The following is a 57,079-nucleotide window of genomic DNA, read 5'->3' as shown; positions in this document are numbered from 1 at the left end:
GTCGGGCGAATTGAAGACGAGCGTCAGCGTCGAAGCCGTCGCGGCCGTGAACGAGATCGAGGTCGAGCTTTCCATCTTCAAGCAGCTCGTCAGCGTCAGGCCGTCGTAGATCACCGTGCCCTTCGTGGACGACAGGCTGCCCTGAATCGCGAAGAAGGAGCTGGTCAGGCCGTCGGCCGTAAAGTTATGCACGCGGACGCCTGCACCAGGAGTCGCGGTCGGTCCGGACGTCGGCGTCGGCGTGGCCGTTGGCGTAGCCGTTGGCGTAGCCGTTGGAGCCGCCGTCGGACTCGCGGTCGGAGATGGGGTCGGGGTGGCCGGGCTCGCGTTCCCTCCGACCGAGACGAGCTGCGTCCGATACGAGACGATCTTGGCCATCAGCGGCGCAAGGACCGCATAGGACGTATCATCCGCCGCATCGTTGAACGTCCACGCGAAGTCGCCGCCGCCGAGGCGTCCGGCCTCTGCCGTCACGATCGCCTCGACCTGGCCGGCGGGATCGACGTCGGAGGCGTCGGCTCCGGTCGCGATCCGGGTATCGAAGTTGTTGTACGGCGTGCCGCCCTTGAGCGCCTTGTAGGCTGCCGGAACCGCCTCGCTCCTCGCCGATGCGAGATAAGCGTCGAACGAGGAGGCATGGGCCGGAGCCGTGCCCGCGTTGGAGTTGGCGTAGATCAAGCTTTCGGCGTCGACGACGATGTTGCCGTACGCCTTGATCATGCCGCCGTTCTCGCCCGAGAACGTTCCTTCACCAAGCGCGTCGGTGCCTTGCAGCGAGCTCAGCATCGGATGCTTGGCGTGCCGGAAATAGTTCGCTTCGACGAAGGCCGAAGCCCCCGTCGTCACGCCTACGCCGTACTTGGAGATTCCGTCGAAGAAGTTGTTGTAGATATGGACGGAGGCGACGCGGATGCGCGGATGGCGGGAGTCGGAATGATCGAACCAGTTGTGGTGGAAGGTGGCGAAGAATTCCGCCGTCTCGCTCAAGCCGACGAGGGAGGCTTTCCCGGAGTCCCAATAGTGGTTGTACGAGATTGTAATGTGCGTCGAGCCCTTCTTGAGATCGGTCGAGCCGTCGCCCTTGGCCTGATCGGCATCGCTGCCGGCCTTGCCGTAGAACAGATCGTTATGATGCACCCACACGTTCGCGTTGCCGGTGTCGAGCGAGATGCCGTCGTCGGGGAACAGCATCCAGCCGATGTTGCGGACCTCGATGTTGCCGACGGAGCGCAGCAGCAGTCCCCAGCCGTAGGCAGAGGCGTCTTTCCCGATGCCTTCGATCGTCAGGTTCAGCTCGGCGTAGTCGGCTTTCCCCTTGACCTGCAGGTAGCCGCTGCCGTTCAGCTGCCCGCTCATGTCGCCCTCCGTAATTTGTCCGACGATCCGGACCGCCAGCGGCGTCTTGTCGTAGCCTTTTTGCCTCAGCTCCATGATCTGGGCGATGCCGATGCCCTTCTGCACCGCTCCGGAGCTGCTCGTGACGACATCGAGCTCGACCGTCCGCGCCGTCGCAGAGGTGACATACAGCACCTTCGCTCCTGCCCGGAGCGTGCCGTCCTCGTTGTAGGCGCCCGATCCGGTGCCATAGGCCGAGCCCGGGGCAAAAGCGAATCCGGAGCGGTCGTGGGCCGCTACCGGCAGCGCGCCGGTGACGACGCTGGTCCTTCCGCCGCCGGACAGCAGCGCTTCGACCTTCAGGACATACGATCCCGCGGCCAGCCCTACGGCGTCGGCCCGCCAATAGGACGGGTAGCGGCGGATCAGCTCGTTGTCGAGCTGGCGGTACTGGGCGTCGGCGGCGCCGGCCGGCTTGACGTAGACCTGGTAGCCCGTCGCCCCGCTCTCCGGCGTCCATTCCACATAGGCCGTCTCGTTCCAGCCCCCTGCGCTCGTGATCGCCAGGCCGGCAGCATGGATCGTGGCGGCCCTTCCGCCGGACAGGATCGTCAGCAGCAGCGCTGCCGCCAGAGCCACGCAGGCCAAGCGGATGATTCTTTTCTTCAATGGAATCCCTCCTGAATTCATGCAGGATTTCGGCCGATGCCGCTTCGCTGCCGTTCTCGAATGCATGCAACCGCCTTCAATAAAATCGCTTCGCTTGTCCTCCTCTCCCCTCCGGATGCGGACTCTAGAATCGGCTCCCGACAGAAGCTCTCGAAAGCTTCTTCACCTTACCTTCCCGACTCCAGGTTGCGAAACAATCATTTGCTGGGATTTGCCGCTTCCTATCGTAGAACTGAGTCGATGATTATCGGAATAACCGCAAAAGCCATGAACCGGAAGTTCCGGTTCATGGCTTCGCATCAGATTTCCGTCCCGACCTTGAACCTCGCGTCATGCTCCGCATGCCACTGGTCATAATGGACGCCCAGCTCATGCGCATCATCCAGCAGCTTCTCCATGTACGCTTGATCGGAGCTGAGCGTATCGTACAGGATCTCCAGCCTGGACTCGGCTATGCCGGAGTAATGGGCCAGACCGACATTGAGCTGGTGGCCGATCATCTCGTCAAAGCCCCTCTTCCGGAATTGCTCCTGCGTGGCCGCCGCCAGCCCGATCCACAGCACGCGCTGATGCGGAAGCTTGGAGGCGCCGTAAGCGAAGCCGTAGTTCCAGACGCGGTCGATATATCCCTTCAGCATGGCCGGCAGGCCATACCACCAGATGGGGAAGATGTAGGCGAGCGCATCATGCCGCCTCATCCGCTCCATCTCCGCTTCCGCCTCGGCGGAGTATTTCTTGCTCCCGTTCGACCAGTCGGGCTCATCCTCCTCCCGCAGCACCGGATCGAAGCCGCTGCGATGAAGATCGAGCACCTCCGCCGAGTGCCCTGCGTCCAGCAGGCCTTGCTTGAACCGCTCCGTCACCGCAAACGTAAGCGAGCCGCTTCTCGGATGGGCCGTTACAATCAGTACGTTCTGAGCCATTGCCTCTCCTCCTGACCAAATCTGGAATAGGTAGAGTATGATTCATATAATGAGATCAGGGAAGAACGCACTTTATTGTGCGATAAGCACCAAATGGGAATAAAGGCACCGAATGGTGCCTGTGCGGCAGCCGGCCATTTCGGCGTCGGAACAGGAGGGAAGCTCGATGGAACCGAAGCCCAAGCCGAAGTACAACATTCCGTCCGAGGCTACGCTCGACGTGCTGGGCGGGAAGTGGAAAACCTTGATTCTATGCCACTTGTCCACGGGCCCCAAGCGGACGAACGAGCTGAAGAAGGCGATGCCCGCCGTGACGCAGAAGATGCTGACTCAGCAGCTGCGGGAGCTCGAGGACGACGGCATCGTTCGCCGGACCGTCTACAACGAGGTGCCTCCCAAGGTCGTCTATGAGATGACCGAGCTTGGACAATCGCTCAGCGGCATTTTGGACCAGCTATGCGAATGGGGAGAGAAGTTCATTCGGGGCGACTTTCAAACGAAAAGAAAGGAGTAGGACCGAGTCCTACTCCTTCACCGCTCCGAGCATGATGCCCGACACGAAATATTTCTGCAGGAACGGATAGACGATCAGCATCGGCACCATCGCGATGAACACCTTGGCCGAGTTCAGCGTCCGGTTGGACAGCTCAGACAGCTTCTTGTACTGGTCGGGCGTCAGGTTCGTCCCGGTCGGGATGTTGACGACCAGCTGCTGGATGTACGTCTGCAGCGGGTACTTGTCGGAGGTGTTCATCAGCACGAGCCCGTTGAAAAACTCGTTCCAATGGTACACGCCGATGAACAGAGCCACAGCTGCCAGCACGGGAATCGAGCACGGCAGATAGACGCGGAACAGGATCGCCCACGGGCCGGCGCCGTCGACGACGGCGGCTTCGTTCAGCTCCTTGGGCAGGTTGCGGAAAAAGTTCATGATGAGGATGACGTTGAACACCGGCAAGCCTCCGGCCAGCACGAGCGCCCAGATCGAGTTGATCAGGCCGTAGCTCTGGACGGTCAGATACCATGGGATCAGCCCGCCGCTGAACAGCATGCAGAACACGAGGATCCACATGAACACGTTGCGCAGCCGGAATTCCCGGGAGGGCCTGGCGAGCGGGTAAGCCATCAGCACCGACACGAACAGCGACAGCCCCGTGCCGAGCACGGTGCGCTGGATGGAGATCCAGAACGAGTTGAAGAACAGCGCGTCGCCCAGGATTTCCTTGTAGGACGCCAAGGAGAAGCCGATCGGATAGATCGTCACGAGGCCCGCGTTGGCGGCGGCCTTGTCGGAGATCGACACGCAGAACGTATACCAGAGCGGATACAGGCAGCTGAACAGCAGAAGGGCGAGCAGCACGTAATTGGCGCCGTCGAACGCCCTCGAGCCGAATGTCTTGCTTTGGACCATGCCGTCTCCCTCCCTTAGAACACCGTGTAATCCGCATAGCGGTAGGCCAGCCGGTACGAGACGACGATCAGCACGAAGCTGATGGCCGACTTGAACAGTCCCGCCGCCGTCGCCAGCGAGAATTGCAGGTTCTGCAGGCCGAGGCGGTATACCCACGTGTCGAGGATGTCCCCGGTCGAGTAGACGAGCGGATTGTACAGGTTGTACACCTGGTCGAACCCGGCGTTGAGCACGTTGCCGAGGCTGAGCACGCCGAGCAGGACGACCGTCGTCGTCATCGCGGGCAGCGTCACGTTCCGGATCAGCTGCCAGCGGCTGGCGCCGTCGATCGCGGCCGCCTCGTATAGGTTGAGGTTGATGCCGGTCAGCGCCGCCAGGTAGATGATGGCGTTGTAGCCGAACTCCTTCCACACGTCGGTGCCGACCAGCAGCTGGCGGAAGATGCCGGCATCCGCCATGAACAGCTGCGGACTCACGCCGAACATGCCGAGCACCGTGTTGACGACGCCGTAATAGCCGAAAATGCCGATGACGATCGTCGCCATGATGACCCAGGACAGGAAGTGCGGCAGATAGGCGACCGTCTGCACGAGCTTTTTGAAGCGCAGATGCCGAAGCTCGTTCAGCAGGATCGCGAAGACGAGCGGAATGATCAGATTGAGCACGATTTTTCCGATGGCGATGATGAACGTATTGACGATGACCGTCCGGCTGTCGCTCAGCTGGAACATGTACCGGAAGTTGTCCAGTCCGACCCACGGCGACTTCAGCAGGCCCGCCCCCGGATTGTAGTTCTGGAACGCCATCACGATGCCGGCCATCGGCACGATGCTGAACAGGACGAGCCAGACCATCCCCGGCAGCAGCATCAGATAGTAATGCTTCTCGACGTTCATTCTTCTCATGGCCGCCGATCCCCCTTCACGGACTCGCCGGCTTGCCGCAGGCTCCGGCCGCCTTTTCGCAGGCAGCCGGAGCCGCTGGCCGGCAACTCGTTATTTTTTCAGCAGCTCGGCGACTTCGGCCGTGATCTCGTCTCCGCCTTGAGCTTTCCAGTCCTTCACGAACTTGTCGAAGGAATCGATCGGCGCCTGGCCCAGAATGATTTTCAGCACCGTCTCGTCCTCCAGCTTCTTGAGGTTGGCCCACTTCGTCTCCATCGTCGGCGTCTGGTTGTAGGTGACGCTGAACACCTTTTTGTCGATCGGCACGGTCGAGAACGGACGATCGCCGATCAGCAGCGAGTAGAGGCGCTGGAAGTCGCCGAAGTTCGCCGTATTGAAGTTGCTGACGTTCAGCTCGTCATAGGGCGGCTTGATGACGTCCTTCACTTTTTTGGCGTCGGCGTACATCAGCTTGTACAGGCTGTTCGGCACGTTGTAGTCCTCGGCCTGCGTCTCGCCCTTGAGCACCTTGAGCAGCTCGGCGTATTCGTACTCCGTCTCGTTGGCCGCGGCCATGACGTTGCGCAGCGGATACCAGCCGACCGCTACCGACAGGTCGAACGTCGCCTCGTCGCGGACGAGCGCGTTGTTCATGATGAGGATCGCCTTGACGACATCGGGCTTGGCGTTTTTGCTGATGAGCGTATAGGTGCTGCCGGTCGTCTTCATATGCGCGTTCCACTTGCCGTCGTCGGTGTAGACGGGATAGGCCTGCCAGTTGGCCGTCGGATCGTTCTTGAACGAATCGCCGTTGCCGTAGCCGCCGCTCCACCAAGGGCCGAAGAAGATGCCCGTCTGGTTCGCGTTGATCGGATCGCCGACGTTGTCGCGGGTGCCGGCCTCGGGATCGATCAGCCCTTTTTTGTACCAGTCGGCCAGCGTCGCCAGCGTGTCCTTGGTCTGCTCCGTCAAGGTTCCGTACGTCACCGAGCCGTCGCCGTTGTCGAGCCAGTACCCCGGGTAGGCGTCCTTCGCGCCGAACAGCGGATCGAATCCTCCCAGGTTGTTGGACGAGGTGAGGAAGGTAGCGTAAGGGAACGTGTTTTTCGACGGTCCGGCGATGCCGATCGTGTTCGCGCCGCCGAGCTTGCCGTCCTTGAACGCCTGGGCGGTCTTCTCGATGTCGGCCAGCGTTTTCGGCACCGGCAGCCCGAGCTTGTCGAGCCAGTCCTTGCGGATCCAGAGCAGGTGGACGCCGTCGGTGTCGACGGTAATGTTGGGCAGCGAGACCATCCGGCCCTTGTAGCTGGCGTTATCCATGGCGCGGCCGCCGGTGCTCTCCATGATGTCCTTCACCTGAGTCGACTGGTATTGCTGGAACAGGTCGGTGATGTCGTAGAGCAAGCCGGAGCTGGCCGCCTTCGTCATGAACGAGCGGTCGTCGACGACCATGCCGTCCGGCAGCTTGCCGGAGGCGATCGTCAGGCTCACCTTCTGCTTGAAGTCGTTGCCGGTCGCCGCCGTCCAGTCCACGATGACGTTGATGTTGTACTTTTCCTTCAGGTAGCGCGTGTACTGGTTGTTGCTGACGCTGTCGCCCGCCGGCAGCGTCTTGTCGGTCGGATCGACCGGCATGCCGATATGGACGTCGACCGGCTCCGGGAATCGGTAGAACGCCAGATCGTCTCCCGACAGCGCCGGGCCGGACGATTCCGCGGGCGCCTGCGCGTCCGTATTCGTCGAGTTGGAAGATGAGCAGGCGGTCAGGCTTAGCCCCAGCATGAAGGCGGCCAGCATCGTGGCCATCGTTCGTTTCATAAGATCCCTCCCCTTGAATCGGTGCTTTCCCATTGTAATATGAAAGCGCTTCACAAAAGTCGGGGAGCTGTGCCGCCTTTTTCGGCGGCCTCTGCGGCAGGGGCGGTCAGATGTTTCGTCCGCAGCGATCATTCCTCCCCCTTGTGGTGCTGGGCGCGGAATTCCGACGGCAGCAGCGACGTCTGTTCGTGAAAAAGCTGGGAGAAATATTTGGAATCGCTGTAGCCGACCGCATTGGCGATCCAGCCGATGGAGCGGTTCGTCTCGCACAGCAGCCGCTCGGCGGCGCGGATCCGCTCCTGCCGCAAGTACTCGTTGAACGTCGAGCCGGTCCACTTCTTGAAGCATTGGCAAAAGTAGCTGCGGCTCATATGCACATGCTCGGCCGCGTCTTCGGCATGCAGCACGCCGGTAGCCCGCTCCCGGATGAACAGGACGGCCTTCAGCATGCTCTCCATCGTCGTGGCGCCGTCGGAGGCCGCCGCGACCTGAGCGTAGATCACCGAGCGGCAGTCGCGCATCCACTGCAGGGCGGCGGCGACGTCGCCCGCTTCCGCCAGCCGCCCGAAGTCCGGCGCATGGACGTTCTCCAGCGGCGCGAGGATGCGGGGAAACAGCCCGGCCAGCCGGCGCACGGAGACGCCTGCCTCCGCCGTCCGCTGGCAGAGGCGCTGGAACAGCGCCTCGCTGTACAGCCAGTGCAGCGAGCGCCACTGAGCCTCGAGCGCGGTCCAGTCCTCCTCCGCGGGAAGAGGGACGCTGCCGGGAGCAGCCGCGGCAGGAGCAGAGCGCGGCGTCTCGCTTGCGAGCCGCTCGCGGATCCGCTGCAGGATCTGCTCGTCGTCCTCGGATTCCAGCCGGACCTTCGACAGATAGTCCAGCACGCCCAGCCGGTATGCCGTCTGCACGCTTTCGAACTCCTCGTGAAAAGACAGCACGACCGACCGCACGTCCGGGAAGCGGCTCTGGACGATGCGCAGCAGCTCCAGGCCGGACATGACCGGCATGGAGAGGTCGACGAACAGCAGATCGACCTCCTGCCGTTCCATGAACTCCAGCGCCTTCGCGCCGTTCGCCGCCTCGCCCACTACGGTCATGCCATGCCGGGACCAGGGCAGGATGGAGATCAAGCCCTTGCGCGCCAGCTTGTCGTCGTCGACGATCAGCACCCGGATCATATCGCTCGCTCCTTTGCTTGGGGAAGGGAATAGGGCAGCAGCAGCGTCACCGTCGTGCCCTCGTTCGGGCCGCCCTCGATCGTCAGGCGCGCCTTGAAGCCGTAGAACGATTCCAGCATCGAGCGGACATAGCGCAAGCCGATGCCCCAGCCCGCCTGCCGCTCGTCCGGCGTCTCGCGCTGCAGCAGCTCCAGCGTCTCGCGGCTCAGCCCCTTGCCGTCGTCGCGGATGACGATGGCGACCGTCTCCGTCGACGGATCGGGACGAACGACGATGTCCAGCCTTCCGTTGTCGTCGATGCCGTGGCAGACGGCGTTTTCCACGATCGGCTGCAGGATGAAGCGGGCGACGGGACAGTCGAGATAACAGCCCTCTTCGACGTCCAGCCTCACCTCGAAGTCATAGCGCATCTGCTGCAGCTCCAGGTACGTCGCCATGACCTGCAGCTCCGATCGCAGCGTAGCCGCTTCGTTCGACTTGCCCAGGTTGTAGCTGAGCAGCGCGATCAGCGCCGCCGCGAACTTCTCGATCTCCTCCTGCTTGTGCAGCGCCGCCAGCCACCGCATGGAGTTGAGCGTGTTCATCAGAAAATGCGGGTTGATCTGGCTGGCGAGCTTCTCCAGCTCCAGCTGATGCCGGCGCTTTTCCTTCTGCTCCGCCTCCATCATCAGCTGCTGGATCTGCCGCTTCATGACGTTGAACTGGTCGAAGATGCGGTCGAACTCCAGCATGCCCGTATGGACCGTCCGGGTGCCCATGTAGCCTTTGCCGAACGTCTTCATTTCCTTCTCGATCAAGCGGAACGGCCGATTGATCAGCCGGCGCAGCAGCAGCATGAGCAGGAGCATCGTCAGCAGGGCGGCGCAGACGATCCAGAGCATGTGGTTTTTCCAGGCATACAGCTCGCGGTTGTAGCTCGATACGGGAAGCAGCAGCGCCAGGTCATAGCCGTACTCGCCCTGCACCCGGTTCCAGACGTAGCCGTCCGTCATGCCGGATTCTCCGTTCAGCTGCAGGCTCGCTCCGGCGGCGTAGGCATTCGGAGCGCTGCTGTAGGTCACCTTGCCCGCGGCATCGGCGACGAGCAGGATGTACGGCAGGTCCAAGTTGTCCGTAAGCGTTTTCATGTCGGTGATGATTTCGGCTCTGGCTTCGACATAGACGACGCGCTCCGTCCCGTCGGAGAATCGGATTTCCCGCGTCACCGATACGACTTGATCGTCGCTGAACCGGCACATCGAGAGATGGGGAGATTGATAGGCGATCCCTGCCGAGGCGGCCGCATCGGGCAGCGCGCTCAGATGGAAGCTTTCGCGAAGCGGGAGGTTGGAGTAGGAGGCCTGGCCTTTCGCCTCGTCGTAGTACATGACCAGCTCCATGGACGGGTTGGAGAAGGTGATCAGGCCGATATTGTAGGCGATGTCCCGCGAGAGGAGCAGCTGCCGGTAGGAGTCGGGCGCGGCGAGGTACGCCTCCGTCAGGTTGCCGACCGTGCCTTCCGGCGCCATCTGCTGCGTGACCTGGAGCAGATGGCTGTAGAGCTGGTTCAGCTTGCTGCTTTGCTGATACAGATTGAACGCCATGGACGTCTTGATCTTGTCGCGCTGCATCGTATAGATCGCATTGTAGGACACCGCGGCCATCAGCATGGCGAAGCACGCGAAGCCGACGATCAGAAACAGCATGATCCGCTTGCGCAGGGAGGAGAACCTGAACCACCGGCTCATCCTGCTGTCTTCCTCGACGAACATCCGGCGCAGATCGAGCATGGCGTCACCTCGCGAAAAGGATACCCTTGAATTCGCGGTTCGCGCGGCAACTCCTGCCTGGCGGACGGCAGAGAGATCAGGGAGATACTGGGGACGTTGTCATTAAACATCTACTCCAATGTTGTATAATTGTTATAACAGTTGAATATACTCCTAAGGAGGGATTTCCATGAACAGGGTGGTTGAAATGGAACGAAAAGTGACCCGAATCGGCAACAGCCTTGGCTTGACGCTGACTGAAGCGCTGAAGCAGATCGGAGCGGAGCAGGGCGATCTGGTCAGCATTGAAGTGAGTCCCGCTACAGGTGAAATCAAGATTAGGAAATCAACCAAAGTCTCTCTGCCTGAGGGAATCAGCGCAGACTTCATGGATACTCTATCCGAAGTTATGGAGCAGTACGACAAGACGCTTCATGGACTTAAGGACAGATGACTCCGATTCGCTATCTTTCAGTCGCGGAAGCGATCGCCATTAATGTAGCGATGATTCGGGTTTACAGTCCGGGCGAACAAGTGGGCGTCAAAGAAGCTGGATTGCTCGAGTCAGCCTTTCATCGTCCTCAAACATCTGTTTTGGGCCAAGATGCTTATCCAACGATTTTCGATAAAGCAGCAGCCTTGTTCGAGTCGCTTGGACAAAACCATCCCTTTCATAATGCGAATAAACGTACGGCATTTACGGCCATGGTGATTTCTCTTCGTTACAACCAACAGCAATTTATAATGGACGCAAAAGAAGCCGAGGATTTTACGGTGGATATGGTCAATCATCGATTCGACCGTCACCATGCAGCTGCAATCATCGAGGCGCATTGCGTCCCAATGCCTGAATGATCTTACTCATCGTTCTTTAGAGCCCCCGGCGAAGGGCTCTTCCGAATGCTACAGAGGGTGCCTCAAAGCCTTGGCTTTGAAGCACCCTCTGTATTGTTTTTGCCTATGCCCCATCCAGGTGAAGGCCGAGACAAAAAGGAGCCATCCCAGAAGGCACCTCTACGCTTGGGGACATGTCCTCAAGCAGGCCGCTCCTGGGAAGCATGGTCGAGCAGCGCCTGAACGACGGATTCGTGGCCGCAGTCCTTGGCGAAGCTGAGCGCCGTATTGCCGTGCTTGTCCCGAACCTCCGGGTCCGCTCCTGCGGCCAGCAGCAGCGAGGCGCATTCCGCACGCCCGTTGTAGGCCGCGATCATCAGAGGCGTCTCACCGTCTGCATGGCAGGTGTAGATCGGCCGGGCGCCGGCGTTCAAAAGGATCTTCAGCACGGCTGCATGACCGTGCATGCATACTGCCGACAGCACGGAACGTCCGGTCAGATACCGCACGTTCGGATCCGCCCCTTGCTCCAGCAGCCAGTTCACCGCTTCCTCGTCCCCCTGATACGCTGCCCAGAATAATGGCGTGTTGCCGTCCTCATTCTTCTCGTCGATGCGGGCGCCTTTTTCCGCCAAGAGCTTCATCGTGACGAGATCCTCCTGATTTGCCGCCATCGACAGAGGCAGCATCCCCTGCTCGATCCGATTCGGATCGGCGCCCATGGCCAGCCAGAAGCGGACCGCACCGGTCCTTCTTTTGGCGATCGCCTCCATCATCCTCCGGGAGGACAGGCTGCGGAGCATCGCCGCCGGCGTCCAGGCCGATTCCCTACGAAACAGCACTCCATGCGGATGAAGAAGAGCCTGCTCTTGAACCGGCTTGAACCGGCGGGACGTGTTCAGCACGATGATGCTCGTCCCGCTCGGGAGCGCTTCCTCCTTGGTCAGATTCCGGACCATCAGCCGAGCAAGCGTACGGCTCCACACCCTCCATTTCCGCTTGTTGCGGATGAGGAGTACGAACTTCGGCTTGTTCGGGAAATGCGTCACGACTTTCCGCACGAGATAGGCTTCCCGCAAGATCGGGTACTGCCTCAGCTCCTGCGTCAGCGGAGCCAGCTCGTACGCTTCCAGGCCATGCGGCACGAAGGAATCGGTCGGCAGCACCGAAGCGCGCTCCAGCTGCCCTTGACGGAGCCGCTCCAGGAATCGGACCTGCTTGTCCCGGTATTGCTCGGCTTCCCTGGCCATGCCGATCCGGGTGCAATAATCCGCCAGCTCGCCATAGGCGCTCAGCGCATAATCCTCGTCCAGCTCAGCAGCACGGCTCAAGTAAGCCGCCGCCTGCGCTTCCATCGCCGCCCCCTCCTGCTTCATGAGCGCCCTTCCGGCAGCCGCATAGGCGTGAGCGAGCCGATCATTGCGGGCGATCAGCCGCTCGTACAGCGGGAGCGCGGAAGTCGGGCCGTTCAGCTCTTCCTCGAGGCGAGCCAAGCCCCATAGCTGATTGTCGGTCAGTTCATCCGAATCCAGGCGGCTCAGCTCGGCATGCTCCTTGGCCATCTCCCGATAGCTCTCCACTCGCTCTGCCCAGGAGTCGGCCGTCTCTTGCTTCCATTGGTCGTCCAGGCGGGATGTAAGCTCCTCCGCAGAGCTTCCCAGCAGCTCCTGAAGGCAAGAGGCATAGGCAGGATCAGGCACGGAAGCGGTCTGCTGCAGCGCCTCCAGACGGTCGCGCAGAGAAGGATGCGTATCGTCGTATGCCGTCTCTACAAGCATCGCCTCCCGCAGAAGCCGCTCTGCTTCCGCTGCCGGCTGCGGCTGGGCGAGCTCCTGTCCCATCAAGGAGTGCACGGCAGGCATGGGCTCCGCTCCTCGGACCCGCCGCTCCAATCCGGGCCAGAAGTCGGACTGCAGACGGGCTCCAGCGATTCGGATCCGCAGAAGAGCCGAAGCGACGGAGCGGGCTCCAGCGGCATCCGCGGCGAGCCGGTCGGCTTCATACTCGTTGTCCCGTGCCAGGACAAACGTATATGCGCCAAGCTTGGGACTGTACCAGTCCAAAAACCGTTGGAACAGCAGGACCCAGGCGCTGTCCTTTTCCTCCAGCTTGTCCATCAGCTGGCCCCATGCCCGGCGCACCCGATAGATCCAGCCATGGAACTTGCTGTGGGACCGGGACAGATGGGCCATCTCATGAGCCAGCACGGCGCGGAACTCGTTCATCGGCATCGCCTGGAGAAGAGGCAGTCCGATCATCAGGTAGTTGCGCTGCCATCCGAAAAGGCCCAAGCGAGGAATCTGCACGACCGAGGCATTGAACTCCGGGGTCAGCAGCACCTTGTGGATGCGGAGCGTCCGCAGGCTGGACGCCAGGCCGCTGATTTCGCGGAACAGTCCGGGAGCATTGATCGGGGTCAGAGGGATGCCTTCGGGCTCGTCGAACTTGATGCGTAGCGAGCGGACCAGCATCCAGATCAGGCCGGCCAGCGGAAGGACGAGCTTGACGAGCAGCACGGACGCCTTCCCCGAGAGCCCGACGACAAGCGCCGCTATGCTTCCTGCGAGAAGAAGCAGGATGCCGATCAAATAGGCGAAGCCCAGCCCGACAATACCCAGCACCTTCATCCGATAGGCAGATGGGCTGATCCGAGATTTCTCTTCCAATTTCTTTACGGTTTCTTCAAACTGCGCTGGCGTCAACTGAACAGCCCCCTGACACGACTATAATGACAACAAAGGAATGGTTTCGCCTTATTATAGCGAATTTTATTCCCTTTTCTTCCTCTTTTTTTAGTCCAAGCAAGAATTCGTCTTCTACATTCAAATCCAGATAAAGCAAAAACCCACAACCTTTTCGGGTTGTGGGTTTTCTTTTAATGGAGGCGAGGGGATTTGAACCCCTGTCCGAAGGCAACGGCACACAGGCATCTACGGGTGTAGTCACGGATTTGATGTCACTTGCAAGAGCGCCCCGTAACCGGCTATCTCACAAGTCAGCCTGATTGTCTTCTTCTGCCGACCCCAGGCGGAGACCGAACAGCGTAGCCTACTAAGGGTGAGCCCCTACATCCGGCACATAGGCGATGCTGGAGAGGAGCTTAGCATACAGTTTCTTAGGCTGCTGCTAAAGTTGTACGTTGGTTGCCATTTAATAGGCTTTAGCGTTGATGAAGCGGACGCGTCCCCACTACCCGCAACCCATGCTCGAACTACCCCCGTCGAATCCATAAACGCCCCCGGACAGATCCGTCCTGCCGGCGCATACACCTAAGCTGCAGCAGCCGCGCGGCGGTCCGAAGCGCAAGGACTGAGCGAGACACTCGCACAGCATTGCAAATTCAAAGCCAACGTAACTTGATACCCCTAGTATACCACAGGTGAATCGGAAAAAGCGAAGCGAAACGCTGGAAGCAGATAGGCAGCAGCAACTCTTGCGCCTGCTTCGGCAGCGCGAGACTTTGAGCAGCGCGAGGCCCGGCCCGGAATCGACGATTCGCCTCCTCCCGGTTTAGCGAGCCACCTTCTGCTTCTCCCGCAGCGCCCGCTGAATGTCGCGCTGGGCATCCCGCTTGGCGGCGGACTCGCGCTTGTCGTACTGCTTCTTGCCCTTGCCGAGTCCGATCAGGATTTTGGCGTAGCCGTTGCGCACGTAGATCTTGAGCGGGACGATCGAGTAGCCATCCTGCTTGGACTGGCCGTACAGCTTGGCGATCTGCGCCTTGTGCAGCAGCAGCTTGCGCGCGCGCGTCGGATCGGTCGGATTATGCCGGTTGCCTTGCTCGAACGGGCTGATATGCAGGTTGTTAAGGAATATCTCGCCGTTCCGCACGGTCGCGAACGCATCGTTCAAGTTCGCCCGTCCGGTCCGCAGCGACTTGATCTCCGTTCCCATCAGCACCATGCCGGCCTCGTATGTCTCCTCGATGAAGTAATCATGCGAGGCCTTCTTGTTCTGAGCGAGCGGCTTCTGCGACTGATCTTTGTTTTTGGCCATGCCTCGATCTCCTCCTTTCGTTGAAAACAGGGATTGCCGGTTCGGCAACCCCTGTCCATGTCTGCTTACTCCGCGGAGTCCGATCCGCCCTGAGGCGCGGAGCTCGGATTCGTTCCCGCATCGCCGCCGCTCACCGGCGGAGCGCCTGCGGCGCCTTTGTTCTTCTTGCGGCGCGAACGGCTGCGCTTGGAGCCGCCCTCGGCCGGAACCGCGTCCGGCGTGACGGAAGCGCGCGATTCCGGATCCATGTCCCGGAACAGATCGGCGATGTCCGCCCGCGTCACTTCGCGGATGGACGGCGCCGTGCTGCTGCCTTTGCGGCGCTTGCGCTTCGCCTTGGCTCCGCCGGAGGCCTGCTCCTGCGGCACGCCTGCGGCCGTCTGGCCCTCTGCAGCGGAAGCCCCGCTGATCGTCGGACCGCGTCCGCCCTTAGGGCGTCCGCCGCGCGGCGCGCCGTCCGGAGACGGCCCGCGTCCGCGGCTGCGGTCCGCTGCCGGGCCTGCGCCCGGACGACCGCCACGGTTGCCGAGGCTGGCCGGCGGCACCGGCAAGCCCCACATGTCCGTGCGCTTCGTGCTCTCGATCTTGCCGCCCTCGCGCACGCTCCAAGGGTTGTCATCCCGCACGTTCGGGATATCCTCCGGCATGCTGCCCCGCCAGCCGTTAGGGCCGAACCCGCTGTCGCGGCGGCCTCTGCCGCCGCCGCCCCGCGAGGACCGCGCCCGGCTCCGCCCGGGCCGCGGCCGCCGGCTTCGCCGGCTCCGCGTCCGCGCTGCGCGCTCGGACGCGCGCCGCTCGCCGGCGCTGCCGGCGACCCGCCGCCCTGCGCGGCGGGCCTGCCGCCTGCGCCGGCGCGCCCGGCGGCTGCGCCGGCGCGCCCGGCGGCTGCGCCGCCTTGCTGGCCGCCTGCACGGCCGGCGGCTTCCTTGCCGCGGCGCCCTTTGGCTCCGCGGCCCTTCCCGCGCGCTCCGCCTCCTTGAGCGGCTCCGCGCGAACCACCTTCGACCATCGCGAAGTCAATCTGATGATCATCCATATCTACCCGCTCCACGCGCACTTTCACCTCGTCTCCGATGCGATACATGTTGGAGGTGCGCTCACCGATGAGGATCATCTGCTGATCGTCAAAGTGGTAGTAATCGTCGTTCAGGCTGCTTAGCCTTATGAGACCTTCTACCGTGTTCGGCAGCTCCACGAAAATTCCGAAGCCGGTCACGCTGCTGATGAGGCCCGTGAACTCTTCTCCTACTTTATCGAGCATAAACTCGCATTTCTTGAGTTGATCCGTATCCCGCTCGGCGTCGACCGCCACGCGCTCGCGCTCCGACGACTGCTGGGCGATGTCCGGCATGCGGGCGGCAAGCGCCTCGATGCGGGCTTCGGACAGCGTGCCGCCATTTTCCAGCACCTCGCGGATGATCCGGTGGATCACCAGGTCCGGATAGCGCCGGATCGGCGACGTGAAGTGGCTGTAGTACTCCGCCGCCAGGCCGTAGTGGCCGAGGCTCTGGGCATCGTAGCGCGCCTGCTTCATCGAGCGCAGCATCATCGTCGAAAGCACCGTTGCTTCCTTGGTGCCCTTGATCTCCTCGAGCAGCGACTGCAGCGCCTTGGGATGGACCGTGTTGTTCTTGCCGCGCACCGAGTAGCCGAAGTTCGAGGCGATCTGGATGAACGTCATCAGCTTCTCGCCCTCCGGATTCTCGTGCACCCGGTAGAGGAACGGCACCTTGAGCCAGAAGAAATGCTCGGACACCGTCTCGTTCGCCGCCAGCATGAACTCCTCGATGATCATCTCGGCGATCGTGCGATCGCGCTTGATGATGTCGGTCGGCTTGCCTTCGTCGTCCACGAGAATCTTCGATTCCGAAAAATCGAAGTCGATCGCGCCGCGGTTCATGCGCTGGCGGCGGAGCTTCATCGCGAGCTCCTCCATCAGCTGGAACGTCGGCACGAGCTCGGCATAGCGCTCCAGCAGCTGCTCGCGCTCCGCGCGCCGCTCGGCGCGGTCCTGGCGCTCGGCGGCGAGCCGCGCTTCGCGCTCGGCATCCGTCTCGGCCGGCTGAGAAGCCGGAGCCTGTCCGCCGGCAAAGGCGTCCAGCTGGTCGAAGTCCTCCTGCCGCGTGCGCACCTTCTCCGCCTTGCGGATCGGCTTGTTGTTGATGACCGGCTGCGCTTCCTGCGCCATCCAAGGATTGTCCGACTCGCGGGAGCGCGTCGGTCCGCCGGCTCCGGCTCCGCGCAGCGGATACGGCTCGCCGTCGTCCGCCTGCGCGGCCGGAGCATCCTGCTCGTCATCGGCAGCGAACTCCTCGTCGGCATTTTCGCCCGGACTGCCGGCATCGCCTCCGGGAATGATGAGGCCCATGTCCGACGGACGGCTCAGCCGCTCCGGCTGACGGACGCCTTCATCCTCGTCCTCGTCGCTCGAGGCCTCGACGAACGGCTCCTCTTCCTCCTCCGCTTGGCGCGGCACGCCGCCGTCATCGTCGGCGACGATCGTGCCCATGCCGCCCGGAGGCAGCTTTTCGGCCGGCGCGCTCAGGCTCGGGTCGAACTCCGCCTCGTCGGACGCGAAGTCCGCCTGAGACGCTTGCAACGGCTCCAGAGACTCGTCCGCCACGATCGCTTCCGCCGTCTCTTCCTCCACCGGAGTCAGAATCTTGCGCACGTTCGTATACGACATGCGTTCCTTGGAACGGATGACGCTCGTGAAGATGTCGTGGCGCACGCGCTTCAGCGTCGAGGCGTCGAACTCCATCTCGCAGCTCATCGTCAGCCGGTCGACCTGCGGATGCAGCGAGCAGATGCCGTTGGACAGCCGATGCGGCAGCATCGGGATGACGCGGTCGGTCAAGTAGACGCTCGTGCCGCGGCGGTACGCTTCCTGGTCGAGCGCGCTGCGCTCGCGGACGTAGTAGCTGACGTCGGCGATGTGGACGCCGAGCAGGTAGTTGCCGTTCGGCAGCCGCTCGACGTTGACCGCGTCGTCGAGGTCCTTGGCGTCCTCGCCGTCGATCGTGACGATCGTCTTGGCGCGCAGGTCGCGCCGGCCCTGGCTGACGATCTCCTCCTCCGTGATGGAGTCGGGAGCCGCCTCGGCCTCCGCCATCACGTCGTCCGGGAAGCTCTCCGGCAGCTGATGCTTGCGGATGATCGACAGGATGTCGACGCCAGGATCGTTCTTGTGTCCGAGCACCTCCACGACCTCGCCCTGAGCCGCGGCGCGGCCCTGCGGGTAGTGCGTGATGTCGACGACGACCTTCATGCCGGTCACCGCTCCGCCGAACGAGCCTTGCGGGATGAAGATGTCGCGGCCGAGGCGCTTGTCGTCCGGCGAGACGAAGCCGAAGCTCTCATGGCTCTCGAACGTGCCGACGAACTGCTTGACGGCCCGCTCGGCGACGCGCACGACTTCCCCTTCCATGCGTCCGCCGCCCGGTCCGCGCGTCTGGACGCGGACGAGCACGGTGTCGCCGTTCATGCCGGTGTTCAGATCGTTCGCCCCGATATAGACGTCGGGGTGGGTCTTGTCCTCGGGCAGCAGGAACGCGAAGCCTTTGGCATGCACCTGAAGGCGGCCCTTGAGCAGGTCCATATGCTGCGGCAGGCCGTATGCGCCTGCGTCGTTGCGGAAGATCGCTCCTTGATCCTCCAGCTCATTGAGCAGCTTCAGGAACGCCTTGAAATCGGAGGCGTTGTCGATGCCGAGCTGCCGTTCCAGTTCTTGATACGTCATCGGCTTGTAAGCCGGCTGGTTCATCAAGTCGAGCAATGTTTGATGTTCGATGGTCATGTTCTCCTTCTCACCTCGTGCCGTAAGGACCCGTCCTGCTATCCTGGCAGATCCAGCCACTTCTATCTCCTTGATAGTATACACGAATTCGGGCCTCATCAACCGCCAACGTTCCGGAATATAAAGAAAAAGCGGGGATTCCCCCGCTTCCTCAAGGCTGTATTCCGTGCTATTTCAGGTAGGCGACCAGCAGCGCGACGATGAAGAATCCGGCGGCGAGCCCGATCGTCAGGCGCTGCAGGAACAGGTCCAGGCCGCGCGCCTTCTGCTTGCCGAACAGATGCTCCGCTCCGCCGGAAATCGCTCCGGAGAGGCCAGCGCTCTTACCTTTTTGCAGCAGAACTACCGCAATCAGTCCGAGGGAAAAAATCACGAGCAGAATCTTCAGGAAAATATCCATGCGTACGTTACCTCCCAGCCTTCGTACAGCCTCCCGGCTGCCTGCCGCTATGAGTTTTGCACATGCAGGCCGTCTCCTGCGGCCAGCAAGCGGCTTGCATGGGCAAAACCAAATCATAAACAGCGGTTTCATTGTACCATAGCCAGGCCTGTGGAAACAAGCGCGTCCTTTCCGCTCCGAAAAAGCCCGTCCGAACCCTACCGGTCCGAACGGGCTTCCTGCGGAAGGGCTGCGTCCGCGGGCCTAGTAGCCTTTGCCGCGCAAATAGTCGAGGCTCAGCTTGGCGCTTTCGAGCGAGGAGCTGGCGAACTCCTCCTGCTCCACGATGAAATATTCGATGCCGGCTTCCTCGGCGATCGCGAATACCGGGTCGAACTCGACCGAGCCGCTGCCGACCTCGGTGTCGCGGCGTCCGACGCCGAAGTCCTTCAGATGCGCGATCGGGGTGCGTCCTGCGTAGCGCTGCACGTATTCGACCGGCGATTGGCCGCCCATATGCACCCAGCCGAGGTCGAACTCCATGATCATGAGGTCGGCCGGAATTTTTTGCAGCAGCAGGTCGATGACCGGAGTTCCGTCGACTTGCTTGAACTCGAAGTCATGGTTGTGATAGCCGTAGATCAGGCCGGCCTCCTTCACCTGGCGGGCCGCCTTCTCAAGCGTCGAGGCCAGGCTGTCCACGTCCTCCAGCTGCGGGTTTTCCGGCAGCGGAGCCCACGGCGTAATCAGATACTTGAGGCCGATCGCCTTTGCGTACTCGATCTGCTCCGCCAGGTCCGCCTCCATCTTGTTCGGATCGTTGAAGTTCAGGCCGACATGCGCGGACACCGCTTGGATGCCCGTCTCCTCCAGCACCTTGTTCAGATCCGCCGGGCTCGTGTTGAAGTAGCCCGCGAATTCCACGTACTTATAGCCCATATCAGCGACCTTGCGGATCGTGCCGAGGAAGTCTTTTTCCGTCTGGTCGCGCAGCGTATACAGCTGCAGTCCGACTTGAGGTTTTGCCATCGCTTAAACACCGCCTGTTCGATAGGTTCGTCTAGCCTAGCCTCAGTATAGCGTTTTCAGGGAACGGCGGGCTATGCCGGTTTTTGCGCCGTTTGTTTGTGATTTTGGCCTAACGAACCTAAAAAAATCCTGTCCGCACAAGGCGGACAGGATGAGAGAGCTCTATTTCTTGAAGCTTTTGAGGTTGTAGAACGCGCTGCGGCCGGCGTACTGGGCCGTGGAGCCGAGCTGGTCCTCGATGCGGAGCAGCTGGTTGTACTTGGCGACGCGGTCCGTGCGGGACGGAGCGCCCGTCTTGATCTGGCCGGCGTTCGTCGCTACGGCGATGTCGGCGATCGTGCTGTCCTCGCTCTCGCCGGAGCGGTGGGAGATGACCGCCGTGTAGCCGGCGCGCTTCGCCATTTCGATCGCGTCGAACGTCTCGGTCAGCGAGCCGATCTGGTTGACCTTGACGAGGATCGAGTTGCCCACGCCTTTGTCGATGCCGTCCGCCAGGCGCTCGGTGTTCGTCACGAACAGGTCGTCGCCGACGAGCTGCACTTTGCCGCCCAGCTTGTCGGTGAGCAGCTTCCAGCCCTCCCAGTCGTCCTCGGAGCAGCCGTCCTCGATCGTGAGGATCGGGTACTTGTCCGCCCACTCGGCGAGCAGGTCCACGAATTCAGCCGACGTGTAGGACTTGCCTTCGCCCTCGAGGTGGTACTTGCCGTCCTTGTAGAACTCCGTGGAGGCGACGTCCATGCCGAGGAAGACGTCCTCGCCCGGCTTGTAGCCCGCGCGCTCGATGGCGGAGATGATCGTCGTGATCGCCTCTTCGTTGGAGCCGAGGTTCGGCGCGAAGCCGCCTTCGTCGCCGACAGCCGTGTTCAGGCCTTTGTCCTTGAGGACGGACTTCAGGCTGTGGAAGATCTCGGCGCCGATGCGCAGCGCTTCCTTGAAGCTTTCCGCGCCGACCGGCAGCACCATGAACTCCTGCACGTCGACGTTGTTGTCGGCATGCTCGCCGCCGTTGATGATGTTCATCATCGGCACCGGCAGCACCTTGGCGTTGAAGCCGCCCAGGTACGTGTAGAGAGGCACGTCCAGCGCGTCCGCAGCCGCGCGCGCCACCGCCATCGACACGGCCAGGATCGCGTTCGCGCCCAGCTTGCCTTTGTTGTGCGTGCCGTCCAGCTCGATCATCTTGCGGTCGATCAGCACTTGGTCGAGCGCGTCGAGGCCGATGATTTCCGGAGCGATCAGCGTGTTTACGTTCTCGACGGCTTTCAGGACGCCTTTGCCGAGGTAGCGGCCTTTGTCTCCGTCACGAAGCTCGACAGCTTCGTAAGCGCCGGTGGAGGCGCCGGACGGAACGATCGCGCGGCCTTTGCCGCCGGATTCGAGGGATACTTCGACTTCGACGGTCGGGTTGCCGCGGGAGTCGAGCACTTCGCGTGCGTATACGTCAACGATGATAGACATAGTTTGAACACTCCTTCAAGGAATTGAGTTGGTTGTAGCAGGCTGTAACCAGTATAACCGATTGCCAGCCGCGGAACGAGTGCGGGCGAAGGCGCGGGCCGAAAGGCCCGCGCCTGTCGGCCGCAACCGCCGTCAGCTCGGGCGGATGAGGCTCAGGCCGGTCATCTCGGCCGGCTTGGGCAGCTCCATCAGGTCGAGCAGCGTCGGCGCGATGTCGGCGAGGATGCCGCCCTCGCGCAGCTGCACGCCTTTTTGCGTGACGATCAGCGGCACCGGATTCGTCGTATGCGCCGTGAACGGGCGTCCGTCCGGTCCGATGACCATGTCCGCGTTGCCGTGGTCGGCCGTGATGAGCACGACGCCGCCCTTGGCCAGCACCGCGTCGACGACGCGTCCCATGCATTCGTCCGTCGCCTCGACCGCCTTGATCGTCGGCTCCAGCATGCCGGAGTGGCCGACCATGTCGGGGTTGGCGAAGTTCAGGATGATCGCGTCATGCTTGTCCGAGTTGATCTCGCGCACGGCGGCGTCGGCCACCTCGTAGGCGCTCATCTCCGGCTTGAGGTCGTACGTGGCGACCTTCGGCGAGTTGATGAGCACGCGCGTCTCGCCCGGCAGCTCCTGGTCGCGGCCGCCGCTGAAGAAGAACGTCACATGCGGATACTTCTCCGTCTCGGCGATGCGCAGCTGCGTCTTGCCGTTCTGCACGAGCACCTCGCCGAACGTGTTGTCGAGGTTTTTGGGCTTGTAGGCGACGAAGCCGCCGACCGTCTCGCTGAACAGCGTCAGGCAGACGAAGTACAGGTTGGCCGGAGCCTTGTCCCCGCGGTCGAAGCCGCGGAAGTCTTCGTTGGTGAACACCTGCGACAGCTGGATCGCGCGGTCCGGGCGGAAGTTGAAGAACACGACCGCGTCTTCGGACTCGACCAGCGCGACCGGCTGTCCGTCCGCCTCGACGATGACCGTCGGCATGACGAACTCGTCGAAGACGGATTTCTCGTACGACTCGCGCACCGCCAGGATCGGGTCCGTGTACTGCGGGCCGTCTCCGTACACCATCGCGCGGTACGATTTCTCGACGCGCTCCCAGCGCTTGTCGCGGTCCATCGCGTAGTAGCGGCCCTGCACGGTCGCGATGCGGCCGATGCCGAGCTCCTCGATTTTGCCCTGCAGCTCGGTCAGGTAGCCGACCGCGCTGTCCGGCGCGACGTCGCGGCCGTCAAGGAAGGCATGGATGTACACTTGCTCCAGCCCTTCCTTTTTGGCCAGCTCCAGCAGCGCGAACAGATGCGCGATATGGCTATGGACGCCGCCGTCGCTGACGAGGCCGTACAGATGCAGCTTTTTGCCGTTCAGCTTGGCGTGGCGCACGGCGCCGATCAGCGTGTCGTTGTCGTAGAACTCTCCGTCGCGGATCGACTTGGTGATGCGGGTCAGATCCTGGTAGACGATGCGGCCGGCGCCGATGTTGAGATGGCCGACCTCGGAGTTGCCCATCTGGCCCTCCGGCAAGCCGACCGCCTCGCCGCAAGCGGTCAGCGTCGTGTTCGGATATTCCGCGAGGAAGCGGTCATAGTTCGGCTTGTTCGCCTGCGCGACGGCATTGCCGACGATGTCGCTGCGAAGGCCGAATCCGTCCATGATGATGAGCGCAACCGGTTTGGGAGCCATCTTACTTCGCCCCCTCGACGAGGGCGATGTAGGAAGCCGGCTCCAGGCTGGCGCCGCCGACGAGCGCGCCGTCGATGTTCGCTTGGCCGAGATATTCCTTGACGTTGGCCGGCTTCACGCTGCCGCCGTACTGGATGCGGACCGCATCCGCCGTCGCTTGGTCGTACAGCCCTGCGACGACCTGGCGGATATAGGCGATGACGTCCTCGGCATCCTCGGCCGTGGACGACTTGCCCGTGCCGATCGCCCAGATCGGCTCGTAGGCGATGACGGTCTCGGCCGCCTGCTCCGCCGTCAGGCCTTTCAGGCCGCCCTCCGTCTGCACTTTGCAGACGTCCTTCGTCTCGCCGGCCTCGCGCTCCTCGAGCTTCTCGCCGACGCACAGGATCGGAGTCAGGCCGTGCTTGAACGCCGCGACGACCTTCTTGTTCACGATCTCGTCCGTCTCTCCGAAGTACGCGCGGCGCTCGGAGTGGCCGACGATGACGTACTTCACGCCGAGATCGGCCAGCATGACGCCGGAAATTTCGCCGGTGTACGCGCCGTTGTCCTCGAAGTGCAGGTTTTGCGCGCCGATGGCGATGGAAGTGCCTTTGGCCGCTTCGACGAGAGCCGGAAGGGTCGTGAACGGAGCGCAGATGACGCTCTCGACGCCATCGACCTCAGCGCCGCCTTTCGCTTCGTTGAAGAAGGAGACCGCCTCGGAGACGGTCTTGAACATTTTCCAGTTGCCTGCGATGATCGGGGTTCTTGCCATGGGTTGTTCTCCTCTCTACTTGTCGTTAAGGGCGACAACGCCCGGGAGGGCTTTGCCTTCCATGAATTCGAGGGATGCTCCGCCGCCGGTGGAGATGTGGTCCATCTTGTCCGCAAGGCCGAACTTCTCGGCCGCCGCCGCGGAGTCGCCGCCGCCGATGACCGTGTAGCCCGCCGTTTCGGCGCAAGCCTGAGCGACGGCGCGCGTGCCGTGGGAGAACGGCTCGATCTCGAACACGCCCATCGGTCCATTCCAGACGACCAGCTTGGAGTCCTTGATCACGTTCGCGTACAGCTCGCGCGTCTTCGGTCCGATGTCGATGCCTTCCCAGTCGGAAGGGATGCCGTCGACGCCGACGATGTTCGTGTTGGCGTCCTTGCTGAACTCGTCGGTGACGACGATGTCGACCGGCAGCAGGAAGTTCTTGCCGAGCTTCTTGGCCTTCTCGATGAACTCGAGCGCCAGGTCCAGCTTGGAGTTGTCGACGAGCGACTGGCCGATCTCATGGCCTTGCGCCTTGAAGAAGGTGTAGCTCAGGCCGCCGCCGATGAGGATGTTGTCGGCGATCTCGATCATCTTGTTGATGACGTCGATCTTGTCCTTCACCTTGGAGCCGCCGACGATCGCGGTGAACGGACGCTCCGGATTGTTCAGGGCTTTGCCGAGCACGTCCAGCTCCTTCTCCATCAGCAGGCCGGATACGGCCGGGAGCAGATGAGCGATGCCTTCCGTGGAAGCATGCGCGCGGTGCGCGGCGCCGAACGCGTCGTTGACGTACAGGTCGGCCAGGGAAGCCAGCTGCTTGGCGAACTCCGGATCGTTGCTCTCCTCGCCGGCGTTGAAGCGCGTGTTCTCCAGCAGCAGCACGTCGCCGTCCTGGAGCGCCGCGGCTTTAGCCTGGGCGTCCGGACCGGCGGTGTCGTCCGCCTTGGCGACCGGCTTGCCGATCAGCTCGGACAGGCGCGCCGCGACCGGGGTCAGGCGCAGCTCTTCCTTGACTTCTCCGCCCGGACGGCCGAAGTGGGCCGCCAGGATGACGCGCGCGCCGCCTTCGATGAGATGCTGGATCGTCGGCAGCGTCTCGCGGATCCGGGTATCGTCGGTGATCGCGCCGTCTTCCATCGGCACGTTGAAATCGACGCGCACGAAGACGCGCTTTCCTGCTACTTCCACATCACGAACACTTTTTTTGCTCACAGCTGCTCGCCCTCCCGATATATAGGTTTCTATGGGTTAAACATCGTTAAAGAGGAGAACGAAACGCTCGCCTCTCCTCTTTAACCTTACCGCTGTCTATGCAGTTAAGCGCCGCTTCTTACAGCCCTTTGGAGGCGATGTAAGCCGCCAGGTCGATAACACGGTTGGAGTAGCCCCACTCGTTGTCGTACCAGGACACGACTTTGACCATGTTGCCTTCAACGACCATCGTGGACAGGCCGTCGATCGTGGAGGAAGCCGGGTTGCCGTTGTAGTCGCTCGATACGAGCGGCTCGTCGGAGAAGTACAGGATGCCTTTCAGCGGGCCTTCAGCCGCTTCTTTGAGGGCCGCGTTGACTTCTTCTACCGTGACGTTGCTTTTCACTTCGGCGACGAGATCCGTTACGGACACGTTTTTCGTCGGCACGCGCATCGCCATGCCGTTCAGCTTGCCTTTCAGCTCAGGCAGAACGAGGGAGACGGCTTTGGCAGCGCCCGTCGAGGAAGGAATGATGTTCTCTGCGGCAGCGCGGGCGCGGCGCAGGTCCTTGTGCGGCACGTCCAGCACGGACTGGTCGTTCGTGTAGGAGTGGACCGTCGTCATCATGCCTTTGACGATGCCGAACTTGTCGTTCAGGACTTTGGCGAAAGGCGCCAGGCAGTTCGTCGTGCAGGAAGCGTTGGAAATGACCGTATGGGAAGCCGCGTCGTATTTCTCTTCGTTGACGCCCATGACGATCGTGATGTCTTCGTTCGTAGCCGGAGCGGAGATAATGACTTTTTTCGCGCCGCCTTTCAGGTGAAGCTCGGCTTTTTCCTTCGCCGTGAAGATGCCCGTCGACTCGACGACGATCTCAGCGCCGACGGAGGACCAAGGCAGGTTTTCCGGATTGCGCTCGGCGAACACTTTGATTTCGCGGCCGTTGACGATCAGCGCGCCTTCTTTGGCTTCGACGGTCGCGTCCAGCACGCCGTGCGTCGTGTCGTATTTGAGCAGGTGAGCCAGCGTTTTCGTGTCGGTCAGGTCGTTGACGGCGACGATTTGAACTTCGCTGCTGTTCAGAGCGGCGCGGAATACGTTGCGTCCGATACGTCCGAATCCGTTAATACCAACTTTTACCATGGTTGAAAACCTCCTGAAATTAGGTGATGGTCCTGCATGATCCTTCAACGCGAAGCGCTCGGCCCTGCCCCTGTCAGGCGCAGAGCCCGCTTCGCCTTCATTCACGGTCGCGGTTGCGACGCGGATCGCCGGTCTAGTCTGCCATCGCGGCGATCTCCAGCGCGGCCGCCTCGTCGGTCACGAGCACATCCTCGTGGCCGAAGCGCAGCACCGCCGCGATCGCTTCGGCCTTGGACCTGCCGCCGGCGACGGCGATGACAACCTCGGTCGTCATGATGTCCTCGAGCCGGATGCCGGCGGTCGGCATCTTGTGCACGACGGATCCGGCCCGGTCGAAGTAGTAGCCCCACGCCTCGGCGAGCGCCCCCTCCTGGCGGAGCTCCTCGACGACATCCGATTCCACTCGCCGTCGCCGCGCCATCGTCATCGCGTCGCCGATGCCGTGGATGACGATGCGGGCTCCGCGGATGACGCCGACGACCTCTTTGACGCCGGGCTCGTGCATGAGGCTCGTATAGGCCTCCTCGCTCAGATGGTCCGGCACATGCAGCATCCGGTACTGGGCGCCGGTGCGCTTGGCCATCGCCGAGACGATCGTGCTCGCCTGGTACTCCAGGCTCTCTCCGAGCCCGCCCCTGGCCGGCACGAACAGATTGCTCGGATGCGGGACGGGGGCGTTAAGATGGCTCGCCACCTGTGCGAGCGTGGAGCCGCCGGTGACGGCGACGACGTCGCCCTCCCGCAGCTGTCCCAGCAGGGCGGACGCCCCGGCGCGTCCGAGCTCCCGCTTCGTGCTGGCGGAGTGGTCGGAGTCGCCCGGCACGATGACGACCTTGCTCAGGCCGAAGCGCGTCCGCAGCTGCTCCTCCAGGTTGGACAGGCCGAGCAGTCCGCTCAGCACCGGCTCCATCTCCTCGAGCAGGCGCCGGCCGCTCTGGCTGACGCGCATGCCGGAGGCGTTGATCTCTAGGAAGCCCTGCTCCTTGAGGAAGTCGGTCTCGGCCCGAAGCACCCGCTCGGTCATGCCGAGCGCCGAAGCGAGCGAGCGGCGGCCGATCATGTCCGCCACGAGCACCTGATGGAGAATCCCATAGCGGAGACGGACCGTCTCCAGCAGATCGGGCACCAGCTGACGCTGCAAATCAATAAGGCTGCGCATGAGCGCTCCAACTCCACTCGTTAGCTATCCGTACGGGACAATTAATGTCCCAGCTATTCAATAAACGTCCCACAACCTCATTGTACTCCTTCTGCCGAGGACCCGCAAGGGACCTTTACCCGATGAAAACGGTTGCCGACACGCCTTTCGACCTAAATGTTTTCCAGCAGCAGCAGGGAAACGGAGCCCTCCGGAAGCCGGACAGGTTAGTGTTGCTTTTTCTGGCAGGCTGTTATACAATCTTAGACGTTACGCTTTTCAAGCATACATGCGCCCGTGGTCCAATGGATATGACGTAGGCCTCCGGAGCCTGAGATCTAGGTTCGATTCCTAGCGGGCGCGCCAATCATTCACATCATGCTTTTCCGATACATGGGATCGCGTCCCTCCAGGGCGCGATCCTTTTTTGTTTTTGCAAGCCTCGTTTAAGAGGCGCCCGAGCCGGTTAAAATGGGCTATTGAACCGGCTTGGCGAAGCCGTCTCCGACCTCTTTGACCAAATTTGACTTTAACAATCGATTCTCGTAGAATGAAAAAAGCACCTGCAGTGACAACCTTAATGAGGATATAAGGAGGGACTTGCACATGAACATGAACTACGTGCCTATGGTCATCGAGCAGAGCAACCGCGGCGAGCGCGCCTACGACATCTACTCGAGGCTGCTCAAGGACCGCATCATCTTCCTCGGTACCGGCATCAACGACATGGTCGCCAACTCCGTCATCGCCCAGCTGCTGTTCCTCGCCGCCGACGATCCGGAGAAGGACATCTCCATTTACATCAACAGCCCCGGCGGCTCCATCACGTCCGGCATGGCGATTTACGACACGATGCAGTTCATCAAGCCTGACGTCTCGACGATCTGCGTCGGCATGGCCGCCTCGATGGGCGCGTTCCTGCTGGCCGCGGGCGCCAAGGGCAAGCGCTACGCGCTGCCGAACAGCGAGGTCATGATCCATCAGCCGCTCGGCGGAGCCGAAGGCCAGGCCAGCGACATCGAGATCCGCGCGCGCCGCATCCTCCAGATGCGCGACAAGCTCAACCATATTCTCGCCGAGCGTTCCGGTCAGCCGCTGGAGCGCATTGAGAAGGACACCGACCGCGACTACTTCATGAGCGCGGACGCCGCCCGCGAGTACGGCCTCGTCGACAAGGTCATCGAGAAGCTGTAAGCCAGGCTGCGACAGGCAAAGCGCCGCCCTTCCGAATCGGAAGGGGCGGCGCTTTGCGTTTCGACGCTCTCGCGGCCGTCGCGGGCACGCGCGCAGGCCATCCTGCGCGGCGCTGCGGCTGCCGCGGCAGACCGGGGCTGGCCGAGAGCTATGCTACTTCAGCTGGTACACGACGGTCAGCTGGCCTTGCACGTCGACCTGGCCCGGCTCGACGGAGGTCGAAGCGCTGTCGCTGGCAGCCATGGCCTTCATCTGCGCCATCTCGCGGTACACCGGCACGGCCTGCGCGCCGTTCTCGGTGATGTTCACGACCGGACCGAGCGAGCGGCCCGCAGCGGCGGCAAGCGCCTCCGCCTTGACGCGCGCGTTGTCGAGCGCTTTTTTGAGCGCGTCGTTCGTATACGCGTCCGTCTTTTCCGTGCCGAAGGAGACGCCGCTGATCTGGTTCGCGCCCGCGCTTCCGAGGCTGTCGAGCAGCTCCCCGGTCTTGTCGATGCTGCGCCAGGAGATGCTCAGCTCATGCGTGGCCGTATAGCCGGTCAGCACCTGGCCTTCCTTCTCGGTGTAGCGGTACTGCGGCTGCACGTAGTAGGACGTCGTCTTCAGATCCTTGTCCGCCAGACTGTAGGTTCCTTTAAGCATTTTGACGACCGCGTCGTACCGCTTGGCCGCTCCGGCCTGAGCCTCCTTCGCCGTCTTGGCCGTCACGTTCACGCCCGCTGTGACATACGCGATATCCGGCGCCACCGACAGCTTGCCTACGCCTTGCACTGCGATCGTGTTCTCCATCGCCGCTCCTTGCTCCGCCGCATAGACGGGCTTTGATCCCGAGTCCAGCACGCCGGCTCCGTTCAGAGCCAGCAGCGATCCTGCCGTCAGCGAGGCCGCCAGCAGCAGCACCTTGCCTTGACTTGCCAGCTTGCCGAATCCTTGTTTGCTTCCCATACCTGTTCGCCTCCGTTTCGGTTTGTCCTTTGAAACGCTCGCCCGCCTGAAAATGTTGCACATGCAGGTTAGGATTCCCAACGGGGGCTTCGGCCAATGGCCAAAACGCAAAAAAAGCCCCCGGATCGGGAGCCTCGGGAGCCGCAGCGAATCAAGCTTGGGGACCGGCAGGCCGAGACCTACTGGTTCTCCAGCTCTTCCTTGCTGACGAGCGATACTAAAGCGTTTACAGCCTGCTCGGCGTCCGAACCTTCGGCACTGATGTGAACTTCGGTGCCGGAGCTGATGGCAAGGCTCATGATGCCCATGATGGACTTGGCGTTCACTTTTTTCTCGTCCTTCTCGACAAAGATCTCGGAGGAGAATTTATTCGCTTCCTGGACGAAGAGCGCGGCCGGTCTTGCGTGAAGACCCGTCTTCAGTCTCACGACTACGGGTTGTCTTGTCATGAACTCTATACCCCCTAATCCTAATTCATTGCTGCATGGCCGCCGGAAGGCGAACGTGAGGCATGCTCTTGCAAAGGGCCGCCGGGTGGAACGGACCTTACCTTGCGTGACAATTGCTTTCATTATACCATCGGCCGGCGCAACATGAAAGTTCAGCTTCCCCGGATTTTTTCGGCGAGCTCGTCGATCTTGCGCAATCGGTGGTTGACCCCGGACTTGCTGACGGAGCCCTTGAGCATCTCGCCGACTTCCTTGAGGTTCATGTCAGGATGCTGCAGCCGGATCTCCGCCACCTCCCGCAGCTTCTCGGGCAGGTTCTCGAGGCCGAGCTCCTTTTGCAGCAGCCGGATGTTGTCGATCTGGCGCACGGCCGCGCCGATCGTCTTGTTGAGATTGGCCGTCTCGCAGTTGACGATCCGGTTCACCGAGTTGCGCATGTCGCGCATGATGCGGACATCCTCGAACTTGAACAGCGCCTGATGCGCGCCGATGATGTTCAGCAGCTCGATGATCTTCTCGCCTTCCTTGATGTAAAAGACGAAGCCCTTCTTGCGCTCGATGCAGCGGGCGTTGAGGCCGAACTTGTTGGCGAGCGTGACGAGCGCGGAGCAGTGCTCCTCGTACATGCAGGCGATCTCCAGATGGTAGGACGAGCCCTCCGGATTGTTGACCGAGCCGCCGGCGAGGAACGCGCCGCGCATGTAGGCTCGCTTGCAGCATGGCTTGCGGATCATGTCCTTGTCGATGCCCTGGTTGAACATGAAGCCCTCGGAGACGATGTTCAGCTCCTTGAGGATCTCCTGCACCCGCGCCGGGATGCGCACGATGTAGACGTTGTTCTTCTTAAGCCGCATCTTCTTGCGCACCAGCAGCTCCGTATGCACGTCGAACAGCTTCTTGATGAGGCTGTAGATTCTGCGGGCGATGGCCGCATTCTCGGTGGAGATGTCCAGAATGACCTTGCGGCTGGACAGATGCACCGAGCCGTTCATGCGGATGAGCGCGGAAAGCTCCGCCTGCTCGCAGCAGGCATCCTGGTTCTCGACGAGCGTCAGCTCTTTTTTGGTTTGAGCGGCGAAGGACATCCCTCTCTCACCCCTTTCGGTCCATCCAGCTGTCGACGAGCTGGTAGATATGATGGCTCAGCCGCACGGCGTCATGCCGCAGGTAGGTGCGGAACAGCACGAGCCGGTCGGCGATGACTTTGTAGCCTTGACGCGTCACCTCGTCCAGATCGAGCTGGACCGCCTGGGCGCCCATCTCGGCATAGCGGTCCTGCACCTGCGGCGGAATCTCGCCGTCGTTGACGATGATGTAGTCGAACAGCTGGTGGCCGACGTGGCGCTCGATCGCCTCCAGATGATCGCTCACCGAGTAGCCGTCCGTCTCCCCCGGCTGGGTCATGACGTTGCAGATGAAAATTTTGATCGCGCTCGACTGCACGATGCAGTCGGCGAGCTTGGGCACGAGCAGGTTCGGAATGATGCTCGTGTACAGGCTGCCCGGTCCAATCAGGATGGCGTCGGCCTCCTGGATCGCCAGGCACGCCTCCTCGAGCGGCTCCACGTCCGCCGGCTCGATGAATACCCGCTTGATCGGCTGGCCCGCCAGCGGAATGCTCGACTCGCCTTCGACGATCGAGCCGTCCGCGAGCTCCGCCTTGAGCACGATCGACTGGTCGGACGCCGGCAGCACCGTGCCGCGCACGGCAAGCACGCGGCTCAGCTCGCGGATGCCGGTGACGAAGTCGCCGGAGATGTCCGTCATCGCCGCCAGCATCAGGTTGCCCAGGCTATGTCCGGCCAGGCCGGTGCCATTGGAGAAGCGGTACTGGAGCATCTCGGAAAGCAGCGGCTCCACGTCCGCGAGCGCGATCAGCACATTGCGGATGTCGCCCGGAGGCGGCATCTGCAGCTCGCTGCGCAGCACGCCGGAGCTGCCGCCGTCGTCGGCGACCGTGACGATCGCCGTAATGTCGAGGGGCTTCTCCTTCAGGCCGCGCAGCATGACCGACAGGCCGGTCCCGCCTCCGATGACGACGATCTTGGGGTTTTTCGGGTCCGCAGACCTTTTTCTTGCCATTGCACTCCCGCCTTAGGGGCGATCGCGGTCAGCATCGCGATGGCTGACCCGGACCGACTCCGTCTCGCTGCTGCCGAGCATCCGCCCGAGATATTCCGCTATGGCCACGGAGCGGTGCTTGCCTCCCGTGCAGCCGATGCCGATGACGACCTGGCTCTTGCCTTCCTTGCGGTATAAAGGAATGAGGAATTGAAGCATATCCAGCAGCTTGGTCAGAAACGTCTGGGTATCGGGCCATTTCATAACATATTCATATACATCGGGCTCCCGTCCGGTGCGTGGACGAAGGTGATCCACATAATGCGGGTTCGGCAGGAAGCGCACGTCATAGATCAGGTCGGCGTCGATCGGGATGCCGTACTTGAAGCCGAACGAGGTCACATTGACGGAGAAGCGGGACTGCTTGAGGTTCGTGAAGCGCGAGATGATCGCTTCCTTGAGCTGGGCGGGCTTGAGATTGCTCGTATCGATGATCTGGGTCGCCGAGTCCTTGAGCTCCTCCAGCAGCCGGCGCTCCATCGCGATGCCGTCGAGCGGCAGCCCCTCCGGGGCGAGCGGATGGCGGCGGCGGCTCTCCTTGTAGCGGCGTACCAGCACGTTGTCGGTGGCGTCGAGGAACAGGATCTCGTACGGGATCGTGAAATGAGTGCGGATATGCTCCAGCGAATCTGCCAGCGCCGTGAAGAATTCCCGGCCGCGCAGGTCGATGACGAGCGCGACCTTGGCGATCTTGCCGCTCGAGCCGTCGATCAGCTCCGCGAATTTGGGAATGAGGACGGGCGGCAGGTTGTCGACGCAAAAGAAGCCGAGATCCTCGAGGCTTTGCACCGCGATCGTTTTGCCTGCGCCGGACATGCCGGTAATGATGACGAGCTGGGGTGAGTTGGTTTCCATCGGGATTCCCCTTCCTGCGGCTGGATCAAGCCGAAAAGCCGCCGCGCGAGGCGGCGGCGGGCCGGACTAGGAGCGAAGGATGAGGCCGGCCGCTCCGACGACGCCGGCATTGTTGCCGAGCGTGGCCGCGACGATCTCGACGCCTTCCTTGGCTTCCGGCTGCGTATACTTGGCGAACACCTCGCGGATCTGGTCGAACAGGAAATCTCCGGCCTTGGCGACGCCGCCGCCGACGATGAAGCGCTGCGGGTTGAGCGTGACCGCCGTCGCGGCCATCGAGCGGCCGAGGTAGTAGGCCGCGCGGTTGACGATGCGGGCCGCCACCTCGTCGCCTTCCTTGGCGGCGTCGATGACTTCCTTGGCCATGAGGTTCGGCACGAGCGACAGGCTCGTCTTGTCCCCGCGGGCGACGGCGTCCTTGGCCATGCGGATGATGCCGGTCGCCGAGGAGACCGTCTCCAGGCAGCCCGTCATGCCGCAGGTGCATTGGATCGCTTCGAGATCCGGCACGATCGACATATGGCCAAGCTCGCCGGCCATGCCGTTGTAGCCTTCATAGATGCGGCCGCCGATGATGACGCCGCCGCCGACGCCCGTGCCGAGCGTGTAGCAGACGCAGTTCGGCACGCCGCGGCCGGCTCCGCCCCACGCCTCGCCAAGCGCGGCCACGTTGGCGTCGTTGTTCACCTTGACGATGACGCCGAGCTGATCCTCGAGCATCTGCTTCAGCGGAACGTTGCGTATGTTCAAATTGTTGGAGAACTTCACGATGCCGTTCGGAATGTCGAGGAATCCGGCGATTCCGACGCCGACGCCACCTACCTGCTCCCAGGAATGTCCGGTCGCATCGACGATATGGCGCACGTACTTGACGATATTGTCGACGATGCGGTCCGCCCCATGGCTCGCCTCGGTCGGTCCCTCGTACGTCTGGAGCAATTCGCCCGCCGCGCTGCATACTCCAACTTTAATGGCGGTGCCGCCGATATCTGCTCCAACGTAGATCGTCTCTGACATGTGATAGCCACCTCAACGAATTAGTTTAACTTCTTTAGCTACTATAAGCGAAGGCATGGGTTAGGTCAAGGTAACAACGCCCCCCGGCGAACCGCGCCGAAGCTGGCCTCTCGCGGCTTTTCGGGAGCGCCGGGAAGGGCTTTCGGACCGTCTTCGGATTGCTTTCGGATTGCTTTCGGAATGCTCTCGGATAGCTTTGAGACCGCTCTCGAAGCATCTTCGGGGCGCTGTCCAAACCGCCGCATGACCAGGCAATACCGGGTCCGCCCCGTCTCTCGCCGACCTTCGCGCCTGACGTTGCAAATCGACGATAGCCGCAGGGCGATCCGCTTTTCCCCGTAAAAAGAAACGTCCGCCATCCGGAAGGATGGGGACGCCCGAAGCAAGCTTATAGGGACTGGCTCCAGTCATGGACCATCGAGCCTTCAAGGAACTTCTCGCAGTCCAGAGCGGCCTGGCAGCCGCTGCCCGCGGCGGTGACCGCCTGGCGATACTTCGTGTCCTGCACGTCGCCGCAAGCGAACACGCCCGGCACGTTCGTCTCGGTCGTGCCCGGCTTCACGACGATGTAGCCGTGATCGTCCGTGTCGACCTGCCCGCCGAGGAACTTCGTATTCGGCGTGTGGCCGATCGCGACGAAGATGCCGTCGGTCTCGATGAGCTCTTCCTGGCTCGTCTCGTTGTTGCGCACCTTGAGGCCGGTGACGCCGAGCGGGCCGGCGACGACCTCCAGCGGCGTGCGGTTGAGCGCGAAGCTGATCTTCTCGTTGTCGCGAGCGCGGTCCTGCATGATCTTGGAGGCTCGCATCTCGTCGCGGCGATGAACCAGGTCGACGCCGGTCGCGAAGCGCGTCAGGAAGTTCGCCTCCTCCATCGCGGAGTCGCCGCCGCCGACAACGACAATTTTCTTGCCGCGGAAGAAGAAGCCGTCGCAGGTCGCGCAGGTGCTGACGCCGCGGCCGACGTTTTCTTTTTCCCCCGGGATGCCCAGGTAGCGCGCGGACGCGCCGGTGGAGATGATGAGCGACTCGGCGACGAGCTCGCCCTGGCCCTCGACCTGGAGCTTGAACGGACGCTGCGAGAGGTCGACGCTGTTGACCCAGCCCGTGCGGAATTCGGCGCCGAACCGTTCCGCCTGCTTGCGCATGTTGGCCATGAGGTCAGGGCCAAGGATGCCGTCAGGGAAACCAGGGAAGTTCTCGACCTCGGTCGTCGTCGTCAGCTGTCCGCCCGGCTCCGGTCCCTCGATGACGAGCGGATTCAGGTTGGCGCGGGCAAGATAGATGGCGGCGGTGAGCCCGGAAGGTCCGGTACCGATAATGATGGATTTGTACACGATGAAACTCCTCCTTGTTGCCTGCTTGATTATAATTATTCTAATCCAAAGCGAGGCGATCCGTCAAAAGCGGCGGCGTATTCTTCATAAAACGTTCATCCGTTACTTTTCCCAATGGCCGCAAATCTCATCAATGCGCTTGGCATGCTTGCTCACGGTCGCCGCGGACGCGCCGTAGCGCTCCGCCACCTCCTGATAAGAAACCGTCCGGCGATGCTGCTTGGCGGTCAAATATTCAAGCGCGGCCGACCAGCTCTCCGGCTTGGCCATGCGCGGCACGTCCGGATACACCCGGACGAGGTAGTCGAGCCAGAGCTTCATCAGGTCGTACTGCTGCAGCAGGCCGTACTCTTTCCCCATATGGCGGAAAGCGGTATCGAGCACGATCTGCCAGCTCGGCTCCCAATCCGGCAGCGGGCTGCCGTCCTCGAACGCCGTCTCGGCCACCGAGCCGAACATCCGGCGGCGTCCCGACAAGACGGCGGGCACCGGCTCCTCGACACCGAGCTTGCGCAGGACGAACAGCGCGATGCGCTTCAGATCGTCCTCCTCGTCCGGCTCCAGCAGAAACGCCCGCAGCGCTTCCTGCACCTCTCCGTCGCCGATCGCGGCGAAGGCCTGGATGACCTGCAGCTTCGTCTTGCTGTCGCCGTGGCGCAGCGCCCAGAAAAACGAGGAGCGCACGAGCGGATTGCTGCTCATCCCTTCGGGCATCGCTTCCGGCGTCCGTTCCCACGTCTGGAACTGCTCCTCGAAGGGCAGGTGGTAATGGTAGCTCGCCGTCATCCGCTCTTCCTGCCCGCGCAGCATCGGCAGCTGCTCGAGGTAATACCGGGCCACATCGGACTCGGGATCGAGGCGCGCCGCCTGCTGCCAAAACCGCCGCGCCTCTTCCAGCCGACCGGAATGCACGGCCGCTACCGCCGCATAATGGTAGAGCGAAGCCTCATGCTCTCCCGATTCCCCCTTCAGCAGCCGGCGGAAATGGCGCAAGGCGCATTCATGCTCGCCGAGAATGCCCATCGTCGTCGCCAGCTTGAACACATGCTCCTGATGGAAGGGCACGGTTCGGCGCAGCCGATCGGTCAGCGGCTCCAGCCGCTCCCGATCGTCCGCATGCTGGTAGAAGATCGCCAGGTTGCACAGGGCGTGAAGGTTGTCCTCCTCCTGCTCCAGCGCCTCCCGGATCGTCTCCATCGCGCGGTCGAGACGGCCCATATAATAGTAGGCCAAGGCGAGATTGTTGCGCGCCGCCATGAAATCCGGCGTCCGCTCCAAAATCGACTCCAGCAGCTTGGCCGCTTGAGCGAATCGGCCCTCTTCCAGCAGAGAGCGGGCGCGGTCATGCTCCGCCGTTCCCTGGCGAGCCTTGATCGTTACGGCCGGCGCCGGGCGCTTCAGCTCGTACTGAAGCAGCTCCATCATCTCCTCGGCGTCGTCGAGGTAATGCCCTTCCTCGTCCTCCTCGAGATAACGCAGCAGGGCGTGCTCGGCCTTGTCATACTGCTCCATGTTGGCGTAATTGTTGGCCATATAAAAGAAGCATTCCGTCATGGACGGATCCAGCGTCTCCAAAATCTCGATCAGGATCCGATTGGATTCCTCGTACTGGCCCGTCTCCGACAGGATTCCGGCCAGATTGCAATGGTTGACCGGATTGTCCGGCTCGTATTCCACGGCCTTGCGGAAATATTTCAGCGCCTTGTCGTAATGATAGCGGTCCATCGAGCGCACTGCGCGCTCGAAGAAGAACGTCGCGTCCCATTGGATCGGTATAATCTTCGCTGCCTGGTCCGCAGCCGCCCTGTTGTCCTCTTTCACCCGCCAAGGCACCTCCTCTGATTCCGTTAAAATCGAATGCACATGATTATACCATAACGTGTAACGCTTAACACGGTAGAAAATAAGGAACGAAAACGTCAAAAAACGGAAGGCCGCGAGTGGCCTTCCGTTCTTCGGAAGAGCAGGTTGGCCGGTCAGATGCCGGCATTTTTGAACAGGGTGCTGATCGAGCCGCCCTGCATGATGATCTTGGTGGCGTCCGCCAGCATCGGAGCGACGGAGAGCACCTTGAAGCGGTCCGAACGAATGTCCGGCAGCGCGATGGAGTCGGTCACGACGACTTCCTTGATGAGCGGATGGTCCAGCTTCTGCAAGGCGTTGCCCGAGAACAGCGGATGCGTCGCGCAGACGTAGACGTCTTCGGCGCCGCGCTCCTTCAGTCCTTCGACAACGTTGACGATCGTCGTGCCGGTGTCGATCAGATCCTCGATGATGATCGGGGTCTGGCCCTCGACGTCGCCGATGACGTGGGTGATGACGGACTCGTTGTGGGCCGGGCGTTTCTTGATCATGATAGCGAAAGGCGAATCCAGGTAGTTGGCCAGCTTCTCCGCCGTGGAAGCTCGTCCGGCATCAGGGGAAACGACAACGGGATTCTTGATGTTTTTGCTCTTGAGATGATCGCTGATGAGGTCCAGCGCCGTCAGATGGTCCACCGGGATGTTGAAGAAGCCTTGGATAGCCGGAGCGTGAAGGTCGATCGTGATGATGCGGGTCGCCCCGACGGTCGTCAGAATGTCCGCCAGCATCTTGGCCGAGATCGGCTCGCGCGGCGCGGATTTGCGTTCCTGGCGCGCATAGCCGTAGTACGGCATGATGATGTTGATCGTCTTGGCCGACGCGCGCTTGGCGGCATCGATCATGACGAGCAGCTCCACGAGGTTCTCGTTGATCGGATGGGAGAACGACTGCACCAGGAATACGTGGCAGTTCCGGATCGTCTCCTCATAGTGGCAGTAGACTTCTCCGCTCTTGAACCGGGAGATCGTGATCGCCCCAAGCGGCAGCCCCAGCTCCGCGCTGATCTTCCTCGCCAGCTCCGGGTTCGAGGAACCCGAAAAAATTCGCAACTTGTCGCTAAACATGATACCCTCCTGAGCGTTCCAACCAAAAATTTGACATCATCCTGCTAAAGCTCTGCGTGTTCGACACATCTATTATACATCCTGAGCCGCAGATTTCAAAAAGGAATCGGGAAGCGCTTGCGCTCCTTGAACGTGAGCAGCTGCGTGTAGCCGGCCTGGCGCAGCGCCTCGCGCGCTTCGGGCAGGTACTGCTCGAGCCGCTCCGGCTGGTGGCAGTCGGAGCCGATCGTGACCGGGATGCCGAGCTCATGCGCGCGCCTCAGCATGCGCGGTCCCGGGAACATCTCCGCGCACGGCATGCGCAGCCCGGAGGCGTTGAGCTCGATCGCCATGCCGGCGTCCGCGACCGCTTGCAGCGCGGCATCCTCCAGATGCGCCACGTCCTGCTCCGGCGCGTAGCCGAAGCGCTTGATGACGTCGATATGACCGATGTAGTCGTAAAAGCCGGTGCGCGCCGCCTTGATGACGGCGTCGTAGTACTGCTCGTATACCTGCAGCCGGTCGCGGCCTTCCCAGCCAGCCGTCTGCCGGAAGTCGGTGATGTCCCATGTCCCGAGGAAATGGACCGATCCGATGACGTAATCCCACGGATACGCTTCGATGATCGCTCGGATCTGCTCCTCGCAGCCCTCGATGTAGTCGCCCTCGAGTCCGAGGCGGATGTCGATCTGGCCGCAGTATTTCTCCCGCAGCTCGAGCACCTCCTCGACGTAGCGGGGAAGCTCCTCCATCGGCATGGCCATCTCGGGGAAATAGTCCTCCGGCCTGACATGCAGCAGCGGCATGTGGTCGGACAGGCCGATCTGCGCGAGGCCGCTGCGGATGCCTTGGCGCACATAGTCCTCCAGCGTGCCGACGGCATGGCCGCAGCGCTCGTGATGGGTATGGTAGTCGATGCGGATCGTCATGCATGGGCTCCTTTCGCCGCTAGGCGCTTCTCGCTATGGGATAGCTCGCTGCTAATCGCTCTCGTTCCGGCATCTCCCGGAACTCGCCGCTCAGCGCTTCTCGCTATGGCAACCTCCCATAGCTCGCTGCTAATCGCTCTCGTTCCGGCATCTCCCGGAACTCGCTACCTATTCATCCTGTTCGTCGTCGGCTGGCCGTGGCGCTCGCGAAGCACGGCCATGACGTCGTCCAGCGGCAAGCCGCGCTCGCGAAGCAGCACCATGAGGTGGAACAGCAGGTCGCCCGCCTCCGCGCGAAGCTCCTCGTTGTCGCCGTTCTTGGCGGCGACGACGACCTCGATGCTCTCCTCGCCGAACTTCTTGAGGATCTTGTCGAGCCCCTTTTCGAACAGGTACGTCGTATACGCGCCGTCCGGCCGCTCCGCGTACCGCTGGGCGATCGTGCCCTCCAGCTCGCCGAGCATCGCGAAGCGGTCGCCGGCCGCCGCTTCCGCTGCCGCCTCTCCGCCCGCGACCGGCAGCGGGTTGTGGAAGCAGCTGTACGCGCCGGTATGGCAGGCCGGTCCCTGCTGCTCGACGCGCACGAGCAGCGTGTCGCCGTCGCAGTCGTAGCGGATCGAGCGGATGCGCTGCGTATGTCCGCTCGTCGCGCCTTTATGCCACAGCTCCTGGCGGGAGCGGCTCCAGTACCACGTCTCGCCGCTCTCCAGCGAGAGGCGCAGCGATTCCTCGCTCATGTAGGCAAGCATGAGCACTTCCTTGGTGAGCGCGTCCTGCACGACGGCCGGCACAAGACCGGCCGCGTCGTACCTGATGCGGCTCAGGTCGAGCTCGAGCCCGCCTGACGCCTGAAGATCCTTGCTCATCGCACCGCCACTCCTTCCCGCCGCAGCTCGTCCTTGACCTCGGCGATCGTCATTTCCTTGTAGTGGAAAATCGTCGCCGCCAGTCCCGCGTCCGCGCCTGCTTCCCGGAACACCTCGCCGAAATGCTCCTTGCGTCCCGCGCCGCCCGAGGCGATGACCGGAATGCCGACCGACTGCGACACCGCGCGCGTCAGCGCGAGGTCGAAGCCGTCCTTGGTGCCGTCCGCGTCCATGCTCGTCAGCAGCAGCTCGCCGGCGCCGAGCTGCTCGGCGCGGCGCACCCATTCCAGCGCCCGCAGCCCCGTCGGCTTCCGTCCGCCATGCGTGTAGACCTCCCACTCGCCCCATTCCGGGTTGAAGCGGGCGTCCACCGCGACGACGATGCACTGCGAGCCGAAGCGGCGCGCGCCGTCGGAGATGAGCTGCGGATTCAGCACCGCCGCCGTGTTGATGCCAATCTTGTCCGCGCCCGCGCGCAGGATGCGCTTCATGTCGTCGGTCTGCGAGATGCCGCCGCCGACCGTGAACGGGATCGTGATCTCGCCCGCCGTGCGGCGCACGACCTCGATCATCGTCGCCCGCCCTTCGACCGAGGCGGAGATGTCGAGGAACACGAGCTCGTCGGCCCCCTCGCGGTCATAGAGCGAGGCGAGCTCGACCGGATCGCCGGCGTCCCGCAGATTGACGAAATTGACGCCTTTGACGACGCGTCCGTCCTTCACGTCCAGGCAAGGGATGATTCGTTTAGCCAGCATAGGCTCGACCTTCTTTCGCTAGTTTCCCTGACGCCGGCCTTGCGGCTCCAGCTCCCGCACCGCTTCCGCGAGCGAGATCGCGCCGGTGTACAGCGCCTTGCCGACGATCGCGCCGCGGATGCCTTCTCCCGCATGCTCGACCAGCGTGCGCAGATCCTCGATCCGGCTGACGCCGCCCGATGCGATGACGTCCGCTCCCGAATACGCGGCCAGCGAGCGGATCGCCTCCACGTTCGGACCCTGCATCATGCCGTCGCGGGAAATGTCGGTAAAGATGAACGTCTCCGCGCCTTTGGCCGCCAGCTCCCGGGCCAGCTCCTCGGCCTTGACCTCGCTCGTCTCCAGCCAGCCGCGCGTCGCCACATACCCGTCCTTGGCGTCGATGCCGATCGCCACGCGGCCGCCATGCCGCGCCAGCACGCGCTCGACGAACGCGCGGTCCTCGATCGCCGCCGTGCCGAGGATGACGCGCGAGACGCCGAGCGACAGCAGGCGCTCGACGTCCTCCTCCGTGCGCAGGCCGCCGCCGAGCTGCACTGGCACGGACACCGAGCGCGCGATCTCGCCGATCAGCTCGGCGTTCACGGGATGGCCGGCCTTGGCGCCGTCGAGGTCGACGAGATGGATCCAGGACGCGCCTTGCGCCTCCCAGTCGCGGGCCGCCTGAACTGGACTGTCGTTGTAGACGGTCTCCTGGGCGTAGTCGCCCTGCACGAGCCGGACCGCCTTGCCGCCGCGGATGTCGATCGCGGGATAGATCGTGAATGTGGTCATGTCTTTTCCTCCAAGCGGGCCTCTCGCCCTATCGGTTGTCGCTTGCCGCCGGCGCTCCGGCCAGCCTCAGGAAGTTTCGCAGCAGGCTCATGCCGAGCTCCCCGCTCTTCTCGGGGTGGAACTGCATCCCCGTCACGTTGCCGCGGCCGACGATCGCCGTCACCGGCTGATGATAGTCCGTCACCGCGATCAGATCCGACGGCTCCGCCGGCAGCGCGTGGTAGGAATGCACGAAGTACACATGCCCCTCCTCCAGCCCTTCCAGCAGCGGGCTCTCCTGCCGGAACTGCAGCCGGTTCCAGCCCATGTGCGGAATCTTGTACTCGCCCCGGAAGCGCACGACGCGGCCCGGCAGCAGCCCCAGTCCTTGATGCGGACCGTGCTCCTCGCCCTCGTCGAACAGCAGCTGCATGCCGAGGCAGATGCCAAGCAGCGGCTTGCCGGATGCGGCGAACGCGCGCGTCGCCTCGTCCATGCCGGTCTCGCGCAGGAATGCCATCGCGTCGCCGAACGCGCCGACGCCGGGCAGGATCGCCCCGTCCGCGCTCAAAATCTCCGCCAGGTCCGACGTCACAAGCGCCTCGCAGCCGAGCCGCTCCACCGCCTTGCTGACGCTGTGCAGATTGCCGAGCCCGTAGTCGATGACAGCGATCGCGCTCATGCTAGAGCACTCCCTTGGTCGACGGCACGCCCTGCACGCGAGGGTCGATCGAGGTCGCCTCGTCGAGCGCGCGTCCGAGCGCCTTGAACACCGCTTCGATCATGTGATGCGTATTTTTGCCGTAGTGCACGATGACATGCAGCGTGAAGCGCCCCTCGAGCGCCAGCTTCCAAAGGAACTCGTGGACGAGCTCCGTGGAGAAGCTGCCGACCTGCTGGGACGGATACTCGGCCCGGTATTCGAAATGCGGCCGGTTGCTCAGGTCGATGACGACCTGCGCGAGCGCCTCGTCCATCGGCACGAACACGCTGGCGTACCGCTTGATGCCGCGCTTGTCGCCGAGCGCCTCCGCCAGCGTCTGGCCGAGGCAGATGCCGATGTCCTCCACCGTATGGTGGTCGTCGATGTCCACGTCGCCGCGGGCGTCGACCTTGAGGTCGAACTGGCCGTGCTTCGTGAACAGGTCCAGCATATGGTTCAGGAACGGCACATCCGTCTCGATCTCCGATACGCCCGTGCCGTCCACGGCGAACGCCAGCTTGATGTCCGTCTCGTTCGTCTTGCGCGCCACCTCGGCGCGGCGGAGCTCCCGCCCGTTGTCCCCTGTCGCCATCTCTATGCCCTCTTTCCTTCTGTCGATTGAAGTCCGGCCGCGCCTGCGGCCGCTTCCTTGTCCAGCCGCGCCCCGATCGCGCGGGCATGGCCCTCCAGCCCCTCGTGGCGGGCGAGCGTCATGATCTGCGCTCCGTCCCGAAGCAGCGCCTCGCGGCTGTACGAGATGAGGCTCGACTTCTTGATGAAGTCGTCCACGTTCACCGGCGAGCTGAAGCGCGCCGTGCCGTTGGTCGGGATGATGTGGTTCGGACCGGCGAAGTAGTCGCCGACCGGCTCCGAGCTGTACGGCCCGAGGAAAATCGCGCCGGCGTTCTCGATCGAGCCGAGCAGCCCCATCGGATCGGCCGTCATGATCTCCAAATGCTCCGGCGCCAGCCGGTTGACGACGTCGACGCCCGCCTGCAGCGAGTCGACAAGCAGCGCGGCGCCGTGCCGGTCGATCGACTCGCGCGCGATCGCCGCCCGCGGCAGCAGCGGGAGCTGGCGCTCCACCTCCGCCGCGACCGCTTCGGCCAGCGCGGCCGAAGGCGTGATCAACAGGCTCGACGCCATCTCGTCATGCTCCGCCTGCGACAGCAGGTCCGCCGCCACATAAGCCGGATCGGCCGTCTCGTCGGCCAGCACCGCGATCTCGCTCGGCCCGGCCAGGCTGTCGATGTCGACCGCCCCGTAGACGGCGCGCTTGGCCAGCGCCACATAGATGTTGCCCGGGCCTGTGATCTTGTCGACCGGCGGGATCGTCTCCGTGCCGTAGGCCAGCGCCGCCACCGCCTGCGCGCCGCCGATGCGGTACATCTCCTTGACGCCTGCCTCGGCCGCCGCGACGAGGATGTACGGGTCAATGCCCGGCTTGCCCCCGGTCGCCGGCGGCGTTGCCATGACGATCTCCGGCACGCCCGCCACCTGGGCGGGGATGACGTTCATCAGCACCGACGACGGATACGCCGCCTTGCCTCCCGGCACGTAGACCCCGACGCGCTTCAGCGGCCGGATCACCTGGCCGAGCATCGTGCCGTCCGGCTGCACGTCCATCCACGACTGGCGCTTCTGCCGCTCGTGATAGGCGTGGATGTTGGCCGCCGCCTGACGCAGCGCCTCCAGAAAGTCCGGCTCGACCTGGCTGTACGCCGCCTGGATCTCCGCCTCGCCGACGCGCAGCTGCGCCGCGCTCAGCCGCACGCCGTCGAAGCGCTCCGTCAGCTCCAGCAGCGCCTCGTCCCCGCGCGTCCGCAGCGCCTCGACCGTCTGCCGCACCGACTCGTTCTGCTCCGGCGTGCCGTATTCGACCTCCCGGCTCAGCTTGAACTGCTCCGCTCGCATGATCCGCATCGTCCGTTTCCCCTTTCCTTCCTCGACTCTAGACTCGCGCCGACAGCGTCGCCTGCAGCCGGTCGCACAGCGCCTGGATGCGGTCGTTCTTCATCCGGTAGCTGACGCGGTTGGCGATCAGGCGGCTCGTCACGCCGAACATCGGCTCCATCTCCACGAGCCCGTTGTCGCGCAGCGTCTGTCCGGTCTCGACCATGTCGACGATCCGGTCGGCGAGGCCGATCAGCGGCGCCAGCTCGATCGAGCCGTTCAGCTTGATGACCTCCACCTGCTGGCCGCGCTCGCGGAAGTACTGCGAAGCGACGTTCGGATACTTGGTCGCCACGCGCGGGTTCATGACCGGCTTCCAGTCCGGCAGCCCGATGACCGACATGCGGCACGGCGCGATGCCGAGGTCGAGCAGCTCGTAGACGTCCTTGTTTTCCTCCATCAGCACGTCCTTGCCGACGACTCCGATATCCGCCACGCCGTACTCCACATAGGTCGGCACGTCGACCGGCTTGGCCATGATGAACTCCATCCGCGCGTCCGGCACCTCGATGATCAGCTTGCGCGTATCCTCCAGGTCCTCCTGGATCAGCAAGCCCGCCTCGCGGAAGAGGCGGGACGCCTGCTTGTAGATGCGGCCCTTGGGCATCGCCACCTTGAGAATGTCCTTCGTCGGCTCTCCGCTCATCGTCCCGCCCCCTCTCCTGCCTCTTCATCGTTGAAAAAAGGAACAAAAACCCCGTAGGTCTGCCCGCCATAACGGACCGACTCTCCATCCGGCAGCCGCCGCGCCTTGCGCTCCAGCCGCTCTCCTGCGGCTGCGCCGGCTGCTCGCGCCTGCGCGCCATGGGCCACGCCCGGCGCCTCCAGCAGCGCCGTCACGACGACGGCGCCCTCGCCGCGCAGGCGGCCCGCCTCGGCCAGCGCCCGCTCGCGCGAGGCGGCGTCGTAGCCGATCAGGATGCGCCGCTGCGGCTCGCTCTCCTCTCCGACCAGCTCGAGCACGCGCGTCGTCTTGATCGCGAAGCCCGTCGCCGGCGCGGGCCGGCCGAACTGCTGCAGCAGATTGTCGTACCGTCCGCCCGCCACGACCGGGAACCCGAGATCCGAAGCATAGCCCTCGAACGTCATGCCCGTATAATAGGAGAAGTCGCCGATCATCGTCAGGTCGATCAGCACATGCTCGCTCACGCCGTACGCCTCCAGCGCGTCCCACACTCCGCACAGATGGCCGATCGCGCTGCGCGCCGTCTCGTTGGCGCTCAGCTCCAGCGCCTGCTCGCATGCCGCGCGTCCGCCGCGCAGGCGCAGCAGCCCTTCGAGCTCCCGGCGCACGCTCTCGGAGAGGCCGAGCCGGCGCAGCTCGTCGCGATAGCCGACATGGTCGCGATTCAGCAGATAGTCCTTGAGCCGGCCCTGATCGCTCTCCCGGCCCGGCAGCAGCTCCTCCAGCAGCCCGTTGAGGAAGCCGACATGGCCGACCGCCATCCGGAACCGCTGCACGCCCGCCGCCTGCAGCGAGGCGATCGCCAGCGCGATCACCTCCGCATCGGCCTCGGCGGAAGCGTCTCCGACCAGCTCCACGCCCGTCTGGAAAAACTCCGCGTCCCGCCCCGCCTCGTTCTCGAACGCGCGAAAGACGCTCGCATGGTACGACAGCCGCAGCGGGAACTCATGCTCCCGCAGCAAGGAGGAGACGACGCGCGCGATCGGCGCCGTCATGTCCGAGCGCAGCACGAGCGTCGTGCCGCGGTTGTTGAGCAGCTTGAACAGCCGCTGATCCGACGTCGAGCTCGCGACGCCGACCGTATCGTAATACTCCAGCGTCGGCGTCATGATCTGCTCGTAGCCCCAGCCGGCCATGCAGCTGAGCACGCTGCGCTCGATCTGGCGCAGCTTCGACACGGCCAGCGGCAAGTAGTCCTTGACGCCGACCGGCTTTTCAAACACCTTCGGTTTCGACATGATCCAATCTCCTATAAAGACGCGCATCACTTTAACGCGTTAATGTACTACCATGTTACCATACTGCCAAAGTAAAGGTATGGGTTATACTATCACGAACGCTCCGCATCCGTCAACCTGCGTTAAGCCGCCTCCGTCCGGCGGTTGCCGGCAGAGGCGGCTCGTGCCGACTTCCGCTCCTTCTTGCTACATCGGGTCTCGCCGCATCCGCGATCGCAGCCGCAGCTCTACGGCCAGCTCCCACGCGCTGCGCAGCCACAGGGCGCCGAGCAGCAGGCAGACGAGCGGCAGCAGCAGCAGCATATAGATCAAGCTCGGCCGCTCGTACCGGACATGGCCGAGCCGCTCCTCCGCATGCTTCATGAGCGCGATCTGCAGCGCCGGATCATTGTCGGCTCCGCCGGCGTTGAGCCGGTAGCCGTTGTGCTGGCCGGGACCGTTGAGTCCCGGCTTGACGGTCAGCGTCACGTCGATCCCTTCCTTGCGGCACGCGCGCAGCAGCGGCTGGGAGAAGGCGCCGTAAGGAAAGGCCAGCACGTCGTTGCGGACGCCGAGCTTCTCGCGCAGCACCGCATTGGCCTGGCGCACATCGCTTGCGATCCTGCGCTCGTACTCGCGCTCGGTCTCCCGTCTTCCCAGCCTTGGGACGAAAACGCGGCCGGCCAGCAGCGCGGTCTGTCCGCCGCCCAGCGCCGCCTCCGGCGCGTAAGCGTGGGAGTTGAAGGAATGGCTGTAGAACTCCATTCCGCCCCGCTTCATCTCCCGCACCTGCTCCCAGCTCAGCTTGGCGACGCCGTCGCGCCTCGCATCGCCGATCGTGCTCGCGATCAGGAAGTTCGTCGCCGTGACGCCATGCTTGAGCAGCAGCGGATACGCATAGCGGTAGAACGACTCGTAGCCGTCGTCGAACGTCAGCAGCACGGCATTGTCGGGCACCGGCCCTTTGCGGCGGATGAAGCGCTTGTATTCGTCCATCGAGATGACATGAAAGTTGTTCGCCCGGAGCAGCGTCAGCTGCCGGTCCAGCTTGTCCAGCGCGAGCGCCTTGTCGTCGGCCGGCGCGGGCGCGACATCGTGGATCATCAGCACGAGCACCTTGTTCCGATAGTAGCGGCCGTCCGGCGTATCCGGCTCCGGCTTCAATCCTTGATACAAGACGGGCTCGCCTTGCGGCCCGAGCAGCTTTCCGAGCATCGGAATTCTGTCTTTATACGAAAAGGCCGCTCCCGCCAAGCCCGTGGCGAGAACAGCGGCGGCAAGCAGCGCGGTCAGCAGCGCGAAGCGGCCGGTCCGATCCATATTGATTGTCCTCCTCTTGCCTCAGCGAATCCATCTCCCTGACGATCCGCTTTCGCAAAAGGTTTCTCCCTGGTTGAAACGATTCCCTTATAAATCCCTTTTATTCCGTTCGATCGGACGCGCCGGGTTGCCCCCGACGAACGCTCCTGCAGGCACGTCCCGGTGCACGACCGAACCGGCCGCGACGACCGCTCCGTCCCCGATCGTTACGCCCGGCAGGATCGTCGTATTGGCTCCGATCATGACGTCGTTGCCGATGACGACATCGCCGAGCCGGTATTCGCGGATGAGGTATTCATGCGTCAGGATCGTCGTGTTGTAGCCGATGATGCAGTTGTCTCCGACGGTGATCCGCTCCGGGAAAAAGACATCGACCATGACCATGAGCGCAAACGACGTCGTCCGCCCGACCTTCATGCCGAGCACGTTCCGGTAGATCCAGTTCTTGACCGGCAGAGAAGGGCAGTAGCGCGAAACCTGGATCGCCGCGAAATTGCGCACGGCCTTGAAGCGGCTGACGGTCCGATACACCTGCCACAGCGCGTTCGGCCCCTCGGTCGGATATCTCTCCACCCGCCTCACGCGGGGCTCGGCTCCAGTCCGACCAGCGCATACAGGTCCCTCATATCCTGCAGCACATGCTGCGCCCCGTATTCGCGGAGCAGCTGCTCGCCCTTGAGCGACCAGGCGACGCCGATCGGCACCGCGCCGGCTTCAATGGCGGACTGCATGTCGACCGCGCTGTCGCCGACCATGAACGTCGCGGCCGGATCCGCGCCGAGCTGCTTCATCGCCAGCCGCACCGGCTCCGGATCCGGCTTCGGCCGCGTCACGTCATCCATCGTGACGATGGCGTCCATCAGGTCGAACAGCCCCGTCAGCTTGAGGCCCTTGTCGGTCGTCAGGCGGATCTTCGTCGTGACGACGCCGAGCTGGAAGCCCTCTTGCTTGAGGCGCTGCAGCACCTCGAGCGTATGGGGGAACGGCTTCACGAGATCATCGTGCAGCCGCAGGTTCATTTCGCGGTAGATCGGGATCAGATGCGAGGCATCGGTCAGTCCGGAAAAGAAGTTCATCTGGTCGAGCAGCGGCAGTCCCATATGCGGAATCATCTGCTCCCGCCCGAAGCCTTCCGGCGCGACGCCTTGCAGCGCGTGCAGGAAGCTGCGGATGATAAGCTCGTTCGTATCCAGGATCGTGCCGTCGAGGTCAAACAGTAGGGTTTTGATTTTGCGGGTCATCTTGATTCTCCTTGCCTTTGGCAGAGACGGCAGGCGCCGTCTCGGATTCCGCTCCGGCCGGCAGGCCGGTCTTGCGGTTGAGGATCGGGTCGCTGTAGCGCTCCAAGGACCAGCCCGCCTTGCGCCGCACCGCGATCAGGATCGCGCAGGCGAGCACGGTCAGCACCGCGATCAGCTGCGAGCTGCGGACGTTTCCGTAGTTCGGGTCGAGAAATCCGGCCTGGAACATCGCCGTCATCGGCGACCAGAGCGCATCCATCAGCGAGGCGAGCCAAGCCGGTCCCTGGAACGCCAGGCTGTCCGTGCGCAGCCCCTCGACAAAGAAGCGGCCGATCGAATACCAGATCAGATAGGTGAAGAACATCTCGCCGGCGCGCACCCATGGACGGCGGCGCAGCACGAAGATCAGCACGATGCCGAGCACGTTCCACAGCGACTCGTACAGGAACGTCGGATGATGGAACAGGCCGTCCTTCTCGACATACATCTGGTTGACGATCCAGTCCGGCAGATGCAGCTCTCCGGTGAGGAAGCGCTTGGTCACCGGCCCGCCGTAGGCTTCCTGATTGACGAAGTTGCCCCAGCGCCCGATGATCTGCCCGATCAGCAGCGAAGGCGCGCAGATGTCGGCGATTCTCCAGAAGCTGTAGCCTTTGACGCGGCAGTAGATGACCGCGCTGATGACGGCGCCGATCAGCGCGCCGTAGATGGCGATGCCGCCGTTCCAGATGGCGAGGATCTCGCCGGGGTGCTCGCGATAGTAGTCCCACTTGAACAGGACGAAGTACGCCCTCGCCGCAAGGATCGCCGACGGCACTCCGAGCAGCAGGATGTCCATGAAGAAATCGGAGGAAAGCCCGAAGCGCTTGCCCTCCCGGATGGCCAGCACCAGGCCGGCGAGCGCGCCGAGCCCGAGAATGATGCCGTACCAATGGACCGTGATCGGTCCCAGCTTGAAAGCGATAGGGTCAATGAGCAGGCTGATAGGCGTCATCCAGACAGACCTCTTTCCGTTCTATTATTCGTAATCGTCCATATCGTCGGCGATCGTCTCGGTCAGCTTGTTCGTGAACTGCAGCGCCGCGTTGTAGCCCATGCGCTTGAGCCGGTAGTTCATCGCCGCCACCTCGATAATGACCGCCAGGTTGCGTCCCGGCCGGACCGGCACGGTGACGAGCGGCACGTCGGTCTCGATGATGCGCGTCGTCTCCTCGTCCAGTCCGAGCCGGTCGTACTGCTTGTCCGGCTGCCAGTTCTCGAGGCGGATGACGACGCTGATGCGCTTGTTGTTGCGGATCGCCCCTGCCCCGAACAGCGTCATCACGTTGATGATGCCGAGGCCGCGGATTTCCAGCAGATGGCGGATCAGCTCCGGCGCGGTGCCGTGCAGCTGGCCGTCCGACGTCTGGCGGATCTCCACCGCGTCGTCCGCGACGAGCCGATGGCCGCGCTTGACGAGCTCGAGCGCCGTCTCGCTCTTGCCGATGCCGCTGCCCCCGGTGATGAGGATGCCCATCCCGTAGACGTCGACGAGCACGCCGTGGATCGTCGTCGTCGGCGCGAGGCGGCGCTCCAGGAAGTTCGTCAGCCGGCTCGAGAAGATCGTCGTCGAAATCTGGCTGCGCAGCACCGGAATCTGCTTCTCCGTCGCCTGCTCCAGCAGCTCCGTCGGAGGCTCCAGCCCGCGCGTCAGCAGGATGCATGGCGTCTCGTCATGGCAGAGCCGCTCCAGCCGCTCGCGCCGCTCCTCGCTGCCCAGCGTCTCGATGAAGGCAAGCTCGGTCTTGCCGAGCAGTTGAACGCGCTCTTTCGGGTAATAATGAAAATAGCCGGCCATTTCAAGAGCGGGCCGGTACAGATCATCCGTCGTGATGAAGCGCTTCAGTCCGTCCTCGCCGGCCAGGATTTCCAGCTGGAACGGCTGGATCAATTCAGATACCTTTACTTTTTTAGGCATGGAAGCCTCCCTGTATCGATTCCTTCTGCAAGACTTATGTAGGAATAGTGGTGGTTCATTGCTCCTTGGCTGTTAGTTCCATCCTAATGGAAATCCGCTTTCGGCGCAACGTAGCGGCCCATGCGGCTTTTCCTGATTTCGGAAGGATTCCCGATCCTCGCCGGAGAAACCTTTTGGAAGCGCTTGTCGTCCATCTTTTCAAGCGGATCGTCCGGACCGTCCATTCCTTGTCCCTGCGGAGGTGCTGCCCCATGAGATCAAAACGAAAGTCGCCGTCCCGCTTGCGGCCGGGACGTCTTGCCGCTTGCCTGCTGCTTTCCGCTGCGGCGACGCTTCCCTTGGCCTACGCGTCATCCCGGCCGTCGGACTCGCCCGACGCGCTGACGGCAGCCGTCACCGCCCTCGCGCCGGCATCCGCCTCTGTCGCCGCCTTTACGGCTCCTGCCAAGCCCGCGCTGCCGTCCGCTGCTGGCACTGCCTCTGCTTCGTCCGCCGAATCGATTCCCGCTCCCGTCGCCGATACGTCTGCTCCCGCTTCCTACGCCAATTCGGTTTCGGCCGCCGTTCCCGCGCATGTCTGGCCTCGCATCTCCGGCCTGTCCGAGCCGCAGCGAAAGCAGCTCGCGGATCAGGTGCTGCGGATGGCCCCGGAGGAAAAGATCGGACAGCTGCTCGTCGCCGGCATCGACGGCAGCGCGCCGGATCAAGCCGTCGCCCGCCTCATCGAGCAGCGCCAGGCCGGGGGCTTCATCCTGTTCCGGCGCAATATGGAGACGATCTCGAGCACCGTGTCGCTGCTCAACGAGCTCAAGAAGCTCAATCGTCAGGCCGGCGGGCAGCCGCTGTTCCTCGGCGTCGATGAGGAGGGCGGCCGCGTGACCCGCTTTCCCGCTTCCATGACCCACTTGCCGGCAAGCGGAGCAGTCGGTCAAAGCGGCGATGTCGACTATGCTCGGGCGGTAGGCAAGCAGCTGGCCGAGCGGGTAAAGGCGTTCGGCTTCAACGTCAACTTCGCTCCCGTGCTGGACGTGAACAGCAATCCCGACAATCCGGTCATCGGCGACCGCTCGTTCGGCGGCAGCCCCGAGCTGGTCGCCAAGCTGGGCATCGCCGAGCTGAAAGCCCATCAGGAGGCGGGCATCCTCGGCGTCGTCAAGCATTTCCCGGGACATGGCGATACAGCCGTCGACTCGCATAAGCAGCTTCCTGTCTTGACCCATGATTTGAGCCGCCTGACCAAAATCGAGCTGGCGCCGTTCGAAGCCGCCATCGAGAAGGGGACGGACGCCGTCATGGTTGCCCATATTCTGCTGCCTAAGCTCGATCCCGACTGGCCGGCGTCTCTATCCAGCTCGATCATCGGCGGCTTGCTGCGCGGCAAGCTTGGATTCGACGGCCTCGTCGTCAGCGACGACATGACGATGGGCGCGATCACGGACAACTATGATCTCGGCGATGCCGCGGTGCGGTTCGTCGCTGCAGGCGGAGATCTCGTGCTCGTCTGCCACGATCCGCAGCAGGCGCAGCTCGTCTTCGCCGCTTTGCAAAAAGCCGTCCAGAACGGGACGGTTTCGACCCGAAGGCTGAACGACAGCATATACCGCATCCTCGCGCTGAAGCTTCGTTACAAGCTCGACGACTCGCCAAACGCCGTCCCTTCGCTGAAACGGCTGAACGGGCAGGTCGAAGCGGCTCTCGCGCCGTTCGGCACGGCTCCCTGAAGCCCGGCGCGGGCCCATCCCATCCCGCATCGACAGCAGCTCCAAGCGCAAAAAAAGGCGATCCCGGATGGGATCGCCTTTGTCGTTCGTTGAATTAGTTCTCGAACAGGTTCAGCTCGGTCGCTTTGTCGAAGATGTGGACCTTGTTCATGTCCAGCGCCAGCTTGACCGTCGTGCCGTCGCGCATGCCGGAGCGTCCGTCTACGCGAGCGATGACCGTATCGTTGCCGATGCCGTTCAGGTACAGGTACATCTCATGGCCCAGGTTCTCGGCAACTTCGATGTTCGCCGTAACGATGCTGTTCGGGGATGCTTCCAGGAACACCGGCTCTTCATGCAGGTCTTCCGGACGCACGCCGAGAACAACCTCTTTGCCGGAGAAGCCCTTGTCGCGGAGCGCTTGAGCTTTGCCTTCCGGCAGGACGACGTCCACGCCTGGAGCTTTGAAGCGCAGGGCGCCGGCGACTTCGTTCAGCGTGCCCGTGATGAAGTTCATGGCAGGAGCGCCGATGAAGCCAGCGACGAAGATGTTCACCGGATGGTTGTACAGCTCCTCCGGAGTTGCGTTTTGCTGGATGATGCCGTCCTTCATGACGACGATGCGGTCGCCCATCGTCATGGCCTCGATCTGGTCATGGGTTACGTAGATCGTGGTCGTTTCCAGACGCTTCGTCAGCTTGCTGATCTCAGCGCGCATCTGGCCGCGCAGCTTGGCGTCAAGGTTGGAGAGCGGTTCGTCCATCAGGAACACTTGCGGTTCGCGGACGATGGCGCGGCCCAGGGCGACACGCTGGCGTTGACCGCCGGAGAGCGCCTTCGGCTTGCGATCGAGCAGATGCTCGATGTCGAGAATTTTCGCGGCTTCGCGCACGCGCTTATCGATATCCGCTTTTTTGAACTTGCGCAGCTTCAGGCCGAAGGCCATGTTCTGGTACACGTTCATGTGCGGGTACAGGGCATAGGATTGGAATACCATCGCGATGTCGCGGTCTTTCGGAGCGACGTCGTTCACGAGGCGGTCGCCGATGAACAGCTTGCCCTCGGAGATTTCTTCAAGGCCAGCGATCATACGAAGAGTCGTGGATTTGCCGCAGCCGGACGGACCGACCAGAACGAGGAATTCCTTGTCCTTGATGTCGAGGTTGATGTCCTTGACCGATGCGTTGTCGGATCCAGGGTATTTCTTGTAAACATGCTCTAAACGTACGCCTGCCATGTTCGTTTTCCCCCTATGTGAGTGATGGTGAGTTCCTGCTGTTCCTCTTGTAGATCCATCTTAACCGAAAATGTAAGCGTGTGACTATGCACAACTCCTACAAAAAAATCAGGGTCTTTTCGTAACTTTATACAATAGCAGAATGACCTTGACCATGACTGCGTCCCGGAACAGCCTCACATCGAGTCCGGTCTCCTGCTTGAGCTTGTCCAGCCGGTACAGCAGCGTATTCCGGTGAATGTACAGCTTTTTTGCCGTCTCGCTCACGTTGCAGTCGAGCGAGAAGAACGTCTCCAGCGTCGTCATGATTTCCGGCTCCACATAGTAGTCGGAGCGGCTGAACGCCTGCTCCACGAACCGCGCGCGGTCTCCTTCGGGGATCGCGCTGAGCAGCCGCTCGAGGTGGAGCTCCCAGGGCAGGTGCACGCTCGACCCGATCTGGAAGCGGCGTCCGAGCTGCACCGTTTCCCGCAGCAGGGCGGTCGTCTCGACGATCGACTTGGACGGCTGGATCGGAAAAGCGATTGCGATATGGCATTCGCCGAGCCACTCGCTTGCCAGCATGTCATGCAGGCCAAGTCCGATCGAGCGCAGGCTCTCCTCTTCCGATTCCTCCTCTTCCCCCGAATCCAGCAAAGAGTCGCTCAAAGGCGCAGTCGGGCTCAGGATAAGCCACTCGTTGCGCTGCAGCGGCAGCAGGATGATCTCTTCCTCGAAGAAGGAGCGCAGCAGCTTCTCCAGCTCGGCGTACGGCTCGTCGACGAGTCCGTGATATTCTCGGATGAGCAGGAAAGGAATCATGTCGGCATACAGCCGGCCGCCCATCGTGAGCGCCTCCGGCAGCATCTCCGCTTGCGGCCTCTCCAGCTGCTCCATGATCCAGGCTCCGAGAGACGCCGCCTGCTTCTCGACTCCGGTCGGCGCCGCAGGCGCGGCTTTGCCGGCCTTCATCGCTCCCAGCATCCAGCCGATCAGGCGCAGCTCGGTATGGCCGAGCGGCCTTGCTCGCCGGATCTCCAGCACGTCCGCCCGTTGCGCGTCTGCTGTCCCTTGCACCGCTACCGCACCATCCGGCAGCTGCCGGAACAGCTCCGGGTCTTCGTCCGCCAGCGTCTCCAGCTCCTGCCACTGCCCCGGCTTATAGGAGCGAAGCTGCAGATCCGCGTCCAGGATATGCCTCAGTTCTTCCAGCCAGTCTGCCGATGCCATGTGTCATCTCCTGTTCCTGTCTTTGGATGAGCTATGACCCAAGTGTACCATGAAGCAGAGCGCCTCTTCCAACGCGCATCGCCAGCCGCTTGCGGGAGAACGACAAAAAAAGCCCAGACAAGGTCTGGGCTTGGATCGATAAAACTGGTGAGCCATGAAGGACTCGAACCTTCGACACCCTGATTAAAAGTCAGGTGCTCTACCAACTGAGCTAATGGCTCTTGAAGATGAAGTGGTGGAGGGCGATGGATTCGAACCACCGAACTCGTCAGAGAACAGATTTACAGTCTGCTGCGTTTGGCCACTTCGCTAGCCCTCCACATTTGCTCTAAGATGCGCCATTGAAGCTCACTTAGAAAACCAATGGTGGCTCGGGACGGAATCGAACCGCCGACACAAGGATTTTCAGTCCTTTGCTCTACCAACTGAGCTACCGAGCCGTATACGATTGAAAAAATGGCGGAGCTGACGGGATTCGAACCCGCGGTCTCCTGCGTGACAGGCAGGCATGTTAGGCCTCTACACCACAGCTCCAGGCGATAATGGTGGAAGCTGAGGGGATCGAACCCCCGACCCTCTGCTTGTAAGGCAGATGCTCTCCCAGCTGAGCTAAGCTTCCGTATAAGTGGTAGCGGCAGAGGGGATCGAACCCCCGACCTCACGGGTATGAACCGTACGCTCTAGCCAGCTGAGCTATGCCGCCACATGTGTCAGGTCAGGCATCGCCAAATGCCTGCACAACTTGTCCTGCTCTCCGGCACTAGTCCGTGAAGCAAAACGAGCTTGCGCCCTGAAAACTGGATCGAACGAAATGCCGTGCTGACCGGCTGGTTCTTGCTAAGTAGGATAAGCCCTCGACCGATTAGTACTCGTCAGCTGCACACGTTGCCGCGCTTCCACCTCGAGCCTATCGACCTGGTCGTCTTCCAGGGGTCTTACATACTGGGAAATCTCATCTTGAGGGGGGCTTCGCGCTTAGATGCTTTCAGCGCTTATCCCGTCCGTACGTAGCTACCCAGCGGTGCTCCTGGCGGAACAACTGGTACACCAGCGGTACGTCCATCCCGGTCCTCTCGTACTAAGGACAGCTCCTCTCAAATTTCCTACGCCCACGACAGATAGGGACCGAACTGTCTCACGACGTTCTGAACCCAGCTCGCGTACCGCTTTAATGGGCGAACAGCCCAACCCTTGGGACCTACTTCAGCCCCAGGATGCGATGAGCCGACATCGAGGTGCCAAACCTCCCCGTCGATGTGGACTCTTGGGGGAGATAAGCCTGTTATCCCCAGGGTAGCTTTTATCCGTTGAGCGATGGCCCTTCCATTCGGTACCACCGGATCACTAAGCCCGACTTTCGTCCCTGCTCGACTTGTTGGTCTCGCAGTCAAGCTCCCTTATGCCTTTGCACGCTTCGAATGATTTCCAACCATTCTGAGGGAACCTTTGGGCGCCTCCGTTACATTTTAGGAGGCGACCGCCCCAGTCAAACTGCCCGCCTGACACGGTCCCTTCACCGGCTTCACGGTGACAGGTTAGAACTCCGATACGATCAGGGTGGTATCCCAACGGCGCCTCCTCCGAAGCTGGCGCTCCGGCTTCTAGGCTCCCACCTATCCTGTACAGATCGTACCAAAGTCCAATATCAAGCTGCAGTAAAGCTCCATGGGGTCTTTCCGTCTTGTCGCGGGTAACCTGCATCTTCACAGGTAGTAAAATTTCACCGGATCTCTCGTTGAGACAGCGCCCAAGTCGTTACGCCATTCGTGCGGGTCAGAATTTACCTGACAAGGAATTTCGCTACCTTAGGACCGTTATAGTTACGGCCGCCGTTTACTGGGGCTTCGGTTCACAGCTTCGGGTTGCCCCTAACCGCTCCCCTTAACCTTCCAGCACCGGGCAGGCGTCAGCCCGTATACTTCGCCTTACGGCTTCGCACAGACCTGTGTTTTTGCTAAACAGTCGCTTGGGCCTTTTCACTGCGGCCCCCTCGGGCTATTCACCCTACCGAGGCACCCCTTCTCCCGAAGTTACGGGGTCATGTTGCCGAGTTCCTTAACGAGAGTTACTCCGCGCGCCTTAGCATGCTCTGCTCGCCTACCTGTGTCGGTTTGCGGTACGGGCACCTTCGCCTGGCTAGAAGCTTTTCTTGGCAGCTGGAGATCATGACCTTCGGTACTGTAAGTTTCCCTCCCCATCACAGCCCAGCCTTACGGTTTGCGGATTTGCCAACAAACCAGCCTCACTGCTTGGACGGACACATCCATCGGTCCGCGTCACTACCCTTCTGCGTCACTCCATTGCTCATAACGGCTTACGGTGGTACAGGAATATCAACCTGTTGTCCTTCGACTACGCCTTTCGGCCTCGCCTTAGGTCCCGACTTA

49 protein-coding genes, 7 tRNA genes, 1 rRNA gene and 1 other RNA gene (2 of these 58 cut by a window edge) are annotated in these 57,079 nt (G+C 62.5%); 6 read left to right on the top strand and 52 right to left on the bottom strand.

Annotated elements, in window-relative coordinates:
* Positions 1-2,004 carry the 5' portion of a pectate lyase family protein gene (locus GE073_RS01560; RefSeq protein ID WP_228551224.1) on the bottom strand. 141 nt of this gene lie to the left of the window's left edge, so the window shows 2,004 of its 2,145 coding nt (coding positions 1-2,004); its start codon is at positions 2,002-2,004; the stop codon falls past the left edge of the window.
* A 299-nt stretch (positions 2,005-2,303) separates the two neighbouring features.
* Positions 2,304-2,927 carry an NAD(P)H oxidoreductase gene (locus tag GE073_RS01555; RefSeq protein WP_153782593.1) on the bottom strand — a complete coding sequence of 208 codons (624 nt, stop codon included), beginning with the start codon at positions 2,925-2,927 and terminating at the stop codon, positions 2,304-2,306.
* Between the two features lie 166 nt (positions 2,928-3,093).
* On the opposite strand from GE073_RS01555, the gene GE073_RS01550 reads away from it, so the two are divergent.
* Entirely contained in the window at positions 3,094-3,441 is a 348-nt protein-coding gene (locus GE073_RS01550; RefSeq protein WP_153782592.1) for a winged helix-turn-helix transcriptional regulator, read from the top strand.
* A gap of 9 nt (positions 3,442-3,450) precedes the next feature.
* Here GE073_RS01550 and GE073_RS01545 read toward each other — a convergent pair whose 3' ends face one another.
* The 5 genes from GE073_RS01545 to GE073_RS01525 all read right to left on the bottom strand — a co-directional run bounded on the left by GE073_RS01545 (position 3,451) and on the right by GE073_RS01525 (position 9,945).
* A complete protein-coding gene (locus GE073_RS01545) occupies positions 3,451-4,338 on the bottom strand; it encodes a carbohydrate ABC transporter permease (RefSeq protein WP_028599313.1) in 888 nt (295 codons plus the stop codon).
* A 14-nt stretch (positions 4,339-4,352) separates the two neighbouring features.
* Positions 4,353-5,243, bottom strand: coding sequence for an ABC transporter permease (locus GE073_RS01540; RefSeq protein WP_028599312.1), 891 nt, complete (start codon positions 5,241-5,243; stop codon positions 4,353-4,355).
* A gap of 90 nt (positions 5,244-5,333) precedes the next feature.
* Positions 5,334-7,040: an extracellular solute-binding protein gene (locus GE073_RS01535; RefSeq protein ID WP_153782591.1), complete on the bottom strand. Its 1,707-nt coding sequence runs from the start codon at positions 7,038-7,040 to the stop codon at positions 5,334-5,336.
* A 128-nt stretch (positions 7,041-7,168) separates the two neighbouring features.
* A complete protein-coding gene (locus tag GE073_RS01530) occupies positions 7,169-8,218 on the bottom strand; it encodes a response regulator (RefSeq protein ID WP_153782590.1) in 1,050 nt (349 codons plus the stop codon).
* The gene (locus tag GE073_RS01525; RefSeq protein ID WP_164820111.1) at positions 8,215-9,945 is read right to left on the bottom strand and encodes a sensor histidine kinase; all 1,731 of its coding nucleotides are present in this window, start codon (positions 9,943-9,945) and stop codon (positions 8,215-8,217) included. Before GE073_RS01525 ends, GE073_RS01530 begins: the two co-directional genes overlap by 4 nt.
* 211 nt (positions 9,946-10,156) lie before the next feature.
* On the opposite strand from GE073_RS01525, the gene GE073_RS01520 reads away from it, so the two are divergent.
* A complete protein-coding gene (locus GE073_RS01520) occupies positions 10,157-10,420 on the top strand; it encodes an AbrB/MazE/SpoVT family DNA-binding domain-containing protein (protein ID WP_028599308.1) in 264 nt (87 codons plus the stop codon).
* Positions 10,417-10,821 (top strand): type II toxin-antitoxin system death-on-curing family toxin, encoded by a 405-nt coding sequence (locus GE073_RS01515; protein WP_153782589.1) that lies wholly within the window; start codon positions 10,417-10,419, stop codon positions 10,819-10,821. Before GE073_RS01520 ends, GE073_RS01515 begins: the two co-directional genes overlap by 4 nt.
* Before the next feature lie 179 nt (positions 10,822-11,000).
* Here the strand turns inward: GE073_RS01515 and GE073_RS01510 are convergent, their stop codons facing one another.
* The 13 genes from GE073_RS01510 to GE073_RS01450 all read right to left on the bottom strand — a co-directional run bounded on the left by GE073_RS01510 (position 11,001) and on the right by GE073_RS01450 (position 27,365).
* Positions 11,001-13,466 (bottom strand): ankyrin repeat domain-containing protein, encoded by a 2,466-nt coding sequence (locus GE073_RS01510; protein WP_153782588.1) that lies wholly within the window; start codon positions 13,464-13,466, stop codon positions 11,001-11,003.
* A 210-nt stretch (positions 13,467-13,676) separates the two neighbouring features.
* Positions 13,677-14,040: a transfer-messenger RNA gene (ssrA, locus tag GE073_RS01505) on the bottom strand.
* Positions 14,041-14,310: 270 nt separating this feature from the next.
* On the bottom strand, positions 14,311-14,796 hold the full coding sequence (gene smpB, locus GE073_RS01500; protein WP_028599305.1) for an SsrA-binding protein SmpB: 486 nt from the start codon (positions 14,794-14,796) through the stop codon (positions 14,311-14,313).
* Positions 14,797-14,861: 65 nt separating this feature from the next.
* The gene (locus GE073_RS01495; RefSeq protein ID WP_153782587.1) at positions 14,862-15,164 is read right to left on the bottom strand and encodes a hypothetical protein; all 303 of its coding nucleotides are present in this window, start codon (positions 15,162-15,164) and stop codon (positions 14,862-14,864) included.
* Positions 15,077-18,592: an RNB domain-containing ribonuclease gene (locus GE073_RS01490; RefSeq protein WP_153782586.1), complete on the bottom strand. Its 3,516-nt coding sequence runs from the start codon at positions 18,590-18,592 to the stop codon at positions 15,077-15,079. The genes GE073_RS01495 and GE073_RS01490 overlap by 88 nt, the downstream gene beginning before the upstream one ends.
* Before the next feature lie 169 nt (positions 18,593-18,761).
* Positions 18,762-18,992, bottom strand: coding sequence for a preprotein translocase subunit SecG (gene secG / locus GE073_RS01485; RefSeq protein ID WP_028599304.1), 231 nt, complete (start codon positions 18,990-18,992; stop codon positions 18,762-18,764).
* 243 nt (positions 18,993-19,235) lie between these two features.
* Entirely contained in the window at positions 19,236-20,000 is a 765-nt protein-coding gene (locus GE073_RS01480; protein WP_028599303.1) for a sugar phosphate isomerase/epimerase family protein, read from the bottom strand.
* A gap of 162 nt (positions 20,001-20,162) precedes the next feature.
* A complete protein-coding gene (gene eno / locus GE073_RS01475; protein WP_028599302.1) occupies positions 20,163-21,458 on the bottom strand; it encodes a phosphopyruvate hydratase in 1,296 nt (431 codons plus the stop codon).
* 132 nt (positions 21,459-21,590) lie between these two features.
* Positions 21,591-23,129: a 2,3-bisphosphoglycerate-independent phosphoglycerate mutase gene (gpmI, locus tag GE073_RS01470; protein WP_153782585.1), complete on the bottom strand. Its 1,539-nt coding sequence runs from the start codon at positions 23,127-23,129 to the stop codon at positions 21,591-21,593.
* Position 23,130: 1 nt separating this feature from the next.
* Positions 23,131-23,886 carry a triose-phosphate isomerase gene (tpiA, locus tag GE073_RS01465; protein WP_028599300.1) on the bottom strand — a complete coding sequence of 252 codons (756 nt, stop codon included), beginning with the start codon at positions 23,884-23,886 and terminating at the stop codon, positions 23,131-23,133.
* Between the two features lie 15 nt (positions 23,887-23,901).
* Entirely contained in the window at positions 23,902-25,083 is a 1,182-nt protein-coding gene (locus tag GE073_RS01460) for a phosphoglycerate kinase (RefSeq protein WP_028599299.1), read from the bottom strand.
* 118 nt (positions 25,084-25,201) lie between these two features.
* Positions 25,202-26,206, bottom strand: coding sequence for a type I glyceraldehyde-3-phosphate dehydrogenase (gene gap / locus GE073_RS01455; protein WP_028599298.1), 1,005 nt, complete (start codon positions 26,204-26,206; stop codon positions 25,202-25,204).
* Between the two features lie 133 nt (positions 26,207-26,339).
* Positions 26,340-27,365, bottom strand: a complete 1,026-nt coding sequence (locus GE073_RS01450) for a sugar-binding transcriptional regulator (protein ID WP_028599297.1) — start codon at positions 27,363-27,365, stop codon at positions 26,340-26,342.
* 270 nt (positions 27,366-27,635) lie between these two features.
* On the opposite strand from GE073_RS01450, the gene GE073_RS01445 reads away from it, so the two are divergent.
* Positions 27,636-27,710: transfer RNA gene (locus tag GE073_RS01445), tRNA-Arg, on the top strand.
* Between the two features lie 246 nt (positions 27,711-27,956).
* Positions 27,957-28,538, top strand: coding sequence for an ATP-dependent Clp endopeptidase proteolytic subunit ClpP (gene clpP, locus GE073_RS01440; protein WP_028599296.1), 582 nt, complete (start codon positions 27,957-27,959; stop codon positions 28,536-28,538).
* Positions 28,539-28,691: 153 nt separating this feature from the next.
* Here clpP and GE073_RS01435 read toward each other — a convergent pair whose 3' ends face one another.
* The 23 genes from GE073_RS01435 to hprK all read right to left on the bottom strand — a co-directional run bounded on the left by GE073_RS01435 (position 28,692) and on the right by hprK (position 50,546).
* Positions 28,692-29,483 (bottom strand): SIMPL domain-containing protein, encoded by a 792-nt coding sequence (locus GE073_RS01435; protein ID WP_052333329.1) that lies wholly within the window; start codon positions 29,481-29,483, stop codon positions 28,692-28,694.
* A 179-nt stretch (positions 29,484-29,662) separates the two neighbouring features.
* Complete coding sequence (locus GE073_RS01430) at positions 29,663-29,932, bottom strand: HPr family phosphocarrier protein (RefSeq protein WP_028599294.1); 270 nt, start codon at positions 29,930-29,932, stop codon at positions 29,663-29,665.
* 152 nt (positions 29,933-30,084) lie between these two features.
* Positions 30,085-31,017 carry a DNA-binding protein WhiA gene (whiA, locus tag GE073_RS01425; protein ID WP_028599293.1) on the bottom strand — a complete coding sequence of 311 codons (933 nt, stop codon included), beginning with the start codon at positions 31,015-31,017 and terminating at the stop codon, positions 30,085-30,087.
* 7 nt (positions 31,018-31,024) lie between these two features.
* Positions 31,025-32,014 (bottom strand): gluconeogenesis factor YvcK family protein, encoded by a 990-nt coding sequence (locus tag GE073_RS01420; protein ID WP_028599292.1) that lies wholly within the window; start codon positions 32,012-32,014, stop codon positions 31,025-31,027.
* 12 nt (positions 32,015-32,026) lie between these two features.
* A complete protein-coding gene (gene rapZ / locus GE073_RS01415) occupies positions 32,027-32,908 on the bottom strand; it encodes an RNase adapter RapZ (protein ID WP_028599291.1) in 882 nt (293 codons plus the stop codon).
* A gap of 66 nt (positions 32,909-32,974) precedes the next feature.
* Positions 32,975-33,925: an ROK family glucokinase gene (locus tag GE073_RS01410; RefSeq protein WP_028599290.1), complete on the bottom strand. Its 951-nt coding sequence runs from the start codon at positions 33,923-33,925 to the stop codon at positions 32,975-32,977.
* Positions 33,926-34,313: 388 nt separating this feature from the next.
* Positions 34,314-35,261, bottom strand: a complete 948-nt coding sequence (gene trxB / locus GE073_RS01405; RefSeq protein ID WP_028599289.1) for a thioredoxin-disulfide reductase — start codon at positions 35,259-35,261, stop codon at positions 34,314-34,316.
* A gap of 102 nt (positions 35,262-35,363) precedes the next feature.
* The gene (locus tag GE073_RS01400) at positions 35,364-37,082 is read right to left on the bottom strand and encodes a tetratricopeptide repeat protein (RefSeq protein ID WP_153782583.1); all 1,719 of its coding nucleotides are present in this window, start codon (positions 37,080-37,082) and stop codon (positions 35,364-35,366) included.
* A gap of 155 nt (positions 37,083-37,237) precedes the next feature.
* Positions 37,238-38,188: a ribose-phosphate diphosphokinase gene (locus GE073_RS01395; protein ID WP_028599288.1), complete on the bottom strand. Its 951-nt coding sequence runs from the start codon at positions 38,186-38,188 to the stop codon at positions 37,238-37,240.
* A gap of 95 nt (positions 38,189-38,283) precedes the next feature.
* Positions 38,284-39,090 carry a histidinol-phosphatase HisJ gene (hisJ, locus tag GE073_RS01390; RefSeq protein ID WP_153784632.1) on the bottom strand — a complete coding sequence of 269 codons (807 nt, stop codon included), beginning with the start codon at positions 39,088-39,090 and terminating at the stop codon, positions 38,284-38,286.
* Positions 39,091-39,260: 170 nt separating this feature from the next.
* Positions 39,261-39,962 (bottom strand): bifunctional phosphoribosyl-AMP cyclohydrolase/phosphoribosyl-ATP diphosphatase HisIE, encoded by a 702-nt coding sequence (hisIE, locus tag GE073_RS01385; RefSeq protein ID WP_028599286.1) that lies wholly within the window; start codon positions 39,960-39,962, stop codon positions 39,261-39,263.
* Positions 39,959-40,717: an imidazole glycerol phosphate synthase subunit HisF gene (gene hisF, locus GE073_RS01380; protein WP_153782582.1), complete on the bottom strand. Its 759-nt coding sequence runs from the start codon at positions 40,715-40,717 to the stop codon at positions 39,959-39,961. The genes hisIE and hisF overlap by 4 nt, the downstream gene beginning before the upstream one ends.
* Before the next feature lie 18 nt (positions 40,718-40,735).
* On the bottom strand, positions 40,736-41,491 hold the full coding sequence (gene hisA, locus GE073_RS01375; RefSeq protein WP_153782581.1) for a 1-(5-phosphoribosyl)-5-[(5-phosphoribosylamino)methylideneamino]imidazole-4-carboxamide isomerase: 756 nt from the start codon (positions 41,489-41,491) through the stop codon (positions 40,736-40,738).
* A gap of 28 nt (positions 41,492-41,519) precedes the next feature.
* Positions 41,520-42,152, bottom strand: coding sequence for an imidazole glycerol phosphate synthase subunit HisH (gene hisH / locus GE073_RS01370; RefSeq protein WP_153782580.1), 633 nt, complete (start codon positions 42,150-42,152; stop codon positions 41,520-41,522).
* Position 42,153: 1 nt separating this feature from the next.
* Positions 42,154-42,765: an imidazoleglycerol-phosphate dehydratase HisB gene (gene hisB / locus GE073_RS01365; RefSeq protein WP_101808362.1), complete on the bottom strand. Its 612-nt coding sequence runs from the start codon at positions 42,763-42,765 to the stop codon at positions 42,154-42,156.
* Positions 42,766-42,767: 2 nt separating this feature from the next.
* Entirely contained in the window at positions 42,768-44,096 is a 1,329-nt protein-coding gene (gene hisD / locus GE073_RS01360) for a histidinol dehydrogenase (RefSeq protein ID WP_153782579.1), read from the bottom strand.
* 28 nt (positions 44,097-44,124) lie between these two features.
* Positions 44,125-44,772, bottom strand: a complete 648-nt coding sequence (gene hisG, locus GE073_RS01355; RefSeq protein ID WP_153782578.1) for an ATP phosphoribosyltransferase — start codon at positions 44,770-44,772, stop codon at positions 44,125-44,127.
* Entirely contained in the window at positions 44,769-46,049 is a 1,281-nt protein-coding gene (locus GE073_RS01350; RefSeq protein WP_153782577.1) for an ATP phosphoribosyltransferase regulatory subunit, read from the bottom strand. Before GE073_RS01350 ends, hisG begins: the two co-directional genes overlap by 4 nt.
* Before the next feature lie 186 nt (positions 46,050-46,235).
* Positions 46,236-47,348 (bottom strand): polysaccharide deacetylase family protein, encoded by a 1,113-nt coding sequence (locus GE073_RS01345; RefSeq protein ID WP_153782576.1) that lies wholly within the window; start codon positions 47,346-47,348, stop codon positions 46,236-46,238.
* Between the two features lie 87 nt (positions 47,349-47,435).
* Positions 47,436-47,930, bottom strand: a complete 495-nt coding sequence (locus GE073_RS01340) for an acyltransferase (RefSeq protein ID WP_153782575.1) — start codon at positions 47,928-47,930, stop codon at positions 47,436-47,438.
* Complete coding sequence (ppaX, locus tag GE073_RS01335) at positions 47,927-48,589, bottom strand: pyrophosphatase PpaX (protein WP_153782574.1); 663 nt, start codon at positions 48,587-48,589, stop codon at positions 47,927-47,929. The genes GE073_RS01340 and ppaX overlap by 4 nt, the downstream gene beginning before the upstream one ends.
* Positions 48,558-49,583 (bottom strand): prolipoprotein diacylglyceryl transferase, encoded by a 1,026-nt coding sequence (gene lgt / locus GE073_RS01330; protein WP_153782573.1) that lies wholly within the window; start codon positions 49,581-49,583, stop codon positions 48,558-48,560. Before lgt ends, ppaX begins: the two co-directional genes overlap by 32 nt.
* 24 nt (positions 49,584-49,607) lie before the next feature.
* A complete protein-coding gene (hprK, locus tag GE073_RS01325) occupies positions 49,608-50,546 on the bottom strand; it encodes an HPr(Ser) kinase/phosphatase (RefSeq protein ID WP_028599277.1) in 939 nt (312 codons plus the stop codon).
* A 251-nt stretch (positions 50,547-50,797) separates the two neighbouring features.
* Between hprK and nagZ the strand changes: the two genes are divergently transcribed.
* Positions 50,798-52,267, top strand: coding sequence for a beta-N-acetylhexosaminidase (nagZ, locus tag GE073_RS01320; RefSeq protein WP_153782572.1), 1,470 nt, complete (start codon positions 50,798-50,800; stop codon positions 52,265-52,267).
* 94 nt (positions 52,268-52,361) lie between these two features.
* Here the strand turns inward: nagZ and GE073_RS01315 are convergent, their stop codons facing one another.
* The 9 genes from GE073_RS01315 to GE073_RS01275 all read right to left on the bottom strand — a co-directional run.
* Positions 52,362-53,483 carry an ABC transporter ATP-binding protein gene (locus tag GE073_RS01315; RefSeq protein ID WP_028599276.1) on the bottom strand — a complete coding sequence of 374 codons (1,122 nt, stop codon included), beginning with the start codon at positions 53,481-53,483 and terminating at the stop codon, positions 52,362-52,364.
* A gap of 108 nt (positions 53,484-53,591) precedes the next feature.
* Positions 53,592-54,692 (bottom strand): PucR family transcriptional regulator, encoded by a 1,101-nt coding sequence (locus tag GE073_RS01310; protein WP_028599275.1) that lies wholly within the window; start codon positions 54,690-54,692, stop codon positions 53,592-53,594.
* A 145-nt stretch (positions 54,693-54,837) separates the two neighbouring features.
* Positions 54,838-54,913, bottom strand: a tRNA-Lys gene (locus tag GE073_RS01305).
* A gap of 12 nt (positions 54,914-54,925) precedes the next feature.
* Positions 54,926-55,011 (bottom strand) — tRNA-Tyr (locus GE073_RS01300).
* A gap of 45 nt (positions 55,012-55,056) precedes the next feature.
* A tRNA-Phe gene (locus GE073_RS01295) sits at positions 55,057-55,132 on the bottom strand.
* A 17-nt stretch (positions 55,133-55,149) separates the two neighbouring features.
* A tRNA-Asp gene (locus GE073_RS01290) sits at positions 55,150-55,226 on the bottom strand.
* 9 nt (positions 55,227-55,235) lie between these two features.
* A tRNA-Val gene (locus GE073_RS01285) sits at positions 55,236-55,311 on the bottom strand.
* 7 nt (positions 55,312-55,318) lie between these two features.
* Positions 55,319-55,395: transfer RNA gene (locus tag GE073_RS01280), tRNA-Met, on the bottom strand.
* A 139-nt stretch (positions 55,396-55,534) separates the two neighbouring features.
* Positions 55,535-57,079, bottom strand: a 23S ribosomal RNA gene (locus GE073_RS01275) (it continues 1,395 nt past the right edge of the window).

This window comes from Paenibacillus sp. B01, assembly GCF_009649995.1.
Classification (GTDB): Bacteria; Bacillota; Bacilli; order Paenibacillales; family Paenibacillaceae; genus Paenibacillus_O; species Paenibacillus_O pasadenensis.
Note: the sequence above shows the minus strand (reverse complement) of the source record. Positions and strands in the feature narration are given on the sequence as shown.

Coding starts and splice junctions, on each gene's coding strand:
- hprK (WP_028599277.1), bottom strand. CDS start 50,546: ATGCCTAAAAAAGTAAAGGTATCTGAATTGATCCAGCCGTTCCAGCTG.
- GE073_RS01435 (WP_052333329.1), bottom strand. CDS start 29,483: ATGGGAAGCAAACAAGGATTCGGCAAGCTGGCAAGTCAAGGCAAGGTG.
- nagZ (WP_153782572.1), top strand. CDS start 50,798: ATGAGATCAAAACGAAAGTCGCCGTCCCGCTTGCGGCCGGGACGTCTT.
- GE073_RS01540 (WP_028599312.1), bottom strand. CDS start 5,243: ATGAGAAGAATGAACGTCGAGAAGCATTACTATCTGATGCTGCTGCCG.
- GE073_RS01345 (WP_153782576.1), bottom strand. CDS start 47,348: ATGGATCGGACCGGCCGCTTCGCGCTGCTGACCGCGCTGCTTGCCGCC.
- whiA (WP_028599293.1), bottom strand. CDS start 31,017: ATGTCCTTCGCCGCTCAAACCAAAAAAGAGCTGACGCTCGTCGAGAAC.
- clpP (WP_028599296.1), top strand. CDS start 27,957: ATGAACTACGTGCCTATGGTCATCGAGCAGAGCAACCGCGGCGAGCGC.
- secG (WP_028599304.1), bottom strand. CDS start 18,992: ATGGATATTTTCCTGAAGATTCTGCTCGTGATTTTTTCCCTCGGACTG.
- GE073_RS01535 (WP_153782591.1), bottom strand. CDS start 7,040: ATGAAACGAACGATGGCCACGATGCTGGCCGCCTTCATGCTGGGGCTA.
- hisF (WP_153782582.1), bottom strand. CDS start 40,717: ATGCTGGCTAAACGAATCATCCCTTGCCTGGACGTGAAGGACGGACGC.
- smpB (WP_028599305.1), bottom strand. CDS start 14,796: ATGGCCAAAAACAAAGATCAGTCGCAGAAGCCGCTCGCTCAGAACAAG.
- GE073_RS01530 (WP_153782590.1), bottom strand. CDS start 8,218: ATGATCCGGGTGCTGATCGTCGACGACGACAAGCTGGCGCGCAAGGGC.
- GE073_RS01395 (WP_028599288.1), bottom strand. CDS start 38,188: ATGTTTAGCGACAAGTTGCGAATTTTTTCGGGTTCCTCGAACCCGGAG.
- hisH (WP_153782580.1), bottom strand. CDS start 42,152: ATGAGCGCGATCGCTGTCATCGACTACGGGCTCGGCAATCTGCACAGC.
- hisIE (WP_028599286.1), bottom strand. CDS start 39,962: ATGAGCAAGGATCTTCAGGCGTCAGGCGGGCTCGAGCTCGACCTGAGC.
- gap (WP_028599298.1), bottom strand. CDS start 26,206: ATGGTAAAAGTTGGTATTAACGGATTCGGACGTATCGGACGCAACGTA.
- hisB (WP_101808362.1), bottom strand. CDS start 42,765: ATGGCGACAGGGGACAACGGGCGGGAGCTCCGCCGCGCCGAGGTGGCG.
- GE073_RS01450 (WP_028599297.1), bottom strand. CDS start 27,365: ATGCGCAGCCTTATTGATTTGCAGCGTCAGCTGGTGCCCGATCTGCTG.
- GE073_RS01520 (WP_028599308.1), top strand. CDS start 10,157: ATGAACAGGGTGGTTGAAATGGAACGAAAAGTGACCCGAATCGGCAAC.
- GE073_RS01315 (WP_028599276.1), bottom strand. CDS start 53,483: ATGGCAGGCGTACGTTTAGAGCATGTTTACAAGAAATACCCTGGATCC.
- GE073_RS01550 (WP_153782592.1), top strand. CDS start 3,094: ATGGAACCGAAGCCCAAGCCGAAGTACAACATTCCGTCCGAGGCTACG.
- GE073_RS01515 (WP_153782589.1), top strand. CDS start 10,417: ATGACTCCGATTCGCTATCTTTCAGTCGCGGAAGCGATCGCCATTAAT.
- GE073_RS01420 (WP_028599292.1), bottom strand. CDS start 32,014: ATGGCAAGAAAAAGGTCTGCGGACCCGAAAAACCCCAAGATCGTCGTC.
- GE073_RS01430 (WP_028599294.1), bottom strand. CDS start 29,932: ATGACAAGACAACCCGTAGTCGTGAGACTGAAGACGGGTCTTCACGCA.
- hisA (WP_153782581.1), bottom strand. CDS start 41,491: ATGACCACATTCACGATCTATCCCGCGATCGACATCCGCGGCGGCAAG.
- GE073_RS01310 (WP_028599275.1), bottom strand. CDS start 54,692: ATGGCATCGGCAGACTGGCTGGAAGAACTGAGGCATATCCTGGACGCG.
- gpmI (WP_153782585.1), bottom strand. CDS start 23,129: ATGGCTCCCAAACCGGTTGCGCTCATCATCATGGACGGATTCGGCCTT.
- hisD (WP_153782579.1), bottom strand. CDS start 44,096: ATGCGGATCATGCGAGCGGAGCAGTTCAAGCTGAGCCGGGAGGTCGAA.
- GE073_RS01555 (WP_153782593.1), bottom strand. CDS start 2,927: ATGGCTCAGAACGTACTGATTGTAACGGCCCATCCGAGAAGCGGCTCG.
- eno (WP_028599302.1), bottom strand. CDS start 21,458: ATGTCTATCATCGTTGACGTATACGCACGCGAAGTGCTCGACTCCCGC.
- GE073_RS01490 (WP_153782586.1), bottom strand. CDS start 18,592: ATGACCATCGAACATCAAACATTGCTCGACTTGATGAACCAGCCGGCT.
- GE073_RS01410 (WP_028599290.1), bottom strand. CDS start 33,925: ATGTCAGAGACGATCTACGTTGGAGCAGATATCGGCGGCACCGCCATT.
- GE073_RS01350 (WP_153782577.1), bottom strand. CDS start 46,049: ATGTCGAAACCGAAGGTGTTTGAAAAGCCGGTCGGCGTCAAGGACTAC.
- GE073_RS01480 (WP_028599303.1), bottom strand. CDS start 20,000: ATGGCAAAACCTCAAGTCGGACTGCAGCTGTATACGCTGCGCGACCAG.
- tpiA (WP_028599300.1), bottom strand. CDS start 23,886: ATGGCAAGAACCCCGATCATCGCAGGCAACTGGAAAATGTTCAAGACC.
- ppaX (WP_153782574.1), bottom strand. CDS start 48,589: ATGACCCGCAAAATCAAAACCCTACTGTTTGACCTCGACGGCACGATC.
- GE073_RS01545 (WP_028599313.1), bottom strand. CDS start 4,338: ATGGTCCAAAGCAAGACATTCGGCTCGAGGGCGTTCGACGGCGCCAAT.
- rapZ (WP_028599291.1), bottom strand. CDS start 32,908: ATGGAAACCAACTCACCCCAGCTCGTCATCATTACCGGCATGTCCGGC.
- GE073_RS01525 (WP_164820111.1), bottom strand. CDS start 9,945: ATGAGCCGGTGGTTCAGGTTCTCCTCCCTGCGCAAGCGGATCATGCTG.
- hisG (WP_153782578.1), bottom strand. CDS start 44,772: ATGAGCGGAGAGCCGACGAAGGACATTCTCAAGGTGGCGATGCCCAAG.
- lgt (WP_153782573.1), bottom strand. CDS start 49,583: ATGACGCCTATCAGCCTGCTCATTGACCCTATCGCTTTCAAGCTGGGA.